The organism is Paenibacillus plantarum, assembly GCF_013141695.1.
Taxonomy (GTDB): Bacteria; Bacillota; Bacilli; order Paenibacillales; family NBRC-103111; genus Paenibacillus_E; species Paenibacillus_E plantarum.
The window spans coordinates 57,672-115,342 of record NZ_WHNY01000062.1; the positions used below are offsets into that span (position 1 = coordinate 57,672).

47 protein-coding genes (1 of these 47 only partly in view) are annotated in these 57,671 nt (G+C 47.6%); 22 read left to right on the plus strand and 25 right to left on the minus strand.

Annotated elements, in window-relative coordinates; genetic code table 11:
• Positions 1 to 7 precede the first annotated feature (7 nt).
• The 3 genes from GC096_RS20715 to GC096_RS20725 are packed head-to-tail and all read right to left on the minus strand — an operon-like array spanning position 8 to position 1,952.
• Entirely contained in the window at positions 8 to 691 is a 684-nt protein-coding gene (locus tag GC096_RS20715) for a hypothetical protein (protein WP_171632818.1), read from the minus strand.
• Positions 688 to 1,584 carry an ABC transporter ATP-binding protein gene (locus tag GC096_RS20720; protein ID WP_171632819.1) on the minus strand — a complete coding sequence of 299 codons (897 nt, stop codon included), beginning with the start codon at positions 1,582 to 1,584 and terminating at the stop codon, positions 688 to 690. Before GC096_RS20720 ends, GC096_RS20715 begins: the two co-directional genes overlap by 4 nt.
• The gene (locus GC096_RS20725; RefSeq protein WP_171632822.1) at positions 1,584 to 1,952 is read right to left on the minus strand and encodes a GntR family transcriptional regulator; all 369 of its coding nucleotides are present in this window, start codon (positions 1,950 to 1,952) and stop codon (positions 1,584 to 1,586) included. The genes GC096_RS20720 and GC096_RS20725 overlap by 1 nt, the downstream gene beginning before the upstream one ends.
• 296 nt (positions 1,953 to 2,248) lie before the next feature.
• Here GC096_RS20725 and GC096_RS20730 point away from each other — a divergent pair, with 296 nt between their 5' ends.
• Together GC096_RS20730 and GC096_RS20735 are read left to right on the plus strand one after the other, a co-directional pair.
• A complete protein-coding gene (locus tag GC096_RS20730; RefSeq protein ID WP_171632823.1) occupies positions 2,249 to 3,313 on the plus strand; it encodes a metallophosphoesterase family protein in 1,065 nt (354 codons plus the stop codon).
• Between the two features lie 545 nt (positions 3,314 to 3,858).
• Positions 3,859 to 4,221 (plus strand): hypothetical protein, encoded by a 363-nt coding sequence (locus tag GC096_RS20735; protein ID WP_246302862.1) that lies wholly within the window; start codon positions 3,859 to 3,861, stop codon positions 4,219 to 4,221.
• 54 nt (positions 4,222 to 4,275) lie between these two features.
• Here GC096_RS20735 and GC096_RS20740 read toward each other — a convergent pair whose 3' ends face one another.
• The 5 genes from GC096_RS20740 to GC096_RS20760 all read right to left on the minus strand — a co-directional run bounded on the left by GC096_RS20740 (position 4,276) and on the right by GC096_RS20760 (position 11,914).
• Positions 4,276 to 6,531 carry a hypothetical protein gene (locus GC096_RS20740; RefSeq protein ID WP_171632825.1) on the minus strand — a complete coding sequence of 752 codons (2,256 nt, stop codon included), beginning with the start codon at positions 6,529 to 6,531 and terminating at the stop codon, positions 4,276 to 4,278.
• A gap of 19 nt (positions 6,532 to 6,550) precedes the next feature.
• Positions 6,551 to 7,726 carry an ABC transporter permease gene (locus GC096_RS20745; protein WP_171632826.1) on the minus strand — a complete coding sequence of 392 codons (1,176 nt, stop codon included), beginning with the start codon at positions 7,724 to 7,726 and terminating at the stop codon, positions 6,551 to 6,553.
• Positions 7,723 to 8,448 (minus strand): ABC transporter ATP-binding protein, encoded by a 726-nt coding sequence (locus tag GC096_RS20750; protein WP_216626202.1) that lies wholly within the window; start codon positions 8,446 to 8,448, stop codon positions 7,723 to 7,725. The genes GC096_RS20745 and GC096_RS20750 overlap by 4 nt, the downstream gene beginning before the upstream one ends.
• 33 nt (positions 8,449 to 8,481) lie before the next feature.
• The gene (locus tag GC096_RS20755) at positions 8,482 to 10,173 is read right to left on the minus strand and encodes a permuted SH3 domain-containing protein (RefSeq protein ID WP_171632828.1); all 1,692 of its coding nucleotides are present in this window, start codon (positions 10,171 to 10,173) and stop codon (positions 8,482 to 8,484) included.
• A 589-nt stretch (positions 10,174 to 10,762) separates the two neighbouring features.
• The gene (locus GC096_RS20760) at positions 10,763 to 11,914 is read right to left on the minus strand and encodes a hypothetical protein (protein WP_171632830.1); all 1,152 of its coding nucleotides are present in this window, start codon (positions 11,912 to 11,914) and stop codon (positions 10,763 to 10,765) included.
• A gap of 246 nt (positions 11,915 to 12,160) precedes the next feature.
• Here GC096_RS20760 and GC096_RS20765 point away from each other — a divergent pair, with 246 nt between their 5' ends.
• Positions 12,161 to 12,547: a DoxX family protein gene (locus GC096_RS20765; protein WP_171632831.1), complete on the plus strand. Its 387-nt coding sequence runs from the start codon at positions 12,161 to 12,163 to the stop codon at positions 12,545 to 12,547.
• An 854-nt stretch (positions 12,548 to 13,401) separates the two neighbouring features.
• Here GC096_RS20765 and GC096_RS20770 read toward each other — a convergent pair.
• Entirely contained in the window at positions 13,402 to 14,916 is a 1,515-nt protein-coding gene (locus tag GC096_RS20770) for a sensor histidine kinase (protein WP_171632833.1), read from the minus strand.
• Positions 14,913 to 15,596, minus strand: coding sequence for a response regulator transcription factor (locus tag GC096_RS20775; protein WP_056610663.1), 684 nt, complete (start codon positions 15,594 to 15,596; stop codon positions 14,913 to 14,915). Before GC096_RS20775 ends, GC096_RS20770 begins: the two co-directional genes overlap by 4 nt.
• A gap of 214 nt (positions 15,597 to 15,810) precedes the next feature.
• On the opposite strand from GC096_RS20775, the gene GC096_RS20780 reads away from it, so the two are divergent.
• From GC096_RS20780 to GC096_RS20790, 3 genes are all read left to right on the plus strand, one after another.
• On the plus strand, positions 15,811 to 16,737 hold the full coding sequence (locus GC096_RS20780) for an FAD:protein FMN transferase (protein ID WP_171632835.1): 927 nt from the start codon (positions 15,811 to 15,813) through the stop codon (positions 16,735 to 16,737).
• 212 nt (positions 16,738 to 16,949) lie between these two features.
• Positions 16,950 to 18,209 (plus strand): BaiN/RdsA family NAD(P)/FAD-dependent oxidoreductase, encoded by a 1,260-nt coding sequence (locus GC096_RS20785; RefSeq protein ID WP_171632836.1) that lies wholly within the window; start codon positions 16,950 to 16,952, stop codon positions 18,207 to 18,209.
• 549 nt (positions 18,210 to 18,758) lie between these two features.
• Positions 18,759 to 18,917, plus strand: coding sequence for a hypothetical protein (locus tag GC096_RS20790; RefSeq protein WP_171632838.1), 159 nt, complete (start codon positions 18,759 to 18,761; stop codon positions 18,915 to 18,917).
• Positions 18,918 to 18,984: 67 nt separating this feature from the next.
• Here GC096_RS20790 and GC096_RS20795 read toward each other — a convergent pair whose 3' ends face one another.
• From GC096_RS20795 to GC096_RS20840, 10 genes are all read right to left on the minus strand, one after another.
• Positions 18,985 to 20,340, minus strand: coding sequence for a dicarboxylate/amino acid:cation symporter (locus GC096_RS20795; protein ID WP_171632839.1), 1,356 nt, complete (start codon positions 20,338 to 20,340; stop codon positions 18,985 to 18,987).
• 184 nt (positions 20,341 to 20,524) lie between these two features.
• Positions 20,525 to 21,373 carry a carbohydrate ABC transporter permease gene (locus tag GC096_RS20800; protein ID WP_171632841.1) on the minus strand — a complete coding sequence of 283 codons (849 nt, stop codon included), beginning with the start codon at positions 21,371 to 21,373 and terminating at the stop codon, positions 20,525 to 20,527.
• Between the two features lie 5 nt (positions 21,374 to 21,378).
• Positions 21,379 to 22,293 carry a carbohydrate ABC transporter permease gene (locus GC096_RS20805; RefSeq protein ID WP_171632842.1) on the minus strand — a complete coding sequence of 305 codons (915 nt, stop codon included), beginning with the start codon at positions 22,291 to 22,293 and terminating at the stop codon, positions 21,379 to 21,381.
• An 86-nt stretch (positions 22,294 to 22,379) separates the two neighbouring features.
• Positions 22,380 to 23,723 carry an ABC transporter substrate-binding protein gene (locus GC096_RS20810; RefSeq protein WP_171632844.1) on the minus strand — a complete coding sequence of 448 codons (1,344 nt, stop codon included), beginning with the start codon at positions 23,721 to 23,723 and terminating at the stop codon, positions 22,380 to 22,382.
• A gap of 55 nt (positions 23,724 to 23,778) precedes the next feature.
• Positions 23,779 to 24,948: an acyl-CoA dehydrogenase family protein gene (locus tag GC096_RS20815; protein WP_171632845.1), complete on the minus strand. Its 1,170-nt coding sequence runs from the start codon at positions 24,946 to 24,948 to the stop codon at positions 23,779 to 23,781.
• Positions 24,949 to 25,083: 135 nt separating this feature from the next.
• Positions 25,084 to 26,649 carry a response regulator gene (locus GC096_RS20820; RefSeq protein ID WP_171632847.1) on the minus strand — a complete coding sequence of 522 codons (1,566 nt, stop codon included), beginning with the start codon at positions 26,647 to 26,649 and terminating at the stop codon, positions 25,084 to 25,086.
• 4 nt (positions 26,650 to 26,653) lie between these two features.
• Positions 26,654 to 28,381 (minus strand): sensor histidine kinase, encoded by a 1,728-nt coding sequence (locus tag GC096_RS20825; RefSeq protein ID WP_171632849.1) that lies wholly within the window; start codon positions 28,379 to 28,381, stop codon positions 26,654 to 26,656.
• A 143-nt stretch (positions 28,382 to 28,524) separates the two neighbouring features.
• Entirely contained in the window at positions 28,525 to 29,265 is a 741-nt protein-coding gene (locus GC096_RS20830) for a hypothetical protein (RefSeq protein ID WP_171632851.1), read from the minus strand.
• Between the two features lie 919 nt (positions 29,266 to 30,184).
• A complete protein-coding gene (locus GC096_RS20835) occupies positions 30,185 to 30,601 on the minus strand; it encodes a hypothetical protein (protein WP_171632852.1) in 417 nt (138 codons plus the stop codon).
• Between the two features lie 117 nt (positions 30,602 to 30,718).
• Positions 30,719 to 31,567 carry an inositol monophosphatase family protein gene (locus GC096_RS20840; protein ID WP_171632854.1) on the minus strand — a complete coding sequence of 283 codons (849 nt, stop codon included), beginning with the start codon at positions 31,565 to 31,567 and terminating at the stop codon, positions 30,719 to 30,721.
• Between the two features lie 168 nt (positions 31,568 to 31,735).
• Between GC096_RS20840 and GC096_RS20845 the strand changes: the two genes are divergently transcribed.
• The gene (locus GC096_RS20845; RefSeq protein WP_171632855.1) at positions 31,736 to 32,701 is read left to right on the plus strand and encodes an aldolase catalytic domain-containing protein; all 966 of its coding nucleotides are present in this window, start codon (positions 31,736 to 31,738) and stop codon (positions 32,699 to 32,701) included.
• A gap of 92 nt (positions 32,702 to 32,793) precedes the next feature.
• Here GC096_RS20845 and GC096_RS20850 read toward each other — a convergent pair whose 3' ends face one another.
• Complete coding sequence (locus tag GC096_RS20850; RefSeq protein ID WP_171632857.1) at positions 32,794 to 33,117, minus strand: hypothetical protein; 324 nt, start codon at positions 33,115 to 33,117, stop codon at positions 32,794 to 32,796.
• 181 nt (positions 33,118 to 33,298) lie between these two features.
• Between GC096_RS20850 and GC096_RS20855 the strand changes: the two genes are divergently transcribed.
• The 8 genes from GC096_RS20855 to GC096_RS20890 all read left to right on the plus strand — a co-directional run bounded on the left by GC096_RS20855 (position 33,299) and on the right by GC096_RS20890 (position 41,097).
• Positions 33,299 to 34,393 (plus strand): GerAB/ArcD/ProY family transporter, encoded by a 1,095-nt coding sequence (locus GC096_RS20855; RefSeq protein WP_171632859.1) that lies wholly within the window; start codon positions 33,299 to 33,301, stop codon positions 34,391 to 34,393.
• Positions 34,394 to 34,407: 14 nt separating this feature from the next.
• Entirely contained in the window at positions 34,408 to 35,844 is a 1,437-nt protein-coding gene (locus tag GC096_RS20860) for a spore germination protein (protein ID WP_171632861.1), read from the plus strand.
• Entirely contained in the window at positions 35,841 to 37,007 is a 1,167-nt protein-coding gene (locus GC096_RS20865) for a Ger(x)C family spore germination protein (protein WP_171632862.1), read from the plus strand. The genes GC096_RS20860 and GC096_RS20865 overlap by 4 nt, the downstream gene beginning before the upstream one ends.
• Complete coding sequence (locus tag GC096_RS20870) at positions 37,007 to 37,216, plus strand: hypothetical protein (protein WP_171632864.1); 210 nt, start codon at positions 37,007 to 37,009, stop codon at positions 37,214 to 37,216. Before GC096_RS20865 ends, GC096_RS20870 begins: the two co-directional genes overlap by 1 nt.
• A gap of 76 nt (positions 37,217 to 37,292) precedes the next feature.
• Entirely contained in the window at positions 37,293 to 38,162 is an 870-nt protein-coding gene (locus GC096_RS20875; protein ID WP_171632865.1) for a PIG-L deacetylase family protein, read from the plus strand.
• A 47-nt stretch (positions 38,163 to 38,209) separates the two neighbouring features.
• On the plus strand, positions 38,210 to 38,950 hold the full coding sequence (locus GC096_RS20880) for a response regulator transcription factor (RefSeq protein ID WP_171632867.1): 741 nt from the start codon (positions 38,210 to 38,212) through the stop codon (positions 38,948 to 38,950).
• Complete coding sequence (locus GC096_RS20885) at positions 38,947 to 40,311, plus strand: sensor histidine kinase (protein WP_171632868.1); 1,365 nt, start codon at positions 38,947 to 38,949, stop codon at positions 40,309 to 40,311. The genes GC096_RS20880 and GC096_RS20885 overlap by 4 nt, the downstream gene beginning before the upstream one ends.
• A gap of 237 nt (positions 40,312 to 40,548) precedes the next feature.
• On the plus strand, positions 40,549 to 41,097 hold the full coding sequence (locus GC096_RS20890; RefSeq protein WP_171632870.1) for a C40 family peptidase: 549 nt from the start codon (positions 40,549 to 40,551) through the stop codon (positions 41,095 to 41,097).
• A gap of 1,329 nt (positions 41,098 to 42,426) precedes the next feature.
• Here the strand turns inward: GC096_RS20890 and GC096_RS20895 are convergent.
• A complete protein-coding gene (locus GC096_RS20895; RefSeq protein ID WP_171632872.1) occupies positions 42,427 to 42,885 on the minus strand; it encodes an Hsp20/alpha crystallin family protein in 459 nt (152 codons plus the stop codon).
• A 129-nt stretch (positions 42,886 to 43,014) separates the two neighbouring features.
• On the opposite strand from GC096_RS20895, the gene GC096_RS20900 reads away from it, so the two are divergent.
• The 5 genes from GC096_RS20900 to GC096_RS20920 all read left to right on the plus strand — a co-directional run bounded on the left by GC096_RS20900 (position 43,015) and on the right by GC096_RS20920 (position 45,028).
• Positions 43,015 to 43,239 (plus strand): spore germination protein, encoded by a 225-nt coding sequence (locus GC096_RS20900; RefSeq protein ID WP_056610720.1) that lies wholly within the window; start codon positions 43,015 to 43,017, stop codon positions 43,237 to 43,239.
• Between the two features lie 35 nt (positions 43,240 to 43,274).
• On the plus strand, positions 43,275 to 43,484 hold the full coding sequence (locus GC096_RS20905) for a spore germination protein GerPB (RefSeq protein WP_171632874.1): 210 nt from the start codon (positions 43,275 to 43,277) through the stop codon (positions 43,482 to 43,484).
• An 88-nt stretch (positions 43,485 to 43,572) separates the two neighbouring features.
• Entirely contained in the window at positions 43,573 to 44,283 is a 711-nt protein-coding gene (gene gerPC / locus GC096_RS20910) for a spore germination protein GerPC (RefSeq protein WP_171632875.1), read from the plus strand.
• A gap of 46 nt (positions 44,284 to 44,329) precedes the next feature.
• Positions 44,330 to 44,512, plus strand: coding sequence for a spore germination protein GerPD (locus GC096_RS20915; protein WP_056610730.1), 183 nt, complete (start codon positions 44,330 to 44,332; stop codon positions 44,510 to 44,512).
• Positions 44,513 to 44,515: 3 nt separating this feature from the next.
• Positions 44,516 to 45,028 carry a spore germination protein GerPE gene (locus GC096_RS20920; protein WP_171632877.1) on the plus strand — a complete coding sequence of 171 codons (513 nt, stop codon included), beginning with the start codon at positions 44,516 to 44,518 and terminating at the stop codon, positions 45,026 to 45,028.
• 85 nt (positions 45,029 to 45,113) lie between these two features.
• Here GC096_RS20920 and GC096_RS20925 read toward each other — a convergent pair whose 3' ends face one another.
• Both GC096_RS20925 and GC096_RS20930 read right to left on the minus strand, forming a co-directional pair.
• Positions 45,114 to 46,742, minus strand: coding sequence for an S-layer homology domain-containing protein (locus tag GC096_RS20925; protein WP_171632878.1), 1,629 nt, complete (start codon positions 46,740 to 46,742; stop codon positions 45,114 to 45,116).
• A 178-nt stretch (positions 46,743 to 46,920) separates the two neighbouring features.
• Entirely contained in the window at positions 46,921 to 54,192 is a 7,272-nt protein-coding gene (locus tag GC096_RS20930; RefSeq protein ID WP_171632880.1) for an S-layer homology domain-containing protein, read from the minus strand.
• A gap of 123 nt (positions 54,193 to 54,315) precedes the next feature.
• Between GC096_RS20930 and GC096_RS20935 the strand changes: the two genes are divergently transcribed.
• On the plus strand, positions 54,316 to 55,764 hold the full coding sequence (locus tag GC096_RS20935; RefSeq protein WP_171632881.1) for an alpha/beta fold hydrolase: 1,449 nt from the start codon (positions 54,316 to 54,318) through the stop codon (positions 55,762 to 55,764).
• Between the two features lie 193 nt (positions 55,765 to 55,957).
• On the opposite strand, the gene GC096_RS20940 is transcribed toward GC096_RS20935, so the two are convergent.
• Complete coding sequence (locus tag GC096_RS20940) at positions 55,958 to 56,878, minus strand: sensor domain-containing diguanylate cyclase (protein ID WP_171632883.1); 921 nt, start codon at positions 56,876 to 56,878, stop codon at positions 55,958 to 55,960.
• Between the two features lie 331 nt (positions 56,879 to 57,209).
• On the opposite strand from GC096_RS20940, the gene GC096_RS20945 reads away from it, so the two are divergent.
• On the plus strand, positions 57,210 to 57,671 hold the 5' portion of the coding sequence (locus GC096_RS20945; protein ID WP_171632884.1) for a response regulator. It continues 240 nt past the right edge of the window; only the first 462 of its 702 coding nucleotides appear in the window; it begins with the start codon at positions 57,210 to 57,212; its stop codon lies off the right edge, out of view.

The following is a 57,671-nucleotide window of genomic DNA, read 5'->3' on the forward strand; positions in this document are numbered from 1 at the left end:
GTTGTATTTATACAGCTGCTTTGCGCAGCAACCCATAGGAAATGAGCGAATAGATAACGACCAACGGGATCATATACCAGAACAAATCCATGTAATTATCGGCTACCCAATGGCCAAAATCGCTCCATAGATCGAAATGCGTCATCGTATAAGAACCAATTGTCCCAATCAGCAGCATCGCTGTAAAAAAGATGTACATGGATATGCTGCCAAAACGGCGATGCAAGCTAGAAATAGCAAACCCGAGGAAAAAACAGTGTACCAATACGAGGATATTAAACCCCAGTATACCGATGTACGGTAGATCGCTTAGAAAACCTATTTTAAACAGATGCAAATTCACGTTCCACCCGTCGGTTGCTTGTTCAATGGCCGAAAGTATGGTTAGGGCAATCCCCGAAATGCTATTTACCAAAAGGACAGTCAAGGCTGTACCGAAGAAATAATCTTTTCTCCGGATACTAAGACCGATGGCGAATGGGAACGTTTCTTTAATCGTCAGCGTACCTGCTATAAATGCGTATACGAAGACAGAAGCAACCGCACCCGTATTGACGGTTTCACCGTCATTAAATGAAAGAGCAATTACTGCATTGATTAGAAAATTAGCGCCCAGGATGGCCCATGGAACCAAAAACCACGTGAACTTGTTCCTCAGATGCATCTTTACAACTTGGTTGACTCGATTCATAAGGACTCAGTCCCCTTTCCCGTCACTTGCGTGCGTGTCAGATGAACGATAAGCTGCTGGATGGAAACTGGAGCGAATTCCAGTCCTAATTCTTCGGCATATGCCCGATCCTGCGCCGAGAGGGCACCGATGATCGTTGCCGTTGCAGCAGAACCAATTGCATTGCGCTCTAGCACCTCTTTCCCCCGTGTGAACGCTTCTACGGCTGATTTCAATCCAGAAACCGTACAAGCACGGCCGCGTAACGCATCTGCGTCTTCATTAAGAATCAACTTACCGTTATCAATCACAAGCACATGCTCCAATAAACGACTTACCTCGTCAATCAAATGCGTAGAAAGGATGACGGTTCGCGGGTACTCTGCGTAATCTTGCAGCAAGCGATCATAGAAAAGTACGCGTGCTACGGCATCCAAACCCAGGTATGGCTCATCGAAGATTGTCAATGGTGCACGGCTCGCGAGCCCAACGACAATTCCTACCGAGGAGAGCATACCTCTGGAAAGCTTTTTAATTTTTCTTTTGATCGGAAGACGGAAATCTTCAATTAACGCGTTGGCATACGCATCATCCCAGTTCGGGTATAAGGTTTTGGCAACCGCCAGCACGTCAATAATACGGAAAGTATCCGGATATTTCTGGCTCTCCTTAATAAAACAAATCTGATTCAGCACACGACTATTCTCAAAAGGCTCTTCACCAAACACCTTGAGCTCACCGCTTGTCGCAAACTGCTGGGCGGAGATCATATGCATGATGGTTGTTTTGCCTGCGCCATTTCTGCCGAGTAAGCCATAGATTTTGTTCGCTTCTACCGTAAAGCTGACCCCGTCAACAGCCTTAACTTGGCCATAGGCTTTCGTCAGTCCTTTTACCTCAACAACGTTCATCATTAGGATTTCTCCCCTCTCCGCACCATTTCCGTCAATTGCTCTACCGTTATGCCCAGTTTCTCCGCTTCTTTCACCATCGTCACAACATATTGCTCATAAAAGAGTTCTTTCCGCTTCTCCATCAGCTTAGCCCTCGCTCCCTCCGCTACAAACATGCCAATTCCACGCTTCTTGTATAAAATCCCTTGGTCCACTAGCAGGTTAACACCCTTCGCTGCCGTTGCCGGATTGATCTGATAAAAGGCTGCAAATTGATTCGTAGAAGGAACCTGTGATTCTTCCAGCATGCGTGATTCGATAATGTCATCCTCAATCTGCTCTGCGATTTGCACAAAAATCGGGCGGCTATCATCCATCATAAATCCCACAATTCTCACCACCGCTTTCGTTACTACATTGGTTAGTTACTCATGTAATTAACCATACAACCAAACAAGTTCCATGTCAAGCGAGTTACAAAAAATGGGTAGTTAAATAATTGCCTTTTTAGAGGGGAATACCAATAGGGCGTAGGGTGGGAGCCTAACGAGGTAAACATAAAAGGGCAAAAGTTGGTTAAAGAGAGATAGAGATGGTTAAAGAGAGACATAGAGCAAGCGTATCACTACATACTTAATAGGAAGGTAGGTATTCTATGTTTCTATCTATCATACGGAGTAGTTTCGTGGTTTTGTTGGGGTTAGCGTTGATTAACCCTGTTGGAGAAGGCATAACGTCTACTCGCGCGTCACAGCATGCTGCTGTACAAGTGGCGTCGCAAAGCGCAGCTGCGAAAGATGAGCCACAAACTGCTACTGCACAAGTTGAGCCACAAACTGCTGCTGCAAAAGATGAGCCACAAACCGCTGCACCGTTGTTTTCCTTCTCGGTGATGAGCGACGTTCATATCATATCGTCGGACTCGGCTTCCCAGCTGCTTCTGCGGCAAGCGCTCGCAGATCACCATGAGCTGCGTCCTGACAGCAAGCTGCTTGTCCTGAACGGTGATCTCACGAATGGCAGTGAGAGCGATTATCGCAGTTTGCTGACGCTGCTTAGCCGCCAGCCCCATGCCCCTGTGCAGGCGACCATGGGCAACCACGATTACTACGGCGTGTGGCGCAAGCCGGATGGCACGATGGATTACACGAAGATGAATGCTTCGTGGTCGAGTGCGAATGCGGTCGCGTTATTCGACCGCATGATGGGGTATGAGAAGCCGTATCACGAGCTTGTCGTGGAGGGCTACCGCTTCCTGTTCCTTAGCGGGGAAGCGTACAGAGACGTGGACGCTTCCATCAACGAGGATGCGTACCTCTCTCCCGCGCAGCTCAGCTGGCTGCGCGAGCGGCTCACGGCCGCGGGCTCGGCGGATGCCGGCAAGCCCGTGTTCGTGTTCCTCCACCAGCCGCTGCCGCGCACGCTGGATGGCACGGACCAGGAGCTGGGCGTCGTCCAGCACCAGGAACTGCGCGCGATACTTGACGCGCACCCGAACGTCATTTTGTTCAGTGGGCACACCCACTGGAACGTTGAAACGACCAACCAAGTGAAGCAGCTGAAGTTTCTTGCCGCTTCGAGCGCCTCCATCCGTGAGGTATGGAGCGCTAAGAACGAGCCCGAGACGAAGTCGCTTAGCCAGAGCCTCGTCGTCGACGTCTACCCCGATCGCGTCGCCATTCTGCGCCGCGAGCATACCGAAAAGCGATGGATCGAGCCATCCATCGCGAAGGGGTATGATGTGAAGTAGGCCTGCCAGCTTCTCCGAGTAGGAGGCAGAATCATTAACAATACGGGTCGACTGCCAAGCGGCTAGAGACGTATTTGACCATTTGAAAGCCAGTCCTTTGGAGCATTCGAAGGACTGGCTTTTTTCCTATCACGCTGCATTCTATTTACTTACTGATTCCTTGTAATCAAAGTGTCTACACGAAGCTGTAATCGGCTCCACTCTCCTCAATAACTGGAAAATCTCCATTTATTTTTCCTATTTCAGCGTGAATTTTAATTTTAGCTGGAAAAAATGTAGCTAATTTTCGAGTTTCTGCTGTTTCCGACGTCATACCTTGAAATTACATGTAGTTTTTACAGTTATTTGTATAAAAAGGACGATTCTCACTAAATTAACTGTAGGTTTTCCCGCTAAAGTACCACCTTGGGCTCATTCACACAATCCCACTCTATTAAACAATCAATCTATTAACACATTTTCTCTTATATAGGTAAATCTAGTTAACGGGCATGCCTCCTTCAACATCTACTATAAGCAGATAGAGAGAAGGAGGTGAAACTTACATGCAAAACACAAAACGCAGCATCCCTACTCTCAAAGACTCTGGCAAGCTAGGCAAATCGTACACGAAGGTCCCGCTCGGCAAAAATTTTGGTCCTACACAGACGCTTAGACGACTTACTATTCTTTGGGTAGATAACGCCGGTGTTCCTTTCGTCACTTCAGGCTTTTTCTGTGAGGCTCGTACTTTGAACGGGACCCGCCTTGCAACTGCTCGCTTTGACGCTTTTGGAACTGCCGTATTCCGTACAATTGGCACGCCTACTTCACGTACTTTAGTTCTTAGAACTTTTGATGAAGACGGCGTCATCTTCCGTACACGTACTGTTCGTTCTGGTATTTCGGCTTTCGTATTTATCGGCTAATCAACCAAAAACAGCCCGCCCCCGGCAGATCCAAGGGCAGGGCTGTTTTCTCTTTTACTTAAATTGCTTCAGAAGGCGCTTCGCCGTTCCGTTCGGTGTGTTAATGACTTCGTACATATTGACGACGATGCCGTTATTCACTTGTTCGTTTTTCAGTCCAGAAATCGTTACTCGCTGGCTGCCGCTCGTTAGTTTTCCCGTGCCCATTAATGAAGCATCTTGGGTACCGACGATACGACCGAGAGAGTCGACCATTTCGAATTGGATTTTGGAGAAATTAGAATCAATAATGACTTGATCTTCATGGGTAATATCCATGTCGAGTTGAAGCACATACGAATAGGTTCCGCCGCTATACGTCCAGCCAATCGAGCTGTCATTCACTTTAAGTGAGAATGGATAGATCGCGATGGTATCCCCAGTTTCTACTCCCTGTAGAGCCACTTTGAACGTCCCTGCGGACACATTGCCTTCAGAAACAGACTTATCATCGTACACATTCAGCGCAAATGAATCATCCGCTGTCGTTTCCTTATTAGGCAGCAAGTAGGAGTAGCTGACTACATAGGAGCTTCCTGGAGTAATTTGCGTAGCCGCCGCGCTTTGGCGAGAGCCCGTATAAGCATTGCCTTTATTATCGATAAGCTCGTTCTGCAGTTTAGGCAGCGCGAGCGTGCTCGTGCCGTTGTTCGTGATTTTGTATTTGGCGATCGCGGTTTTGTAGCCAAGATCATCATTCTCATGCGCATGAAGCTCGATGAGCGATACATCCAGATTCGGATTCACAACGCTGCTTCCCAGCGCAAGCTTGGTTCCAAGCACATAATCTACGGCTGTGGTGAAGCCGTTTTGAGCTTCGCTCGCACCTTTGAGCAGGAACACAGCCACTGGCTGTTGCCCTGATGTGGTCGTGGTACCGTTACCTGTTGTCGTTGTACTGTTACCTGTCGTTGACCCGGTTCCAGTCGTCGCTCCACTGTTACCTGTCGTTGATCCACTTCCAGTCGCTCCACTGTTACCTGTCGTTGATCCGCTTCCCGTACTACCTGTCGTGGTCCCGCTCCCCGCCGTGCTAGCCGCCGCTTTCTGCCACAGCACGAGTTGTGCCGCATTCGGATCGATGCCCGTTGGTAGCGTCGCATTGAAGTAATAAGACGCCGTCTCCTTCGGCGCTAAAAAGCCGCTGCGCGTACTGTTATCTGTTGATGACACAGATGAGCCTGAATCACCGAACTGGTAGGAGGCTGCTAGTGAAGGAACTGGAGCGACAACGTCCCCATCATTGCTCAATGTAACCACAGTCTGCACGTGGACACCATCCGCTTGAATCGAATACGTAGACGAGCTTGCCTTCGCTGTCACGTTCTCGCCGGCCTGCTGCCCCGCATAACTCTGCTTAACGCCCAAAGCTATCGTATTCAGCGACGAATTCATACCCAAAGTTCCCAGTGAAACATCTTCGCTTTGATTGAGGTAATAGTATTCCAACGTTAGCCCGCTTGTCGGCATACCTTTGGAAATTAGCGTTTTAAGTGTCAATGTATCGGACTGATTCGGCAGAATAGCTGTATCCGCCCCACTCGCAACAGTCGCCGTGTATTTCAAGCCATTGGCATCTACAAGTCTAGCCAGTAACCCTGCGGGTACTTTCACGCTGCTTGAGCCTAGGTTCTTCGCTGCAACTTGCGTGTACATGTACCATTTGCCATTCTCGGTCACACGTACGCTCTGGCCTAGTTGAAAACCAAGGGACGCATCATTCGCTAGTGTACTGTCTAGCGTACGTAAACTAATAATCTCTTCTGGCGCTTCCAACTGTCCGTCTTGAATGACGGAGGCAATCGGCAGCTCACCAAGATGATTCATGAAATCGGATTGATTGTAATCCCAGCGGAATACATCCACTTTCAGGTCAGCAGCAGACTCACTAGCTGGCAAATTTGCGTAGAATCGGAAGCTCTCTTCTTGCCCGCCATTCACGATGCCGCTTTTTTTCTCACTCAAATTGGCCGTGTAGCTATGTCCAGAGCTGTCCGTCACGCGCACACCATATTTGTTAAAATCCAGCGTCTGATTTTCACCATTATGAAACAGGACGGAGAATTGCAAGGATGAAGAGGAAAGTGACGCTCTATTTAGCATAAAATAGGAATCCTTCGAGATAAAAACGCCTTCAGATGCAGCGTGTGCGGATGGCGCTGGAACTGCCCATGAGGCAGCCAGCAAACTTCCCGTTAGCAGTACAGCTAGACTTGTCTGTTTAAGTGAGTTTTTGGATCGGAGTCCAATCGATGTTAGTTGACGAATCATGGTACAAACCTCCTGTTGCCTAATCGTAACGCAGCGCGTCGATAGGTTTTAATTTTGATGCTTTATTCGCTGGATATAAACCGAAAATGACACCAACAAGTGCTGAGAATAAGAACGCGTAAAGCCCAACGTTGATCGAAAGACTCGTCTCTTGGCTTGGATTGATATACGGCCAGGCCAGTGATAAGGCGACCCCAACCAGTAGACCGATCAATCCGCCCATCCCGCTAATCAAGGTCGCTTCGACTAGGAATTGCAGCAAAATATTTCTTCGCTTCGCCCCAATCGACTTCCGAATCCCGATCTCCCTTGTTCGCTCACTCACGGTGACGAGCATAATATTCATAATCCCGATCCCGCCTACAAGCAGGGAAATCGCAGCAACAGCAACCAATTGGTTGGTCAGCGTGCTAGACGCCGTTTGTCTTGCGCTAATGAGCTCCGATGAGTTCAAAATATTGTATCCAGTTGTACTTTTAAACTTCTGATATAAGTAAGCTTCTACGGCTAATTGTGCACGGCTGACGAGATCACCAGAGGATGCTTCCACATAGGCGGTCCGAATGTTGCCTAGCTTGAAATCCCGGCTCATCGTCGGCAGCGGCACTAACACGGAGCTATCCAATGAGGTTCCGCTCGTATTGGAGCCCTTCGTTTGAAGAACACCGATAATCGTGTACATGTAGCCCTTCACATTAATTTCTTCGTCGATCGGGTCTTCCTTGCCAAAAAACTTCGTCGCCACTTCACTCCCGATAACCGCAACGTGATTGCGGAAATCCAGATCTGCCTGAGCGAGGAAACGTCCGCTGGCCATCTTCCCCTTTTGCAACTCCAAATAACGGTCATTCGTTCCGATCACATTGTAGCTCTCCGTTGTCCGGTCGAACTTAATGGAGCTGTTCTGCGTCATTGTGGGTGCAATCGACGAGATGCCCGCTGTACCCTCCAGGGTCATGAACTCATCATAATTCAACTGTGTGGCGCGCCCGTTCCCCATCAGGTTAACGGTCAGCAGATTCGTCCCCAGACCTTCGTACTGCTTTTCGATGGCTTTCGACGTCCCTTGACCGATGGACACGAGTGTAATCACCGAAGCAACTCCGATAATAACGCCTAGCATGGTCAGAATCGTTCGTAACGGATTAGAACGAATCGTGCTCATCGCCATTTGGAAAAGCTCCCAAATTCTCATGAATGCGCCTCCTCTAACTTAGGCACTTCAACCGACCACGCATCATTGCGCGTATCACTGACGATTTCGCCGTCTCGCAGCGCCACTACGCGCTTCGCATTGTCTGCAATGTGATGATCATGGGTAATCAACACAATCGTATTGCCCTGCTGATTTAACTCTTTGATCAACGCCAGTACCTCGATGCCTGTCTTCGAATCAAGGGCACCTGTCGGTTCATCCGCTAGAATGAGCGAAGGTGAAATCGCCAACGCTCGTGCAATCGCAACCCGCTGCTGCTGTCCACCCGAAAGCTCACTTGGTTTGTGATGTCCACGCTCACCCATTCCCAACTTCTCCAGCATGCGTTTGGCTTGTTCTCTCCGCTGTTTGGCAGGTATGCCTGCATAAATCATGGGGAGCTCGACGTTCTCCGTCGCTGACAGCCTTGGCAACAGGTTAAACTGTTGAAAAATGAAACCAATCTTCCGATTGCGCAGTTGAGCAAGTCCGTTGTCTGACATTTTCTCAGTAGCTACGCCATCCAATGTATATGAACCTGACGTCGGGCTGTCTAGCAGCCCAATTGTATTCATCAACGTCGATTTCCCCGATCCGCTGGGACCGATAATGGCGACAAAATCCCCTTCTGCAATATGCAAGGTAATGCCGCGCAAAATCTGCAATTCCTCCGCACCACGGGTGTAACTCTTCGTGATCTCATTAAGCTCAATGATATTCATCCCATTCGCTCCTTTCCGAGCAAGGCTAGCTCCTTATTGACGCGCTCCGCCACCGCCAGCATTACCGCCACCCTGGAAACCTCCGCCGCCAGCTCCACCAGCACCGCCTTGGAAGCCGCCTGCACCACCTGGGAAGGCACCTCCGCCTGGGAATCCTTGCTGTTGCTGGTTCGTCGTGGTTGTTGCTCTACGTACTGGCATGACAACCTCTTCGCCTTCTTTTACCCCATCAAGCACTTCAACTTGCGTTTTGCTGCGAATACCTACTTTTAACTCCCGCTCTTCCGTTGTACCATCGGCCTTCTTCACCGTAACCGTCGACTTGCCTCTTGTTGTTGTCACCACTTGAATCGGAAGAACGAGAATATCCTTCTTATCTTGGATGAGGATTTCAGCCGTCGCCGTCATCGCATATTTCAAATCGTTCTGTGCTGTATTCGGGATTGCCACAACCGCATCATACGTGGTCACGCCATTCGTCGTTGTCCCCACATTGGATACAGAAGTCACTTCACCAGTAAACGTTTTCCCTGCGATCGCATCGACCTTTACGTTAACCTTCTGTCCGACCTTCACACTCGTGAGATCGAGCTCATCCACCGCAATTGCGAGCTGCATCGTGCTTAGGCTTGCCACTGCACCAAGCGTTGTGTTCGCATTAATTTGCGCGCCAACCGGGTAGTTCCGAAGGACGTTATTTTTACTGTTGGCAAAATCCGCCGAGAACACGCCATCAAACGGCGCTTTGATCGTCAATTGATCGACTTTTTGCTGCGCATCGCTGACACGGATTTTCTGGCTTTCAATCGCAGATTGTTTGGCGACGATATTCTTTTGGAGGTCGTCGTTAAAAAGGGTCACAATGAGATCGCCTTGTTTAATCGTATCGCCATCTTTGAATTTCAGTGTTTTCACCGTACCGCTGGCTTCGGAGAAAATAGACGCCGTGCGGACATACGCGAGTGCAGCCTGATCGGATGACGCTACCTTGGTCGTGCCGCTGCCGATGCTGCCTTTGACCTTCAAGCCTGCCGAAAGTGTACCGTCGTTATCCACGAGTACATCGACCAAAACCACTTTATTTCCATTCGCGTCGGCGCTAATTTCGTGACCGATGGTATCGACAGCACCAACCTTCGATAACAGGTAACCATCCACGCTTAACTCCACGGGGTCACCTTTTTTCAATTGCACCGCTTCTTGCAGTGAAAATGGCAGTTTCACCTTAAACTGCGTTGTATCTGAAATCGTACCGATCTTCGTCGTTTTATTCACTTGACTGCCGACATCGAAATTCGCATTCAAGGTAATCTTGCCCGACATCGGAGAGGATACGCTCATATTTCCTTGTTCAGACTTTAGCTCCGCTAGATCACTTTCCAGCTGCCCCAAAGTTACTTGGGCTTCCTTCAGATTCGTTTCCGTTGACGGGACAGAAAGTTCGACGAGCACATCGCCTTTTTTGACCGCTTGATTCTGGGTTAGATTCATCGTTTTGATGATCCCTTCGATCGGGATCACAATGTTTTGCTTATCCTTAGCGTCCAATTGGGAGGTACCCGATACGGCCATCGAAATGGCGCCCTTGGTCACTTTCATTGTCGTTTGTTGTGTCGCCGCTGTTGCTGGCTTCGCATTATTATGTACATAGTAGTATGTACCTGCCCCACACAGGATGGCCGCCAGGGCTACAATGAGCCACCTTTTCTTACTGCCTACTTTCATCCGTCATAACCCCTCTCACGGTTTACCTAAACACTCGTTGCCTAGGTCGTACAATCTTCACAAGATGTAGTCTACTAGGGGCGACTGAAACCTGTCTGAGTGTAAGCTGAAAGTAGGTTGAACGAAAGCTGAGTGTTTGCTGAAAATGGGGAGGGGTTGCATGCCGCAGCTTGGGCTGTTACTGGGCAACTGCCAGGGATAGGGCCGGTGCTGGTGCCTGGGCCTGGACAGGGATAGGACAGTGCCGGTGCTCCTACCGCTAAGGCTACGAATGCGAATGCTGCTACTGGTTGCCGCCATCCAACTGCTGCCAAGACTGCCCCTGCCCCCTTTCTCGCCCCGTCTCCTAAATAACTGGAAATACTCCATCTTTCACTTTCTGACATCTTTCGCCTAATAGTCCGAAATTAGCTGTACTTTCTACAGTTAGTAGAGTGAAAGGGAGAATTCATGCGAAATTAACTGTATGTTTTCCAGTTGTTATGACTTAGCTACTTTAACTACCCTTTATCTAGCCAAATTGCATCTAACCTTCCACCTCAAGCACAAAAAGCCGCTCACATGGTGAGCAGCTTCGTATGACATCCCCTTAGTTGGCAGCTGTCGGGGCTGGTGTTGCTGATTGTTTGGATGCATCCCGATTAGGACGACCTTGACCACCTTCAGGACGCTGGTGAGCCGTACCTTTTTCCTCTACAGCCTTCTTAATCGAATCCGTCATGCCGTCTTTAATTTTGCTGATTAAATCATCTTCGCTAATGCCTTTCGCTGTTGCGATATCCACGAGGGATTTACCGGATTCTAGCTCTGTTCTCAACTCATCTTGGGTAAGCCCTAGAATTGTCGTGATGACCTCCGGATTACCGAAATGTCCTGGACCGAATCCGCCAGGGCCTCCTGGGCCTCCTTTACCGCCGCCTGGAAAACCGCCCTTAAAGCCTGTGCCATCAATTTGCTTCGTTAACTGGTCGCTAAGACCTTTAATTCTCTCATCCGCCTTCTCTTGTGTCAGCTTCCCAGCGGTTACTTCAGCTGTAATGTTAGCTGTTTCTGCTGCAACGAGCTTGGACAAGTAGTCTTCCTTCGATAATCCTTTTTCAAGGGCAAAAGCTGCTAATGTTTTATCTGCTTTAAGTGCTTCCTGCACAACACTTTCTTCAACACCTAGAATCGTTGCCGTTTCTTTGATCACGTTGCCGCCACGGAAGCCACCGCGATCTCCCATTTGACCTGGACCTTTACCGCCGCCTGGAAAACCGCCTTTAAAGCCTGTGCCATCAATTTGCTTCGTTAACTGGTCGCTAAGACCTTTAATTCTCTCATCTGCCTTCTCTTGGGTCAGCTTGCCAGCGGTTACTTCAGCTGTAATGTTAGCTGTTTCTGCTGCAACGAGCTTGGACAAGTAATCTTCCTTCGATAATCCTTTTTCAAGGGCAAACGCTGCTAATGTTTTATCTGCTTTAAGTGCTTCCTGCACAACACTTTCTTCAACGCCTAGAATCGTTGCTGTTTCTTTGATCACGTTGCCGCCACGGAAGCCACCGCGATCTCCCATTTGTCCACGACCTTTATCGTTAAAGCCTTTACCGCCCTGTCCTGCTTTCGGTGCCGCTGTGCTCGTGGAATTGCCGACTACTGTATCTGCGAACGCTTCATTATGTAGGGCTCCTACTAAGCCAACTCCGATGACAAAAGATGCTACTAGTGAACCTGCGAGAATTTTTTTGCTGATTTTTTTCATAATGTATTCCACCTCATCTTTAGATTTGTGTGTGTTTCCCTTACAAAACCAAGTATAGCCCCCTTACCTGAAACCCATCTGAGCGTAAACTGAAGGTTGGTTGAGAGCTATCTGAGAATTGGCTGAAAATGGCATGGAATATATTGCAATAAAATATTACGTACAAGCGTTCGCTTTTGGCATTCTTTATGGTAGAATAAGGATCATATGAGCACAATTCCGAAATAGATAGGGGGACGCTGTCTAATGTCTTATCGTAAAGAACGCAACATGCTAATTGCTTACTGGGTAACCACCATCCTAGGACCTGCCAGTTTCGTTATCGGCGGATTCTTCTTCATTACCCATGGGGAGCAGCAAATCGCTACGTTGAGCGGGCTCGGATATCCGGAGTATATCTTAACCATCCTGGGCTTCTGGAAGCTGATGGCCGTCATCGCCATCCTGATCCCGCGTTTTCCGCGTCTGAAAGAATGGGCATACGCTGGCTTTTTCTTCGAGCTCTCGGGAGCCGCAGCTTCGCATTTGTTGAATGGCGACAGCCTAGCTCTCGCTGCCCAACCGCTAGTGTTTCTAGCGCTCGTCATGGCTTCATGGGCACTTCGCCCGCGCAGCCGCAAGCTTGTCTCTTAGTTGTTGAAGCAGAAAGGCCAACCGTTTGGCGGTTGGCCTTTTTTGGTGTTTGTGTGTGTGTGTGTGTGTGGAATAGACGATGCTGGTGGGGGCGTGGGGGGGGTGAGTAGCTAGTCAGTCTTTAGGTGGGAGGCGATAATCGTGTGCGTTTAGAGTACTATGTCGATGAATGCGAGGAGTTTCAGTAGCTAGTTTGTGGTAGAAGGCGATCACTGTGTGCAGCTGGATGCTATGCTGGTGGGGGGCGCGGAGAGTAGCTGAATTTTTTTCGTATAACAGATAACTGTTGGTTCCCGCATACTTAATACTTCTCGCCTACTCTACTCTTCTCTTCTCTTCTCTTCTCTTCTCTTCTCTTCTCTTCTCTTCTCTTCTCTTCTCTTCTCTACTTCACTTCACTTAACTTCACTTAACTTCACTACTTTCCTCAAATCCCTCTTCCTCTTTCTCTTTCTCTTTCTCTTTCTCTTTCTCTTTCTCTTTCTCTTTCTCTTTCTCTTCCACTTCCCATTCCCCCCATAACCATTAACTGTAAAAAGTACAGTTAATTCCCTCCCAATTCCCTACTATCAACTTTTAACTGGATTTCCTCCATCTATTTCTGACGATTTCAGTGAAATCAGCCACTTCAGCTGAATTTAGCTACATGAAATCCATCTATTTGCTCAAAGGCAGGATTTTCATCCAAATTAACTGTATGAAATCCATCTATTGCCCCGCTGAGGCTGCATGCTCGGCATGAACCTGCAATGCCCCCCCACTCTGGGCTTCTTTAGCCACCCTACCTTCCCACTCACCAAGCCAAACAGACCAAAAGAGGCCAACGCCTCAGCGTCAGCCCCTTCTATCCCTACCTATCCCGGCAATCGCACGATAAACGCGCTTCCCTCACCGACGGTGCTCTCCACATGGATGGATCCGCCATGCAGCTCCACGATGGAGCGTGTAATCGAGAGGCCTAAGCCCGCTCCGCCGCTGCGTCTTGCCCGCGAGGAGTCGATGCGGTAAAACCGGTCAAACAAATGCGCGATATGCTCTGGCGCAATCCCTGGGCCATTATCGCGTACTGCGATCTCAACGCCTGCATCCGTTTTCGTCAGCGAGACTCTCACCTCACCTGTCTCGGGATGCGTATGCTGGACCGCGTTGTGAAACAGGTTGAGAATGACCTGCTTGATTTTATCCGGGTCGCAATGACACACCGTCTCTGGTTCCAAGAGGAAGGTGACGGCCCTCTCACCCGCCAACAGACGCAGTTGGTGCTCCATTTCATGAAGCACATCGTCCATGTCTACCTCCGTCTTATGAAAAGACGGCGTTCGGTCTAAACGGGCCAACAACAGCAGGTCCTCAACTAATTTATTAATGCGGACGGATTCACCGTGCATGCTTTTCAAAGCTTTCAACAGCGGTTCGGGTTGTTGATACGCCCCGCGCAGCAGTACCTCCAGGAAGCCATGAATGGAGGTCAGCGGTGTCCGAAGCTCATGCGAGGCATCCGCGGCAAAACGCCGCATCTGCTCCTTCGCTTCCTTTTCCGCCTCAAAAGAAAATTCCAACCGCTCTAGCATACTATTGAAGGAAGTCGCCAAGCGATCCATCTCCGCCTGCCCTTGATGGTCAGGGAAACGTTCATTCAAGTTACCGGAATCAATGCTTTTCACCGTATCTACCAAATTAGACAGTGGCACAAGTGTCCGCCGCAGCACAGGTAGGAAGCCTAGCAACCCAATGACCATCGCCAGCATCGATAGAAATAGGAACGTGAGCAGCTGCCTTAGCAGGACATCCTTAATCGGCGCTGTGCTTGTGCTTGCTTGAATAAGCCCCTGATAGCCGCGGGAACGATCTGGTTCTCCTCCCCCGATTTGATGAAACACAATTAATTGCTCATTCCCTTTGCTGTCATTCATGATCAGGTGATCCTGTTTCTTTGTACGCTTTTGCAGGATTCTCACATATTCTTCTTTGTCCAACTCCAACGTCGACTGTTCATCTTGCGAGGATACGAGTTTATACGTCCCTTTGTCATCAATCAGTGCAATCGTTAAATCCGGTACGAAAATCCGCGGACCTTCGCCGAAATTATCCTGCCGATTGTTGCGCATGAAATCCTGCCTAGGCAGAAATGGGCTCGTATTCTTATCGCCCCCCAGCTCAGCCCGAAGCCACACGTTAGGTGGTAGCGCTGCAAGTTGGTTGCGAATTGTCTCTGCTTTATTTTGAAACATAAACTGCTGCATGAATACATATTGAAACACGCCGATTAACAGCAAGAGTGCCGACATGACCAATAAAGTGCGAGATAAAATTTGAAACTTTAAAGATTTCGTCTCCAAGACAGCAGCGAACCAACCGCGCGTTTTCATGTCAAATCCATCCGATACCCCGCCCCGCGAATGGTGCGAATCAGCTTGTGCTCCTTATCTCCTAACTTGTCACGCAGGGAGCGTATGTACACTTCCACAATATTTTCCTCGCCGCCAAAATCATAGCCCCACACTTTATCCAGAATCATCGTCTTGCTCAGCACGAGACCGTGATTGATGGCCATGAATTTAAGCAACTCGTATTCCGTTGGCGACAGTTCTAAGATCCGATCATGCATGCTGATCTCTTTGCGGCGATCGTCCATGCGGAGCGGTCCAATAACAACTTCCCCGAACAAGTTTGGAAAATGGTTCCGAATCCGCGCATAGATCCGCGCCAGCAGCTCCTCAAAGCTAAACGGTTTGATCATGTAATCATCGGCTCCGAGCGTGAGCCCCTTCACCCGATCATCGATTTCATCTTTGGCTGTTAGCATAATGACCGCGACATTGTCCGTCTTCTTGATCATGCGACATACCTCGAAACCGTCCATCCCCGGCATCATGACATCCAGAATCGCGATATGCGGCTGAAATTTATTACAGGCCGTGATCGCACTAATGCCATCTTGTGCCGTCATCACTTCGAAACCTTCATTCGTTAGCCCTAGCTCTAGAAACTCTAAGATATGCGGCTCGTCATCGACGAGTAGTATTTTGATCCCTTTTAATTGACGCATCTGCTATCGTCTCCCCCGAGAAATTCATTCGTACACGACTTCTACAATCAGTATCCCATATCCTGCCTAAAAGCAATCTGAGCAGCGGCTGAAAGCTAGCTGAAAGTTCGAGAATCTTCAGCTACTTTTCAGCTAACGGTCAATTCAATCTCAGCTATCTCTCATATACTGATCTCAGAATAAGTAAGGACTTGACAGAAAAGAGGAATTCCCGATGACAATGACGACAGGCACCTTCCTCCCCTTTCATTTTCAAACGCTGGATTCGGCTATTGAACTTCTTCTTCCCTATGGTGAGCAGAGACAACAGTTGCGAATTCATGAGATCGGCAACGAATGGTTCGGGCGTGAAGAGAAGCGATTCAGCCACAGTCTCCCTGAAAGTGAAATCAACCTTTTAAATACATTAGCCGGTGAAAGCTGCCTTGTGTCCAACGCGATGCTAGAGGTGCTCTTCCTTGCTGAAATGTATCAAGCCATTACAGATGGTAAATATACGCCTCTTCTATATAAAGAACAACCATCGCTAACGCACATGCCGGCTCCTGCATCGCAAAGCTGGAGGGTAAATCCTATGACCAAATCAGTCATGCTGCCGGAGCATACGTATATTCATTTGCAAGGACTCGACAAAAGCTGGTCCCTGAAACGATTATGCGACTACTTGAAGAAAACGTTATCCCTTTCACGAGGACGCTTGCTATCTCAGGGCGATGTCACGGTATGGGGTTCATCTAGTGCTGAGCAGGAGCCATGGATGATCGGGATCCAAAATCCGTGGAAAGAAAACATCAAGTTAGGCGCGATTGTGATGCCAGAAGGAGCGCTATCTACGTACAGCCCGCTTGAGGATCACAGAGATGGTGACGCTAGCAGCGATGTGCTGCAATGCACAGTTGCTGGCCATGATCTCGTGGCATGCCACGTATGGGCACGCTTGTTAGGCTCACTTGGGCTAGAAGCCGGCCTGTCCCTTCTCGCGAAACGCAGTGACGCTTGTGAAGCGATTGTGCTTACCAAGCAAGATGAGCTTCATTACTACGGGCGAGAAACCTCCCTTGGGCATCGATGGCTGGATCTTCAGGTTGATCAATATCATTTTAGCGATGGACATAAGAAGGATGTTGATAGTTTCACCTAAAGGATTTGCAAGGAAGATCGTTTGTGGATGAAATTAGGAAAAAATGCATGTTATCCACATTTCACCTATGTTTATACACAGACGATAGGTCAGTTATCCACGAAATCGGCTATTTTATCAACAAGTTATCCACGTACTGTGTGTATCTTTTGAATATCTAGCACTTTACATGCTATGATATGAGAAAATACGCGAGGCAGGGGCTTTATGGAATGACATATGATGTAATTGTAATTGGCGGCGGTTCTGCTGGCCTCATGGCTAGTATTGCTGCAAGCAGAGACGGCGCGAAGGTGCTGCTCGTCGATAAAGGAGATAAGCTGGGGCGCAAGCTCGGGATTTCCGGTGGCGGCAGATGCAACGTGACGAACAACAAAGACATGGATGAATTGATCAAGCACATCCCCGGCAACGGGCGATTCCTTTATAGTGCATTCACCCATTTTGGGAATAAGGATATTATTGCTTTCTTTGAAAATCTCGGCATCCATCTCAAGGAAGAAGACAATGGTCGAATGTTTCCCATCAGCGACAAAGCCAAAACCGTCGTCGACGCGTTGATCGGCCAAGTGCGGCGCCAGGGTGTGGAGATCCGGACCAACAGTCCGGTCAAAAAGGTTTTGTACGCAGACGGCCGTGTGAGCGGCGTTCAGCTGCAAGGCGGAGAGACGCTGAATAGCCGCGCTGTGATCGTCGCCTCCGGCGGATGCTCGGTGCCGCATACCGGCTCCACGGGAGACGGTTATGCATGGGCTGAGGCTGGCGGGCATACGATCACGCCGCTGTTTCCGACCGAGGTTCCGTTAACCTCGAAGGAGCCTTTCATCCGCAGCCGCGAGCTGCAAGGACTGTCCTTGCGCGACGTGACGCTCAGCGTGCTGAACGCGAAGGGGAAGCCGATCATCGCGCATCGCGGCGATATGCTGTTCACCCACTTCGGGCTTTCAGGGCCAATTGCGCTGCGCTGCAGCCAGTTCGTCGTGAAGGAACTGAACAAATCCGAGCGTAAGGAAGTGCTCGTCACGGTAGATTTGTTCCCTGAGCAAAGCGCCGACGAAGTGTACAACGAGACCATGGCGCTTGCGAGGAGCGACGCGAAAAAAGCGATCAAAAACGTGCTCAAGTCCCTGCTATCTGAGCGGCTCATTCCGCTTCTGCTCGCGAAGTCGGAACTGGACGAGCTGCTGACGTATGACAACATTCCGAAGCAGAAATGGTTGGAGCTGTGCAAGCTCATGAAAGCTTTCCCTGTTATCGTCAAGGGGACGCTATCTTTGGAAGAAGCTTTCGTGACTGGCGGCGGCATTCAGCTCAAAGAAGTGGATCCGAGCACGATGCAGTCCAAGCTCATGAATGGGCTCTACTTCTGCGGGGAAATCCTCGACATTCACGGCTACACGGGCGGTTATAACATTACGGCGGCTTTCTCAACGGGATATATGGCGGGTACGCATGCCGCGATGCAGCACTAAGTGATACCTCCTTTTGCACAGAAACTCCACCACCGATGCTCTTGAGCTTCATTAACTGGAAAAACTACAGCTATTTTGCTCAAAAAACGCCATTTATTTTGAATAACTGGATTTTCTCCAGCTAATTTTGTACATCTTCGTTGAGAAGGACGAATGACGTGAAATTAGCTGGAGTTTTTCCATCTAAATGGTAATTTTGATTAAAATCGGCTAGCTTAACGTAGATTTTCCATCTATTTCTAATCTACCCCCTCTCAAGCAGCTAGAATGGAGAGCTACTCGCCCCTCTCGGGTAGCTGGGATGGGGAGCTCCTCGGTTCACCCCTCGGGTACTAGGATCGAGAAGTCGCTTAGAGGAAAAGCGTTACTTGGAAGTGGAGTGTTGCTTGGCGGGTACGCATGCCGCGATGCAGGTCTAATATCTGAGACTCGCGGATACGAAATCGATGTCAGTTGTTCTTTGGTTAGCAGTCGGTGATTCAATTTCCACCCGAACGGGTAGTAGTTGGTAGAGGTCAACCCCCATACCAATCAAGGGAGCTGAAAACGATGGAACCGACAAAAAGCGTGGACATTGAGCAGAAGCGCATTGAGCAAAAATATGACAAGGGACTTGTCGCATCAACCTTTATCAAATATGCAGCGTATATCATTATCATTTTCGGACTGCTGTATTTCTTGGTCCGGTTCGTATTCCCGCTGTTTTAGAGCAAAAACCAAAAAGACGAGCAAACACCTCTTCGGTGTCGCTCGTCTTTCTTTTATTCACCTGCGATTAAGCAGTTGCCAATTCCAATTCTTCTTCCTCGTCACGATCGAACGCAGCGCGGTCGAATTCACCTTCGGATTCAGCTACAAGTAACGCTGTAACTGTTGTTCCCGTTGCGTTAACAGCTGTACGACCCATGTCGATCAGTGCTTCAACGCCTAGAACTAGACCCATACCTTCAAGCGGCAAACCAAGTGCAGTCAATACAACCGTTGTGGAGATGGATGCAGGACCTGGAACACCAGCTACCCCGATGGAGGAGATGACAGCTACTAAGATCAACAATAGATACTCAGAAATACCTAGTGGAAGGTTATAAACTTTGGCTACGAAAATCGCTACAACCGCCGGCCAAACGCCGCCGCATCCGTTGAAGTTCATCGTTGCCCCAAGCGGTGCCACGAAGCTTGCGATACGCGGTGAAACGCGAAGGCGTTTCGTAATAACTTCCAAGTTCACAGGCAATGTTGCATAGCTGCTACGTGTTGTGAAGGCAACAGCGATCGTCGGATATGCCTTTTTGAAGAACTTGATCGGGTTAACTTTTGCTACAAGCAGTACAAGACCACCAAATACCAATACGAAGTGAATAATAAGTGCGACGTACGAAGTTAGGATGATTTTAGCAAGAGGCTCTAACGTTTCCCAACCGTATTTCCCTGCCATAGCCGCGATCAACGCGTACACCCCATAAGGTGTCAAACGAATAACATACTTAACAACTTGGTGCATAACCGCAGCAGCTGAAGTAACGAAAGACTTCACGGATGCAACTGCTTCAGGTTTTTTGGAGCCTATGGATACGATCGCCACAGCTACGAAAATCGCGAAGATCAGAACCGGTACAACCTTACCACTCGCCATGTCGCTAATTGGATTGGATGGTACCAGATCCAAAATAACTTGGGAGAAAGTCGGAATTTCTTTGGCTTTAAAATCCTTCGGAACAGCTTGGGCGATCCCATTACCTGGATCAATCGCCAATGCCACTAGAAGACCGATCAAAGCTGCGATCCCCGTTGTAAGTAGGAACCAACCAATCGTTTTGAAACCCAATTTACGAAGTTGAGCCATGCTGGACAACGACGAAATACTGTTAATAACTAAGATAAATACCAGCGGCATAACAAGCATTTTGATCAGATTGACGTAAATCGTTCCGATCGTGCTAACACTTTTAAATTGCAGACCTGCCTGATTAAAAATGACCCCCGCGATGATCCCTAATCCTAGACCGATAAATACGCGGTTACCGAAACTGACTCTCTTTCTACCCAAAAAATAAATAAATCCAATCACTACTAATGAAACGACTAAACTGACCCAGTTCGTTTGAAATGCGCTTACTAAGTTGTTTTGCACGGTCAACATCTCCAATCCCTATTGGTTCACTTGGTTTAATTGTGATAAATATATGACAACTCACATAGGCTGTCAATGGTTACATTTTCCAATTAATATTAAAAACCGAACAATCCCTCTATTTATACGAGGGTCGATTCGGTTTTAGATCTTTTTTATGAAATTTCGTGTGAAACAGCCTAGCTTATCCTTTCAGTCCCGTCGTGCTGATCCCTTCGACCATATACTTCTGAAAGAAGGCGAATACGAGCAATATGGGGATGAGCGACAGAACTGACATAGCGAATAGCGCTCCCCAATCGGTCTGCATCGTGGGATCTGAGAAGCTTTTGAGGGCTAGTGCCACCGTGGCAAGCTTGGGTGAATTAAGGTATAGCAAGGGGCTGAAGAAATCGTCCCATGTCCAGTAAAACTTAAAAATCGACACGGTAATAATTGGAGATATCAGCAGCGGAAGGAGGATACGTATCAAAATCCCGAATACGCCGCATCCATCGATTTTGCCTGACTCATCTAATTCCTTCGGAATTCCCCGCATAAATTGAATGAGCAGGAAAATGAAAAAGGCACCGCCGAAAAATGAAGGAATGATTAATGGTTTGAACGTATTGATCCATCCGAGCTTCTGAAACAGAATGTATTGCGGAATCGTCAGCACCTCATGCGGCAGCATCATTGTCGTCATCATGCATGCGAACCAAATGGCAGCTCCGCGAAACCGAATTCGGGCAAAACCATAGGCAGTCAAGAGGGATGAAATGACAGCTCCGATGACTGAGAAGAACGTGATGATAATTGAGTTTTTGAAAAAAACGACAAACGAAATCCCTGCGAATCCTTTAAACCCGTTCGTGTAATTGGCAAATTTGAATGGGGATGGGATCAATTGATGAGCATGAATGAATATCTCACTGGTATCTTTCAGAGAGCTTGCCACCATCCAGAGCAGTGGGTACATCATGAATAGAGCAAAGATGGAAGTGAAAGCATGCCTAAGAATTGCGTACAAGCGTTGTCGTTGTTTGATCAGCATCCTACTTATTCCCCTCTCGTTTCATAGTGCACCCAATTTCGGGATGTGGCGAACAGCGCAGCTGTGAAACAGGCGATTACGGTAAGCAGCACCCAGGACATGGCTGACCCATAGCCCATCTCGTAATAACGGAATGATTTCTCATACACATACAAGGCGTAAAACAACGTTTTGTCAAAAGGTCCTCCACCAGTTACGAGCATCCCCTCTGTAAATACTTTGAAGCCGTTAATAATCCCCATCACTAAATTAAAAAAAATAACTGGCGTTAATAGTGGAAGGGTAATCCAGCGAAATCGTTGCCATGTTCCTGCTCCATCCACAGTTACCGCCTCATACAATTCCTTCGGTACCTGTTTCAGTCCCGCTAGAAAGATGAGCATAGCCGAACCGAACTGCCATACAGCAAGCAAAACTAGCGAGAATATCGCTGTTGATGGTTGCGTGATCCATGAGGTTTGAAACGCATGACCTGTCGCCGCTGTCAGCAGCGAATTCACTGCGCCGTGTGCGCCGAATAGTTGACGCCACATAACCGCGACCGCAACACTTCCGCCAATCAAAGTTGGCAAATAAAATGCGGAGCGAAACAAGGCAGGAAACTTCAAGTTCGTATTTAACAGCAGAGCCACAGCAAGAGCGAACAGCAGCCGTAATGGAACAGCAATAAACACGAACAGGAGTGTCGCTGTCACCGACTTCCAATACCGCGGATCTTCCGTGAACATCTCCTTGAAATTACGAAGCCCGACCCATTCCGGCGGAGATAATATATCGTATTGGGTAAATGCGAGCACAAGCGATACGATCATCGGTGCGACGGAAAACAGGATGAATCCAATCAGCCAAGGCGAAATGAACGCGTAACCCGCAGCATTGTTATAATCCCGCAGCTTCCTTCCTCGCGCAGGTTGCACCATACTAACTTTCCCCCCTCTTCTTACAGAGCGTAACAGCAGGGAGTAAGTTTAACTTCCTCCCTGCGCATCCCTTCATCGCTCTGCTGTTACTTCCCTTTTGCAAGAATCGCATTCGCTTCTTTACGGAATCGCTTAGCGCCTTCTTCCGGCGTGGTTTTCTCAAACAAAATTTCGTCGCTAATGTTTTTGTATACTTTGTTCACTTCCGCACCAGCCGCAGGCTCCGGAGCATCAATGGCTGAGGCATATTTCTCCACATTGGTTAAGTAGGTGACGACGCGTTTTTGTGTTTCCGTGAACGTATCCTGGATACCTTGAATGACTTTAGGGTTATACGGCATGCCAAAGTAAGCATTAAGTGATTTGGCTGCTTCAATGTTATTCGTGTAGAAATCAATGAAGAGCGCAGCCTCTTTCGGATGCTTTGACGATTTGGAAATGGAATGGAAGAAGGACGGTTTAATATACATGCCTTTGCCGTCGCCCGGATACGGTGCTAACCCGACATTCTTCTTCAATTGTTTTTCCATGATATCGACGTGATTGCTCCAATACGCAAAACCGCCGAATGCTGTCTGCCCCTTCGTAAAAGGACCGTCCTCCAAGCTCTTTACCTCAAGCTCTGTGCCGAGCGGTGTAACGAGCCCATCCTTTTGCCAACGAAGCTGTTGTTTAAAGAAATCAACAAAGAGTTGATCATCCTCATAACCAAGCGCATCTTGTCCCTTGCTAAAAAGCGACTTATTATGCTGGCGAAGCCAGACGCTGAAGTGGGATTGGGTCAGGTGCGTATCGCCGAAAATACCTAGCTTATCTTTGAAAGTACGTAAATCCTTCTCGTATTGCTCCCACGTATAATTGTCCCCAGGCGGCTTGACGCCAGCTTTCTCAAGCAACTCCGGGTTATAGAACATAACCAGTGCATTATTGCCGATGTTGATACCATACTGCTTGTCGTTGAAACGGCCGCCAGCATTATGAATCGGATTGACGCCTTCCAGATTGATCGTTTTGTCCTTCATGTAGTCGTCTAGCGGCAATAATAAATTTTTGTTGACGAAATTCGTAATTTTCGAATAGTCCATCCGGATCACGTCTGGTAAATTATTCGATGCGGCGAGCACGCTCATTTTGTCCCAATAGGCATCGCCTGCATAATATTCGGCCTCAACTTTAATATTTGGATAAGCCTTCTGGAACAACTGCACGACGGCATTATTTCGGTCTACCGTCAGCTGCGAACCTGCCCAATAGGTCATACGTAAGGTAACCGGGTCTTTAGAAACCGGTGCCTGAGTAGCCCCAGCCGTTGCGGAAGTTGTGGCTGCCGTTGTCGCAGCAGGAGCACTAGAGCTACCGTTGGCGCAGCCTGCCAAAGCCAATACAGCAGTCAGAGCGAATGTTAAACCTGGTAATCTTCGTTTCATCATCGGAAATCCCCATCCTTTTAGGAAAATGATAGATCTTACTTTGTTACGCCTGTCTCTACACGAAATCATTTAACGCCCGTTGCGCTAGCCCATTTACTACCGAATCATCCATCGGCGGATTGTGCAGACCTGCCCGTACGTCGCGGTACATGCGCTCCAGTGGCAGTGTACGAGATAAACTCGCTGCACCAACAATACGCATCGCTGCATCAACAATGGAGATCGCATGGTTGGTGGCCACATACTTGGCCAATCCAAGCTCCGGTTTAAGGGATGCACGTTGATCCGGCTCTCGATCCCAACGGTCTGCAACAGCATACAGAAGGGTACGCGCTGTCATCAGCGAGACTTCCATTTCACCGATTTGGCGCCTGATATTCGGCAGATCGGCAATCGGTCCGGTCAAGCTGTTCGGCCGATGATTCAGCGCGAAACGGATCGCAAAATCCCTGGCAGCATGGGCTATCCCGATATAACAAGCAGGTATGTGCAGCAGCCACCCACCATCATCGGGTAACCTTTCCTTGCGCGGTGATCCCGAGCGGTTCACTAATTTCTCATCTGGCACGAAGACATTCTCCAGCACCACATCATGACTCCCTGTCGCCCGCATGCCAAGGGTATTCCATGTTTCTTCCACACGAACCCCCGGCCCGGTTTGAACGAAAAACTCACCGATTTCCTCTGTCCCCTCAATCGCCGCCGAAACTGTAAAGCACGTGAGAATAGGGCTTAGTGTGCTATACGTCTTACGCCCACTCAGCAGCCACCCCTTCTCCGTGGCAACTGCCTTTGTTTCCGGTCTTCCACCACGACTTGGGCTCCCTGTTGCCCGCTCCGACGCCAAATGATTAATCAGTGTCCCATTGTTGGCTGTTTCTCTACAAAACCATTCAAACAATGCCTCTGGCCAAGCATTCGTGTTGCGCAGCTGCAGTAATTGCCCCACATGCCAGCCTACAGCGAGTGCCGTTGATCCATCACCGCGCGCAAGTCGCTCCTGTGCAAGCACAAGCTCGTAAAGCGTTGCCTCTTCCCCGCCATAAATCCGGGGCAGTGTCAGCCGCAAATAACCTGCATCGCGTAAGTCCGCGAAATTGGCAAAGGGGAAGCTGCCCTCTGCGTCATGCTGAGCGGAACGCTCAGCGAAACGCGCGGCCAATCGATCCGATCGGTCCGCAATCTCTTCTTCCCGACGATTCCGAATAAATCCGTCCTTCGTCATCTCCTCCCCCCTCTCTTTTACGTAAAAACATATGTGAATACTAGGAATTAAATCGAGTATATACCTGTTCTCATCAAACCTACATAGAAAAAACCGATACTTTTTTTGTGAAAATCCGAGAGAAATCAACGCGTACTACTGATTCCTCTCTGTTAAGCTCTTTCTATATTCAAGCGGCGAATAGCCCGTATACTTTTTGAAAACATTGCCGAAATACTGTTGATCACCACCAAAGCCAGAACGCGCGGCGATTTCATACATTTTGCTTTCAGTCTCCGTCGCAATTAATTGCTTCGATTTCTCAATCCGCTGGCGTGTCAAATACTGTGAAAATTTCTCGCCTGTCTCCTTGCGGAACAAACGCCCCAAATACTCCGCGTTCATGAAAATATGTTGTTGCGACAGCCATTGCAGTGACAAATCCTCATTGGCTAAGTGATAGGCAATCAACCTCTTCATGCGCAGCACAATGGCTGACCCCCGATTGCTCTGAGTCTCGCCGAAGCGTTCTATCCATTGTTCCATCTCGGAAGCAACGTAGGTTTCAATATCACCCAGTGTTGGCAGACTCAGCAGTCTGGCCATCTTGGCTTGCAACTCCTCCACAGGTACTTCCTTGAACACTGTGGTCAACAGTTGCAGACACAAGCTCAGCGACGCGTGACGTTCGCAACGGGCCGCAGCAAGCGCCTGAAAGAAAGCTGCCAATTCGTAGCGCGCCCCCTCTGCGTCACCAATACGCAGTGCGGCTGCGATTAATTCCCCGCTCGCTGCCTCAGGTACAGCGCTGCTTGCACGCTGTGGCTCCACAAGCTCTCGCGTGGCAATGCCCCCCGCGCCAAGATAAAAGGCGAAAGCCGCATAGGTCTGCACGTCTTGGTACAACTGCGATAGCCCGTCCAGCGGCCCCGCTTCGCTGACCGCCATCGTGAGCTGCAAGCCTGGACAGCGGCTCTGAAGCTCATCGCGCAGCCGTGCCCCCGCTGCTACGGCCTCAGCAAGTCCCGCATCTTCCACAGCCGCAAGCAGTCGATTCCCTGCTACGGCGCTTAGCAAAAGCGACCGCCCAGCCCCGCTTTGCGCTGCGGCTATTTCACGAACGCGCAGCTCCTGACAAGCGGTGATCTTCTCCCACTGCACGAAGATGAGGCGAAGCTTCATCTGATGGTGCAGCTGCATCGTTAGGCGCAGACGCTCAGCAGCATCCTCCGCTAAGGGCTCCTCAAGCAGTAAAGCGAGAAGTGGCTCGCGCTCTGACAATCTTGTATTATCCGTCTTGCGAGCGGCAACGAGCAGTTGTTCACGGCGACGCGTTTCGTCCAATTCACGGACGAGTTCACCTAGCGCCCGTCCGATCTCCTGCTCGTCACATGGCTTGAGCAAATAATGTTTCACGCCCATGCTCATGGCCCCTACAGCAAGATCGAATTCATCATAACCCGACAGCACGGCGAATCGCGCCTCCGGTTGTTGCTCCTTCGTCCGACGGATGAGCTCCAGACCGTCAAGACGCGGCATTTTAATATCCGTCAGGATAATATCCGGTCTCAACGCCTCGATTTGTTCCCACGCTTGAAGCCCATCTGCCGCTGTTCCAATCAACTCAAGTCCAAGCCCTTCCCAATCAACCGTTCTAGCTATGGCCTCACGAATAATTCTTTCGTCATCCACTAATAAAATTTTGTAAGTACTCCTGCTCATCGTTTCACCCCCGGCTTCTCTTTTCCCTTGGCATATTCACCAATATCGGCAACACCACACGAATGACTGCTCCCTGTATATGTCCCCGCTCCATTTCAATCCCATAAGCCTCACCAAACCATAATTGAATACGCTCGTTAATGTTAGATAGACCTATCCCTGTACGATCAGATGCAGGATCTGTCACACAATCACCTCTATCCAGTTGCATATGAATGCCTGGTCCCTTATCCTGTACAGTCAACACGAGACGATCCTCTTGCGTCTGCACGGTTAAACTTATCTCACATCGTCCCGTTTCCGCGTCAACACCGTACTTTAAGCAATTTTCCACGATTGGCTGCACAATCATCCAAGGCAGATGAAGGTCGAGGGTGTTATCCTCTATGTCCGTACAATAAACCAACCTCTCTTCAAAACGGATTTGTTGAATCATAATGTAGTTGTGTAAATGAGCCAATTCCTCACGCAACGTAACAAATTCCTTTTGCCTAATCGCGTTGCGCAGCATATCGCCGAGTGCTTTAACCATTCGAGCAATATCCGCATGGCCGTAGCCTTTAGCCATCCAATGAATAGAATCTAGTGTGTTATATAGAAAATGTGGATTTACCTTGGATTTCAATGCCTCGTATTCCGCTTCCTTGAGTTGAATTTGTTTCACGTAGTTTTCTTTAATGAGTGCATCAAGACGCTCTGTCATTTTATCGAAATTACGATTTAAAATACTAAATTCATCCCTCTTTACTGGGTTAAAGGGTTCACTTAAGGCAAAATTCCCTTTCTCAACCGAACTAATCCGATGCGTTAGCGCTTCGAGCGGCCGCGTCATACTGAGCGAGAAGCGCATACCAAGCCACAACAACACAATCGCTAGGAATACATATAAACCCAGCAGCCAGTTTTTCATCATTTTAACATGGCTGAATACCGCATCATACGGAATAAAATGAATAAATGTCCAACCAGTATACGTTAATGTAAACTGCGCTGATAGATAGTTTTTGCCTTCTATTTCAACTACACTGGAGCCGTTCAATCGGACAGCAGGTAAAGGCAAATCCCGATTACTTGTAAACAGCACGCGATCGCCAGAGGCTACCATCAGCATGGAATCATAGTTGCCATGTCGCTCACTTGAAGCATACATCACCTTCGACGCCTGGATACCGATCATCAATGTGCCGAGACGCTCAAGATTTAAATCTGCAATCTCCCGGATATCCCTAACCGTATAAAACGTTTCTTCATCCTCTTCTCCACCAACCCAAATACTCGCCCCGTTTTGTTCGTTCGCAAGTTGTCGATATCGTTCTTTATTCCTATCATTGATGCTCGAGGCATTGAACCCAGCACTAAGCAAATTACCGCTTACATCTAGAATTGTAATGGAAGAAACGGAGAAATCCGTCTGATGGTAGGTAAGTAGCTTACGCTTAAGTTTGTTCGCGGCATCAAAGGCTTCATAGGTCGATGGAGACATTTTCATCTTTTTCAAATCGGCTTGCACGTCGGGATCGGATAAAATTGAAACCGAGAGCTTATCGATCTCCCTTAGTTTTTCTTCCATCCTCTCAGAAAATAAATAAAACTTGTCTGTAGCTTCTCGATAAATAATTTGCTCGTACAACTGATGTGACTGTTGAACAAAGAGCCATGCCAACCCACTCGATGCCAGCACTCCACCTAAAATAAATGTAAAAAGTTTATGTTTAATTTTCCAATTTTTCATTAAAATTCACTACTCCTCACCCACCGAAATTATACCACCTATTCTTATCGGTGTCTGTGTGATTACCGAGGTAGTGCCAACAAAAAAAGACAAACGCACACCTCCAGGTGCCGTTCATCTTTACCTTTCGTTCGAGCAATCATCTACATCGTATGCTGATCATGGACGATAGCAACCACATACCACTGTGATCCTGTATATTCAAAAACGAGTCGTAAGCTGGTCCAATCCATACCTTGATACTGAGGATCGAAGCCAGGGAAATGGTATTCAACTGTTATATAGGAAGACGTGGGATACACGCTGAATACATTGTTGATCATATTCCCTTTGCCAATAAGCGTGTTATAGCTAATCTGTGGTGCGGCCGCAAAGTTAGCGTTATACACAAATTTAGCCCAATAGTTTGGCATCGTAAGATCAATGGGGTCGCCTGACCCATCGAAAGTTCCCCAATTCGTGAGACTTGAGCTAGCCCATAGCGTAGCAAGATTGCTGCCTTGCACTTGAATGTCTGTCGCTGTATGAATATAGGAATACGGTGAGAATTGTACACCTTTCTGCGGATGCACGAGATCTGCAAGCTTCGATATATTCTTCTCCTTTAGTAGGGCCATCACTTCTTGGGCACGGGCTTCGATGACTTTCTTCGCATCTGCCGCTGTCGAGAAGCTGGGAGGCGTTGCAACTGGAGACGGCTTCACGCTAGCAGTTGCCTGCGGCGTAGACGTCGCAATTGGTGTCGTTGGCACAGGAGAGGGCGACGAAGTGACACTTGTGGTTGGTTGCGGCGTTGGCTCCGAGCTGCTCGTGCCCCCATTTACGGCCATCTTCTCGCTGCAGCCTGCTAGTACGCTGACCAAACTGACCATAACCACCGTCATGACGATCTTCCTCCTACATCCCATGAGAACCACTCCTTTTTCAAATATCTTCCTTATTACACCAAACGTATGCAGGGTGTGAAAGGTTACATTCTTTTCAACACCTTATGAAATAATGTTGGAAAAAGAGGAGCAACTATTGGAGTAAGTATACAGATGGAGCGTGGTGATGAGCTAAGGCTGGTGAGTGGTGTTGTGATGAGATAGTTTGCAGGTGCGCTGGATGGACGTTGTGATGAGATAGTTTTGCGGGTGCGCTGAGAGACGTTGTTATGTGATAGCTTGTGGGTGCGTTGGGGAGACGTTGTTATGTGATAGCTTGTGGTGCGTTGGGGAGATGAGTTAGTTTGTGCATCAGTGAGGTTTGTTGTATTGAGTTAGTCTGTTGCGCTGGGTCAGTTTGAGTGCGGTGTTCTACGTCATGCTGGGTCAGTTTGAGGGTAAGGTGAAGGTGTATTTTAGTTTAGGTGAGTTAGTTTGAGGTATGGTTCCGTTCTGTCGAGTTGGTAAAAGTCGATTGGCTTACTCGGTCTAAGGTAGAGCTGCCTTGAGTTAAACAGCACAAAATAACTAACTGGAAAAAGTACAGCTATTTAAGGAACTACCCCCTTCCATATGAGATTTAGATGGAAAAAGTACATTTAATTCCCCTGAATTTGGTCATACTGACGAAAACCTCTGAATTTAACTTCAGGAAATCCATCTATTCTGGTTTTTGGAGGAAAAACTCCCCAATTAGCTGTAGGAAATCCATCTATTCTTAGAAGAACAACAGTGGCCAGACCAAAAAAGCCCGAGGATCGTACCCTCGAGCTCTCTATCTCAGTCCCCAGTCCCTGCTCAGCTAACGCTCATTTTCTGCTCGGTCCGCGCTCAGTCACGCTCAGTCACGCTTCGCATCCCCAACCACCAACGCCAGTTAAATACGAATACCGGCGCTAAAGTGATTGTAATCATCCGCCGAAGGATCGAAAGCCGCCTCGTCATCGCTCGGTACCGCATCGCGATCCGCAACCAACGCGGATGCGGCATAGCTGTCGGGCCAATCCTCATTCACGGTATGTGCCGGAATGCGGATAGAGCCCTCCAGGTCATACGCCATTGCGAAGGTGGCCTGCTCGGACTGCATCTGCGACCGATCCACGAGCCGTCCGCCGTGGGACTGAGCAATCTCGATGGCCGAGGTGATCTCCTGCGCATCTAGATGTATGTGCAGTGATGCGCGCTCCCCTTCCAGCAGCTCCGGCTTGTAGCCGAGCTCTTCTAATGTGTCTAAAGCCAGCAATGCATCTCGCGTTTGATCGAATTCAAAAAAGATAGGAACAAAGTCCTTCATCTAACAGCACCCTTTCTTCTAAAAGTTTTTCGTCAGAAAAACTAGCATCGTAAGCATAAGCTCAAATGGAAAGTCTGCCCTTAGGTTTGACCAATTGTTCCTATCCTATTCGAAAACCTATCTCACCGTCTTCATCAGTGCCTCTTGAACGAGCTGGAGCAGCTCGGCGTGGTAAGCCGGTACAGCGGCGACCAGATAGATAGCTCCGTCCGTCACCTCTTCCTCTACGACTGCCGTGCCACCGAGTAAAGCTACCGGATTCCCCGCGAAATCCGTCACTTTCACACCTGCCTCCTGCGCAAGCAGCAAGCCAGCATAGAGATCCTCCCCTTCGGAGTTGTACAGAACAACCCCGTGCAGATCCCCTCTGGCCAGCATCGCCCACACAATGGAAGGCGCCCATACGCGCATCACTCTTTTGACCGAATACTCCAGATGATGTCGGAGCGCTAAGGCCCGTTGATCGTCCTTCGTTACGGCATGCCCTTGAATCCATGAAAGGCTAGACTTCCTCAGCGCACCGTTAGGCCTTGCCAACAGCCGCCTGTCACCTTGCCAAGCGCCTTCGTCTTGAACAGCCACATAAGTGAGCTCCATAGCTGAATCATGCACGACACCCAGTACAATCCGACCTTGATAACTCAAAGAGATGGAAACACCGTACAAGGGGATGCCCAGTGCGAAATTGTTCGTCCCATCCAAGGGATCCACGTGCCACACCCAATCACTTGCTGCGCCACCCTCACCCGCTTCTTCACTATAGATCCGATGAGTCGGAAACACACTTAGGATGTCATCCACGATCAGACGATCCGCCTGCACATCCACCTCTGTCACAAGATCGCCACGCTCATCTTTGTGCGCAAGGATGAATTGACCACCGAAACGTTTCTTGGCCAATTCACCCGCTTTCACCGCTGCTCCTACAGCAACCTCTCTTGCTAATGTCCATTCGTTCCGATTCATTCCGTGCATCCCCCTTGCGTGATCACTTTTGTCTTTTCCATATTACCATATCCTGCCTAGAAAAGTTGTACGGAAGCCCACGCTTGCATTGACAAGCCACCTGTTCATAAGTGATAATATAGCAAAATCAGAAGGCGACAAGAGCTGTCGAAAGGGGTATTTGCGAGTATGGTAAAGCATCATCAACACAAGATTTTGGATTGTACGATTCGAGACGGCGGTTTAGTTAACGATTGGGATTTTAGCGTGGAGTTTGTCCAAGATATGTATCGCGGCTTGAGCGCTGCCGGTGTAGAATATATGGAAATTGGTTACAAAAACTCAGAAAAGTTACTAAAAGGCGGCTCATCCGGCCCTTGGAGATTCCTAAACGAATCCTTCTTGCGTGATGTTATCACCAAAAAAACAGATACAAAACTATCCGCTCTTGTTGATATCGGACGTGTGGATGAGAAAGATATTTTGCCTCGTGAAGACAGCTTACTTGACCTGATCCGCGTTGCTTGTTACATCAAGGATGTTGATAAAGGTCTTGAGCTTGTTCAGAAATTCCATGACATGGGTTACGAAACATCCCTAAACATCATGGCGCTTTCCCACGTAATGGAGAACGAGTTAACGGAAGCCTTTGAAGAAATCAACAAAAGCGCAGTTGACGTTGTTTATGTCGTAGATTCTTACGGCAGCATGGGCAGCAAAGATATTGACTACCTCGTATCCAAATTCCAACGCTTACTTCCTGAGAAGGAGCTAGGCTTGCATATGCACAACAACATGCAGCTTGCTTTCGCTAACACGATCACAGGAGCTTCCAAAGGCGTAACTTTCTTGGATTCATCCGTGTACGGTATGGGTCGCGCTGCTGGTAACTGTACGACTGAATTGTTGCTCAGCCACCTCAAGGGTGCACGCTACGATGTACGTCCTGTTCTTGAAATCATTGAGAAACACATGATCAGAATGCGCGAGAAATGGGATTGGGGCTACCTCATTCCATACATGATCGTTGGTGCACTAGACGAACATCCTCGCACAGCAATGGCATTGCTTGATTCACCTGAAAGAAATAATTTCACTGATTTCTACGATCGTTTAACTTCCGTAGAAACATTCCCATCTGCAAGCAAGAAATAATCAACGTAACCTCAACAACCCCTATTCGCCAGTTCAGGAAAGATTAACTCCTGACTGAACGACTAGGGGTTTTTTGCACCACATGGAAACCATTACTTGATAATTTTTGCCGAAACGACATAGTTTTCTGCGTAAGCCCGATCGATTAAGAAAATGAAGTCCTCTCCTTCTCTACGACTAAGACTCCTCCTCGGAAGCACCTCGATATAATCACTATCAATGAGCATTGTACATTTCTCATCCGTATAGATTAACCCATTTTCTAATCGTTTTATGGCTTCCATCATAACTTCCCGCGATTTTAGATCCCCAAGAATTTCCACATAAACTTTGGCAGTAGCATCACGATCTTGGAGTAAAATCACTACCTTGTGTTTGACTTTGATGCGCACCTTCTTTTTGGGAGATATGCTCATAGGTTCTACTCCTTCATTACGTCTATGGAGTTATTTTATGTCGGCATCGGGTCATGTGGACTAGGCTAATGGACAATTTCACTATCTATTCCTTATGACTTCAGGTGTTTAAAGGCAAGGAAGGATATTTTTTCCCTAATTTGAAAATAGTAAGATCATCAGCACGTCAGGGGGGTTCTGTGTGATTCAAGTGCTCTCGACATGGCAAACATTTTGTCTGTTGTTTTTATTCCAGCTGGGTACAACCATTGTATTTGGCTTCGCCGGCGGTGCTAAGCAGGACGCTTGGTTAGCTGCTCTACTCAGCGCCACCATTGGAATAGGCATCGTATGGATGTTTTCTCGTATTTATGAACGTAATCCAGGTGAAACCTTAGTTTCCCTGCTTCAAATAACCTTCGGCAAGTACGTAGGCCACCTGTTAACCTCATTCTATATTTTTGCTTTTATTTACGAATCGGGGCGCATTCTAAGGGATTTAGGCGAGTTGATGAGCACGTTTCTACTCCCAAGTACACCAGCTCCATTCTTAATGCTGCTTCTTGTCGTATTGGTTGCTTATGCTTGTTATGCTGGAATTGAACGCATTGCTCGGTTAGCCGAACTCAGCATTATCATCGTATTTTTGTTTACCTGCGTCCAACTCATTCTGCTTTTCTTCTCGGATGTCATTGACTTCTCGTGGCTGCTGCCAGTGGCATCGGACTGGCGAAGTATTGGTGTAACGGTATTCCCGCTAGGCTTAACAACGACCTTCGGTGAAGTTATCGTCTTCGCCGTATTCTGGAAATTGACTGTCAGTCCTCGCAAGTTTCGCAAGGCCGCGCTGTACTCCTCTCTTCTAGTCGGCGCTGTTTTCGTCTTACTTGATCTCATTGCCGTTAGTACGCTAGGACCGGATCTGTTCTATCGTTCTTTTTATCCGCTGCTCACCAGCTTTCAGTTGATCCGAATCGCCGATTTCATCGACAATTTGGATCCCTTTGTCGTAACAACTTTCGTTACTGGCGGATTGTTCAAAATCATTCTGTACGCCTACGCGGCATGCACGACAATCACCCTGCAGTGGAAAACGGAAAATCATCGCGCGGTTATTATACCAGTCGCTTTGCTGATTTGGTTTATTTCCATCTACACCGCCAAAAACATTGCCAGCCATATTTTTGTAGGCCTGAAGGTTGTTCCTTGGATTATCGAACTCCCTTTATTCGTCGTAATCCCATTGGTTATTTTCATCCTGAACGGGGTATTCAGAAAACGCAGCGTAGGGAGCTAAGGAGGGAGAATCGGATGCAACAAACACCCGTTGATGAGGCCATCGATGTGGCTCAACTGCAAACTGATATCAATCAGCAGCTTGATCATGATCCAGATTTAGTCTTTGTGCACATCCGTTCTACCCTTATTGCTTACATCTCAGGCTTGGTTGACGCAGATCGGATTGAACGCGAGATAACCAAACCCTTATCTGAGGCGCAGCCAACAACTGAAACGCTATCCTCCCACCTTCTGACGCCTGAAGTTAAACAAACCAATTTATTTGAAACGTTGATCGATAGTCTGCTCATTGGCTTTGTTATGATTGCCGAGCAAGGGGAAATGCAAGTACTATTAGCCAATCTGGCCTGCCTACCACATCGTAATATTGAGCAACCTGAAACAGAATCAGGTGTCCGCGGCCCTAGGGAAGGCTTCACAGAGCATTTGGAAACGAATGTTGCCTTACTTCGACGTCGTTTGAAAACAGACAAAATGCGGATCAAAACCTGGCAAATCGGCGTGCTCAGCCAAACGGAAGTACGGCTCATTTATTTGGACGGCATCGCGGATCAAGAAATTGTCGATGAAATCATGAAGCGGCTATCCGCTATTCATATTGATGCTGTATTGGAAAGCAGCTATATCGAAGAAATGATTCGGGATCATCCCTATAGTATTTTCCCCACCATGGAATACACAGAAAGACCCGATGTGGTAGCAGGTGCTCTCCTAGAAGGGAAAGTCTCCATTTTCACCAACAATACGCCATTCGTGCTCATTGCTCCCTTTCAATTCTGGTCGGCCTTTCAGTCCAGCGAAGACTACTACTTGATGTTCACCAGTGCAACCTTCATACGGTTTATTCGCTCTTTGTCCATCATTCTGGCTCTTCTATTGCCTTCTCTCTATGTGGCCATCACAACTTTTCACCCTGAAATGCTGCCGACGAATTTATTGCTTGCTGTTGCAGGAGCCCGTGAAGCCTCTCCTTTCCCTGCTATGGTTGAGGCACTCATCATGGAAATTACATTTGAAGCACTCCGGGAAGCGATACTTCGTTTACCCCGCGTCATGGGACAAACCGTCAGTATCGTCGGCGCTCTCGTTATCGGACAAGCGGTTGTGCAAGCAGGTATCGTATCGACCCCCATGGTGATCGTCGTTTCCGTGACGGGAATCGCTTCCTTCATGATTCCGCGCTATAACATGACCTTCTCCATTCGGATCATGCGCTTGCTGCTGCTCTTGCTCGCTGGCACGCTGGGCTTCGTCGGAATCCTGCTGGGGTTGTTTACGCTTGCCATCTATTTAACGGGAATCCGCTCTGTTGGCGTTCCTTACCTATCTCCGATTGGACCTTTACGATTAAAAGGACTGCGGGATTTTCTAATCCGTTCTCCGCATTGGATCCTTGACCGTGATCTGGTTACAACTCCGCCAGAGGCAGATACCAAGAGGCACGAATGATGAGACGAATGAGTCAACTTATGACGTATACGATGATGCTGATCCTTCTGACAGGGTGCTGGGATCGCAAAGAAATTAATGACATTGCCATCATTCAGCTTTCCGCATTTGATCTGATGGCGGATACTGGCAAGTACCGTGGCTATGTTCAAGTTGCAATTCCCAAATCGATTGGTGCTGGCCAATTGACCACAAGTGGTGGCACGCAACAGAAGACGTACATGCCGCTCGTCGATTATGGCGACAATATGGAGGCTATGACCGTGAAGCTAGAGCGCAAGCTTTCAAGAGATGTATTGCCATCACACCGCAGGATCTTCATGGTCGGAGAATCCTTAGCCCGGCAGAACATGGCGCCCTTGCTAGATTTGATTGCAAGAAATCCCAAAAATCGTTTGCGCACCTATCTTGTTATTGCTCGGGATACCGATGCCAAAAGTCTCGTCGAGACGCAGTACCCCTTAGAAGCCACGAAGGAAGAAGCCTTGCGTGAAATCATAGTTCGAAAAATGGTAGTCCCTTCGATGCTTCGCAATTTCTATGCCTCCTCCGCTGCTACCGGTATTGAGCCCATTGCGGCTGCGTTCTCCAAGGATAAAGATGATAAAATTTTATTGAACAGCGTTGCCTTGTTTAATAAAACCGCTTTGGTAGGCTATGTGGACCACATGCAAGCTGTTGCGCTTACGAGCCTATTAGGCAAAAAGCCTTTCGGCGACGTGGAGGTTGCTCTCCCCGAACAGAAAAATAAGTTGTCTATCCGGCTCACTAAGTTAACTGCGAAGAAACGAGTAGAAGTCTCCGGCGAGCAACCGCATTTTATTGTGAATATTCACGCTACTGGCCGTATCATGGATAATCACTCAAAGCTGGATCCAAGTGACCCGGCGATTATGGAGCAGCTTAATAGATCTTTCCAAGAGCAAGTTACGAAGATATATCAGGAGCTTTTTCACACCCTGCAAACGACCTACAAGACGGACAATGTCGGATTTGGCCAATCTGTCTATAGGAAGTATCCCAAGCTGTGGAAAAAAATCGAGAAGGATTGGGATACGATCTTCCCTGAAGTCGACGTTCAATTCAAAGTTGACGCTAATATTTATCAAATTGGTGTTCAGGGCGCTCCTTATTACTTAAGAGAGGATGAGATTAGTCAATAATGTGGATTAAATTGACCGCTCTTACGATTCCATCCATCCTCATTGCTATTCAGCAAATGTCCTATTGGACGAAACAGGGAAAAGGGAACCGTAAACAAGCGTTTGTCTTTCTCATCTGGATGATCTTAGCTTGGGGCATCGGATGCGCCTTTATCGGCGGATTCCGTCTTCCAGAACCTACAAAACCCTTATTCCCAGGTTGGAAGTAGGTCGGGTTAACACGCTTCCACTTCTGCCCACATACATTAATCTCATTGATTAATGTAATCGTGGGAGGAATTCTGCTTGAAGATATACCCGGTTGATCTGCTTATATTTGCTCCACATCCCGATGATGAAATACTCGGGACAGCAGGCACGATCATGGACGCCATTGCCTGCGGCAAGAGAGTTCATGTCGTTTTCTTCACGAATGGCGACGGCTACCCAGAAGCGGCTACCCTCTTATTCGGCAAGCCGCCAGAGGAGCTAAGGCCAGCGCATTACTTAGAGCTGGCGCGTATACGTCAGCAAGAGGCTCTGACAGCCGCGGCGATGATCGGGCTTCGCCCACAGGATCTGACGTTCCTCGGCTATCCAGATGCTGGGCTGGGCCGTGTATATGCCACTACGGGCGCAATGCCGCCCTTTCAGCAGCGTTTTACGCAGCGGCAGGCAACCTACGGCGGGCTCTTGCCTGATTTTCACTCGATGTATTACGGCTGCCCCGCACCGTATCGGAAGGCTTGTGCCCTCGGTGATACGAAGGCATTGATCACGATGCTACAGCCTCAGGAGATTTATGTCACGGATGCTGCCGATACCCATCTCGACCACGCGGCGGCTCATGCTTTCGTCATGGAAGCCGTCCTGCAAACTGGGTATACAGGTGCGGTCTATACCTATTTGATTCATAGCGGTGCGGAATCTCAGTGGCCATGGCCACGCGGCATCACTCCGGAGCTTCCTTTCGAAGCGCACCTTGTAGAGGGACATCGCGTTCCGTTGAGCGTACCTTGGCCGCCGCCGATCCGCCGACCACTGACGTTGGCCCAAGCCTATTGCAAGTGGCAGGCGCTGCTTGCTTATCGTACGCAGATTCAAGTAGAGCCCGAATTTCTACAATCTTTTATCAAATGTGAAGAGATTTTCTGGACGCCGAATCCATACAAATGAATGCCGCTGCCTATATCCAGTGGCTTTGGGAGTGAATATGAGCCGCTATGAGCCGCATTTTGCTAATTGAAGATGAAGAACGTATTGCCCGTGTGCTGCAGTTGGAGCTTGAGCATGAAGGCTATGAGGTACTTATTTGTGGGGATGGGCGAACTGGACTTCAAGCCGCTTTGAGCGAAGAAGGATGGGATCTCATCCTTCTTGACGTTATGCTCCCAGAGCTCAACGGACTTGAGGTTCTAAGGCGCCTTAGACAGGTCAATGCCTCTCTTCCTGTCATTCTGCTGACTGCGCGCGATGCCATCCCTGATCGCGTCAGCGGGCTGGATCAGGGCGCCAACGACTATGTCACGAAGCCTTTTGCCACGGTGGAACTGTTAGCCCGCATTCGCAGTCTGCTGCGCCAGAAGAGCCTGCAAGAGCAAGCGCCCGAACAGGATCATTTGCTGAAAATCGATGAGCTTACGATGGATTTGAAGAGCCGCGCCGTGTCGCGTGAGGGCACGGCGATTGAGCTGACGCCAACAGAGTTTGATTTGCTGCGCTTTCTGATTCAGCATCAGAACGAGGTGATGTCGCGTGAGCAAATTATTACCGAGGTGTGGGGCTATGATTTTATCGGGGATACGAATGTAGTTGATGTGTATATTCGTTATCTACGTCAGAAAGTGGACAAGCCTTTCACCACCAAGCTGATTCAGACGATTCGCGGGATTGGCTATTTGATTAAGACGGATAAGACCGATTCAGAAGGCACCCCCTCCTCCGATGGGCAGGAGTCGGTATGAGCTTAAGACTTAAAATTACGTTGTGGGTATCGATCGGTTTGATGGTGATCCTGTTCTTCAGCTTTACTTTTGTGTATTACATGTTTATCCGCGTGACAACGAAGGGTGAGATTGACCTTTTGAAGGATAAAGCCAGCGCTTTGTTGCTGAAAGATCTACCTAACCATCCCGAGTACTGGAAAGACAATATGCAAATGGATGAGCTGCTCATCCCACAAGAAATGCTGCGCTATATTACACCAGACTCGAAGGTTGCACATGAGATCTATTCCGATACGAATCTGGCCAGTTACCCAGCAAGCTATTCGACTAAGGCGTCAGAGACCCTTTTAACCGATGCAGATGGCATCGTATTATTCGTGCGGACACCCGTGTTCAAGGACGGGAAACAAGTTGCCCTCTTAGAAATAGGACGCAGCCTGCGAAGGCTAGGCACATACTCCGAAATGTTGATCTCGATTCTTGTCCTGACTTCCATTGGTGCGCTCATATTGGCTCTGATTGGGGGTTATTTTTATACGAATGTACTGTTTCGACCGCTTAAACAATTCATCGCTACCATGCAAAACATTGAGGAAAGCGGTTCATTCCGTCATATTACACTGCCTGCCAACCAAGCCAATGATGAACTGATGATGCTCGGCAACACCTTTAATCGCATGATTGACAGGCTGCAAGATATGTTTCGTAAACAGGAGCAATTCCTCGCCGATGCGTCTCATGAGCTTCGAACTCCGCTCACGATTATTGAAAGCTACGCAAGTCTCTTACGGAGATGGGCTTCCAGCAATGATCAATTGCGGGAAGAGGCACTAGAGGCCATCGTTTCTGAGTCCGCCCAGCTGAAGCTGCTCACGCAAAATCTGCTTTCACTCACGAATACCAACCGTGCAAACTGTGAGCAGAATACTGAATTCGACCTTATCCCACTGATTGAGCAAACTGCCGCGTCTCTCCGCGTCACTTCTTCCCGTGAGATTCGCGTACAGCTCGAGCTCAATATGAAAGAACTTCCGATGACAGGGGATCCCTATCAGATCAAGCAATTGCTTATTATTTTAATAGACAACGCTTTAAAATATAGCCAGAAGATCGTGGATATCCGCATCTGTTTGCAAGAGAAACAGGTGATTATCAAGGTCATGGATCAAGGCATTGGCATCGCTGAGGAGGATCTCCCCCATGTCTTTGACCGCTTCTATCGGTCTGATAAAGCTAGGAACCGTAAGCAAGGAGGAGCAGGTCTTGGACTCGCTATTGCCCAGCATATTGTGCAAAAACATCAAGGAACCATAGAGCTCCTAAGCAGTCTAGGCGTAGGCTCTACGGCCATTGTAACGCTTCCACAATCCTGTCAATAAGAACATTATAAGGGGATTCTCATCATTCTCTCAGAATTGGGCTTTCCCCCTGTTATAGCACGAATTACAAGGTTGCATGGTAAATAATAGGGCAATTTTCATCTGGTATACTGAGTCTCAGGTGGACAACCACATCGCAAACTCATTGAAACCATATGAATTAAGTTTACTTGAGATAACGCAGCGAGAGCTTATCTAATAGGCTTGGTCGCGAAAAACTCTAAGGAGGCATTCCCTATGAAAAACCCACAAAAAACTTGGTACAAAAAATTAGTCGTGACGGCATTGTCCGTATCTATAGGATTATCCGTAGCTGCAGCAGCTACACCAGGTAAAGCAGAAGCAGCTATGAGTGCGTCAACAGAAGTAGCCAATGCTACAGCGCTTACAGCTTCAGCAACATCAACTTCCAGAGGCAGCCAAGTCATTTCCATTGGTAAAAGATATTTAGGAACACCTTACAAATTCGGAGCCACTGCAGGTCAAACACGTAACTTTGACTGCTCTTCCTTCACACAATATGTATTTAAAAAAGTAGGCGTTAACCTGCCGCGTACATCTCAACAGCAATCTCATGTAGGTAAGTATGTATCTCGCAGCAACCTGCGTGTCGGAGATTTGGTGTTCTACTCTATCCCAGGCAAACCAGGTGTGATTCACCACGTTGCAATCTACATGGGTAATAACAAGATCCTTCAAACTTACGGCGCTGGCGGTGTTCGTATCACCGACATGAACAGCGGTACGTGGTCTTCCCGTTATATGACAGCACGTCGCGTGCTGTAGTCGGTTAGGGTGATTTAGGCAGACATGTGTTTCGCGCGCTGAAGCAAGTGGATTTGAGTCGATTTAGATGGAAAACCTCCATCTATTTCGGCTCTTTTTGCGTGATAAAACAAAATAGCTGGATTTCCTCCCGTTAATATTGGCTATTTGGGCGAATAGGTGAGAAAACGCTGAAATTAGCTACATATAATCCATTTGTTTTCATTTCCGGCTTGTTTTTTGCGGAAATAACTACAGGAAATACATCTAATTTGTGGAGGGGGAGTGGCGCGCGAGGTAAATGTGGGACATGTGGCGGAGAGCTGATGGGAAGTTTGGTGTAGCGCGTGTGGTGGGGAGTTGATTAGACATTGTGCGGACGCGTGTAGTGGGGAGTTATTTGAGAGTTGGGTGCGCTGTAGATGGTGGGGAGATAAATTGGGAGTCGGGTACGCTGCTTGTGGTGGGGAGCGAGATGGTGGCAGGAGTAGCTAGGTTAGGGGCAGATTAGATGGAAAACCTCCATCTATTTCGGCTCTTTTTGCTTGATAAAACAAAATAGCTGGATTTCCTCCCGTTAATATTGGCTATTTGGGCGAACAGGTGAGGAAACGCTGAAATTAGCTGCAGAAAATCCATTTGTTTTCATTTTCGGCTTGTTTTTTGCGGAAATAACTACAGGAAATACATCTAATTTGTGGAGGGGGAGTGGCGCGCGAGGTAAATGTACTACTGGTGAGGGGAGCTGATGGGAAGTTTGGTGTGATGTGGTGCGTGTGGTAGGGAATTGATTAGACGTTGTGCGTACGCGTGCGGTGGGGAGTTAATTGAGAGTTGGGTGCGCTGCAGATGGTGGGGAGTCGAGATGGCGGGAAGAGTAGCTAGATTAGGGGCGGATTAGATGGAAAACCTCCATCTAATTCGGCTCTTTTTGTGTGATAAAACAAAATAGCTGGATTTCCTCCCGTTAATATTGGCTACTTGGGCGAATAGGTGAGGAAACGCTGAAATTAGCTACATATAATCCATTTAGTTTCATTTTCGGCCTGTTTTCTGCGGAAATAACTACAGGAAATACATCTAATTTGTGGAGGGGGTAGTGGCGCGCGAGGTGAGCGTGCTACTTGTGGCGGAGAGCTGATGGGAAGTTTGGTGTGGTGCGTGTGGTGGAAAGTTAATTGAGTGTTGGGTTGCTCTGCGCGTGGCGGAGGAGCTCCGTGAGTTGGGATTGTTCGGCTTGTTGAGCAGCCTGGGCGAATGGCTCCACCAACTAAGTCGCTCCTCCCCATCAAACCGAAAGACCCCCTCAGCCATATGGCCTAAGGGGTTCTTTCAGTTACTACGCGGTGACTAGTACCGGATATACGCCTCATGATAGCTCTCCTTCAACCCGCGCTTGCGAATCTTGATCTCCAATACTCGCTGCTTATAGGTGGCATTGGCAGTTCTCGGCAGCACCAGCGTTGGCACTTTTACGATACGATTCTTACCATTCGAAAAACCTGTCAGCTTAATTTGATTTGATTTGACGAACACTTGGAGCGCTCTCGGGTCTTCTTCCTTTGCAATTTTCACCTTAACAATGACGTGCTCATGCGTTTCAAAAATTTCTGTACCGATGGTTCCAGAGGATGAAATGTTGGCATCCATGCCTGGCATCGCTTTTTTCAGCATGTCCTGTACATATCCTTCAGCCCACGTCATATTATCTAGAAAGGTCTGCCCTTTTTCGGCGAACGGCAGCTTTTGTCCAAGAAACTTCTCGACCTGTTCCCACTTCAGCCAAGGATGGCGATTAAATCCGCTCAAGCCTATCACCTCATTTTGCTAACAGTATATGTGCCTACGTTCCGATGTGACACCCTCCCGAAAATTCAGAGCACCTCTAGGCGGATACCTCATATACTGTAGGTGTGATAACGCAAGGGGGATCGGATTATGCCAGCTATCGTCGGGAATGTGAAAATTATTAGTGTCGGCTCCAGTTCTGTCGTTCATTTCGGCGATTCCTTTATTATTTCACCTACTAGCTCCTCCAAGACTTTCGCCGGAGCCGGTTCATTTAATACCGGGGATTTCCCGCGTGTCTATAATACTTACAGTACGACGGTCACCAACGATTCTGACTTTATTGATGCGAATGCGAGCGGCAATATCCTCTGACAATTGTCAGCCTAGAGCGAGGTGTTCCACGAAATATGAACTGGACCATCCATCAAACCATTATGATTCAGCAGCTAAAAGTAAACTCTGTCGCCAACTCATCCGTCCTCCAAATTGGCACAGCGGGATCGATTCGTTCCTTGTCTAATCTGTACAATACAGGCGGTTTCGTAGAGCCTGCTCCAGAGCTTGGAACAAGTGAGGTTAATCCTGTAGCCCTTGTTCCTTTGCCGGCACCGAGATAACGCTATCCAAACCTTATACATGGCGCTTCAAGATTAGCCAGGCAGTCCTTTGACTATCGGAGTCATCCGGAAGGAGGTGCACGTTCGAATGAATAATGCGATCACGTGGCAGCAATGGGCCCAGCAGATCACCGCCTGTCTCGACATGCAGAAACAGCGCATCGATAAGTTAGAACAAACCGTAAACACGCTGCAGGCGGATCTGAAAGCCATGAAGGACGAGAAGCGCATTCACATTGATAAAATAGAATATAATTTTGATCAGCTTAAGGTTGAAAAGCTAGACGGGACACTCACGATCGGAATCAGTCCCAGCGCCATAGATCAAATTGAGGATCTCAGTGTGAACGGTAATTCCTTGAACAAAGAAAATAACGGTGGCGGCATGGCTCCCATGGATATGAATCCTTTTTATCAGGGTGGACAATATCAGGGGACAGGACCAAGTGGCGGGATCGGCGCGGGTCAAGATGCAGTCCGTGGAGAAGCTGCAAAGCAAGGAAAAAACATTCAAGCGGATGTTGCTAGCGGCATTGAACAGTATTTGCAGTTTGGCGTGCAGGGCGATATTAACAACCTTGAACATAAATATCAGCATCCACTCGATGAGGATTACAAAGATTTGATCATCGAAGATATTCGCAAGCAACTGGATACGCGTATCCAGCATTATGTGAATCAATACCGCGGCGTTGGGTTCAAAGAACCTTTGGAGGCTGTAACCAATAACATTATGGACAAAACGAAGCAAGACATCCTTACCGCGATTGAGACTTACATATCCAGTCTGCCGAAATAATTACTTGCACTTAGATCACTTATCTTAAGGGAGAGAAGGGCTGAAGATGTTTAATTTACATGTAGAAAATAAACAAATCTGTGTTGGCGATGTCCGTATCGTCGGGGTATCCAGTTCGTCCGTTTTCCTGATTGGGGATACTGAGGTCATCTCCTTGTCCTCGATGTTTGACACGCCACCGGAATCGGTCATTATAGCCCCTTTCGTTCCACTTGCTTCGGAGGGTTAATCGATGGCTCGACTATCAATTGTTGGCAACATTTATGTCAATAGCATAGGTTCATCAAGCACGATGCATGCGGGGGATAATGTTTATACCGCTCTGCAGAACCGCGTTTTTGCTGTACAGCGTGAAGTACCTATTTATTATGGGAATGAGGGCAGCTTCGCAGCTTACCCTTTCTTCCAACGGCCTTTCCCTATCCCTCAGCCTCCCGAACCTTTCACAATGTGTGTGGATAACTTAGGGAGCTATATAACGGTTCGTAACATACGTATTCTCGGAGTCGCGGCTTCATCGCTTTTTCAAATTGGCAGCAATCGTGTCACGGCCGCCGAAACCCGCATCAAGAATATTCGTCAATTCGTGACGAATAAGCCAGGTCCCAAGGGACAAAAGACGTTCGTGTATACAGGGACAGATGATGCGATTGGCGATATCCCTCCGAAGCCGACAGAAACGGCTGAGAACAAACCGCCACGTTTGGTGTTCGTAACTCAGCAGCAGCAGTCTAAACCAACCTAAGGGTCAGGAATAGCGCTAAGTGGTAGGCTAAATATCGCACAAAAAGGGTCCCACGCCACTCACATGGCTTGGGACCCTCTTCTGCCTACTGCGTGAGCAGCGGCTGCGCGCGGCTCAGCAGCGCAGCCATCTGCGCTCGCGTCAAGGACGCGAGCGGGCGGAACGTGCCGCCCTCGAAGCCGTCGACAAGGCCCCTGCTGCTCATCGCAGCAATGGCCTCTGCCGACCAGCTACTCGCTGGCACGTCCGTGAACGTCTTCGCCACGCCACTAGCAGGCGTGGCCAGCTTTAAGGCGCGGGAGAGCAGCACACTCATCTGCTCCCGCGTCATGCTCTGATCGGGCGCGAAGCGATCGTTGCTGATGCCTTGCATCAGCCCGTTCTGCTGCGCGATCCCGATCGACTGCGACGCCCAGTGGGTCGCAGGCACATCCTTGAACGCGGCGCTGGCGGCCGCCGCGCTCTCTAACCCAAGCACGCGCACGATAATCGTCGCGGCTTCTGCCCTTGTAAGCGCCGCGTCGGGCGCGAATGTGTCTGCGGCTGTGCCGAGCATCCAGCCGCGATTCGCGGCGTTCAGGACGTCAGCCTGTGCCCAGTGCTTTTGCACATCTGTGAAGTAAAAACCATCCGCCCACAACTGATAGTAGCTCCAAGTATCGTCAGCCTCTTGATTTAAGCTCCAGCTGCCTGTTCCTTTTAGCTGATATTTCCCTACTAGCTTCAGCTTAGCTTTCATAGATTGCTCGTTATCGAACCAAACCGTGTAAGTACCGGCTGCTAATTCTGTGCCGTTCACGGTTGCTTTCGCATCCGTTGCTTGAATCGTGAAGGTAGCAACAGGTGACTGGCTCGCTGCATCATAACGGACTGTCCCATGATATTGATCTACCAATTTTTGAACACTCCTAGCAGCTATCCCTGCCCCATTCGATGCGGGATCTTGGTTCCAATACCGGCCATATAACGGCATGCCCAATACGATTTTATTCGCTGGAGCTTGGGACAACGCATACTGAATGGATTTCTCGACAAAGGGTAAGCTAGCAACAGGTCCCGGTGTCGGATCACCAGGATAGCTCTCATCATAGGTCATAACCATCAGATAATCGCTGACCGCTGCCAATGCTTTATAGTCATACAGACCAATCCAGTTTGTCATAGAACCTGTTGGATTTGCGGCGACAGCAACCGAAACCTCCATCGTACTCGGCAGCTCCGCTCGCAACATTTTAACGAAATCAGTGTACTTATCACGGTATTCCGCGCCTACATTTTCAATATCTAACTGGATGCCGTCTAGCTGATTAGCTTTGATACTTGCGACAAGTTCTTTCACTAGAGTTTCGCGTTCATCAATCGCTTTTTCACCAATCGTTTTGTCAAAATCATTACTTAGAAAAGGAACAACTCTCTTCCCTTGCCTGTGCATCTCCGTTATGAAGGACGCCTGCAGATCGGTGACTTCTATAGTACCATCTTCATTTATATGATAATAACTCGGCGATACCACGTCTAAGGTATCCCCGCTCTTATTGACTTGTGACGTATAGGTACTAGGAGCTCCGCTGAATAAGTACGACATATTGAACTTCCCCTGAGCTACCGTAGCCCCTGCTAAAACCTCATTCTTGTTCACGAAAGTAACCTGGCACATCGCACCGACGACGACTAGGGCCACAACAAGCCTTCGCCATCCACGTTTGGATTTCATCTTGTCTCATCCCCTATTCGATTCGTTTTGATTCCTTCTATCATCCTAGAAACCTACCAAAATCGCTACGAGTAAATATTGGGGATACGCCAAAAAACCGTTACGGCAGCGTGATTACACCCTGCCGTAACGGTCAACATACTTGGCTCTCTAACGAATATTCATCGCTAGTTCATATCTACTCTTTGTCTAAAGCTTGGATTAAACGATGAATCATAGCCGCTGCCTCTGCGCGGGTTGCGTTAGCTTGCGGCAGGAATTTGCCAGCATCATCCCCTTGGATAATACCTAGCTTCACAGCTGCGTTCACACCTGCTTTTGCCCAATCCGCAATCTGCGATTGATCCGCAAATGTTTTGTTAACCACCTGATCGGCCTGCTTCACTAAACGCGAAATCACAACAGCGAGCTCTTGTCGGCTGATTGCCGCATCAGGACGGAATTGTCCATCTGCTCCTTGGAAGATACCTGCTTTCTCTACAGCAGCTACGGCATCCGCATACCATGCATTTGCTGGAACATCTGTGAAGGAAGACGCTGTATCTGAATTCTTTAATTGCAGCATTTGTGCAAACAATTTGGCAATTTGCCCACGTGTTGTTGTACCTGCAGGATCAAACTCCGTATCTGTAATGCCATCTACGATGTGATGAGACACTAAATATCGAATATCTTGAATTGCCCAGTGACTAGCTACATCTGTAAATTTGCGTTCGAATGTAGCCAATCCGAATGTTCCTGATGCAGAGAAGGATACATTGATTTCTCTACCCAGGTAATGTGGCGTACCGTTAACGAATTCGTATGCGCCTAGTAACGCAGGTTCATTCGAAGGCGTTGCTGAAAGCCTCAAGATTAATGGCTCAACAGTTGTAAGCTCTTCTTTCTTGCCGTTAGTCTTCTTGCCCAAGCTCACTTGAAGCGTTTGGCTTGAAGCTGTATAACCGGCAGGATAAATCGCATTGCTCGGTTGCAATACTACTTCTAATGTCTCGTCATCTTTTAAGGCAAAAGCTTTGGCTGGGATCGTAACCTCAGCATCTTTATGCTGCAGTTTCACGATGTAACCTTTCGATTGAATGGCGTTCCATACATTCCCTTTGACGAGAAGGGTATCTTGTTTGTCAGCCAGCGTTACAACCACTTCATTGTTAGCCACGGATTTGGTTAACATAACGAAATCTAGTTCCACTTCATTCGAAGCAACAGAATTACCGCCACCACCACCGCCAGATATAATCGGCGTTTTCGAAGTTGCTGTCTTAAACGTCAAGCTTGTGTCAGCCACGAGTACGTTACTGCCGCTATAGTCAATCAAGTTGCCTTTAATGATAACTTTGTATGTCGAACCTGACGCAAGAGCCGTTTTCGGTTTCAGTGTCAGCTTCTTGCTTAATTTCTTAGAATCATCTTCAATAAACCAACCACTCATGTTGTTGCCATCAAGCAGCTGAGCATCTCGCAATGATAAATCTTCTTTGTAGCCCTTCATGTGCTGGTACTCAAATGTAACATCAATCGCTGTCTCTTGCACTCCCTCAACCTTCACAAGCTGAATAACATCCGCATTCAAACTCGTTTCATCCATTGGGCGATCAAAGACAATATCCACATTCGAGCTTACATTGACATCCTGCGCATTGTTCGCCGGTGTGATAGACGTGATCTCTGGCGTTGTTGTACGAACTAGCGGTACATTCAACTGTGTTTCCGCAGGAGGCACAACTACAGTACGGGAAGTGTAGTCTTCAAAGCCTTCTTTGCTAAATAATACACGCCAGTTGCCTTGCATGACATCCCAACCGTAGCGACCTTCCACATCCGTGGTTTGCGGGTTGATTTGACCATAATTGTCTGCATCCCAGCTGCTCCATTGCGTGTTATTTTGCTGTTGTACGACAGCTGTCACACCAGACACGCGGTTATCCATACTACCTTCAAACACATAACCCGATGGATCGATGAGAACGATAACTTCCATTAGAGGCACAGTAACACTCTGCCCATCATTAACATAAGTGAGCGTAAGCATTTGCTCTCCGTATGAGCTCCATCCATAAGGTACTTCACCTGTAAAGGTTTTCCCGTCACTAGCTTTGGTCAATGGATATGTGCTTCCGATAAAGGAAATGGAAGCCTGTTCGACAGCCTTTTTAAATACAACTTTGGTTGAAATCGGTGTTTTCTCCGTAACTGCAAAAGTAGCTACCGAAACTTTTGGATTCAACTTCACATCTACGTTCCAACCCGCTGTAATTCTAGCTTCATCAATCCCCGGTACACCGGACTTATACTTCACATTCACAGCTTCTGAAGATTGGCTTTGATTATTTTCTACAACTTGCGCAGTCAGTCGAAGCTCAGCTTCATCCGCACCATCGGCTACTGGCAATACAACATCCGCATACCACCAGCGGCCTTCTGCTGTCACACGTCCCAGACTCATGGAACCAGCAAAAATTTCCACCGTAGAACCTGGTTTTGTCGACCCGTATACTTTGATCTTTTTATCCCCGGTTACTGCAGGTGCATTCAAAGTCACGTACAATACGTTCGAAGTAGCGATCTGTGTTGGTTCTTCTTTATTTCCGTTAATGACTGGGTAAACAGAGGTACGAATCGAAGCTTCATCGGCTTGGTCTACGAGAGCCTTAAAGCTGATTTCACCGCTTCCCCCCGCAATTACATCTCCGGCTGGAACTTGAAGTACACCGTTCGTAGCCGTTACATTTACTATTTTACCATTCAATTCAACAGAACCATTAACCAACTTCACATTGGACGGCAGTTCAATATGCCATATCGTGCTGCCCGCTGGAGTTGTACTATTATTTTTATATTTCAAACTGTAGCTAAATTCTTTCCCTAAAATAACTGTAGCCACAGACGGAGCAAAACTATTCCCTTCTCCGAAGAAGTGTCCACCTTGTGACTGTAGAACGATGGTTCGTTGATCTGTGCTAGTTGCGAGATTATTCTCATAGCTCGGGTAACCGTACAATGACGCAGTGAAATTGTAAGTTCCTGCAGACAATCCACGGATTTTAAAATATCCATCAGCGTCAGTTCTTGCCCATCCGCTGTTCTTACTGTTGCTTGCAAATACACTTACATATTTCAGTGGTTGATTATTTTTATCAACAACTTTGCCGTGTATAAATTGATCATTTTCAAGTGTAATCACTGGAATTTGATGATCAGTTACCTGTTGAACCCCCATATTATCCGTAAATCCAACAGCATGCACCGAGATCTGAATTTGACTAGCTTCACCTAGTCGATCAAGTCTGTAGTTTCCGTCCGCATCCGTACGCGCATACGCATAAGAGGATCCTGCATACGCGGATACGTCAGCACCCACTATCGGATGGCCAGCTTCATCTACGATCCGACCGGTATACACAACCGAAGGCTGAAGCGCAACCTCAATCGTCGAAGTTCCTGTAACAACGGTTACTTGGGACTTGTTCACTGGTTGAAAACCAGGTACGGAAACGTTAAGTGTATAGTCATTTGCGGCCGTAATCCCCGGAAGTGATAACGTACCATAATATCCGTATACTTTTTGAGTAACCGTTGGATCTGCGCCTCCCTGCACAAGCAATGGATTCGGCACGTAGACACGTTCCGATACGGTCATAGCTTGATTGTAGCCATAGAGATAACCTGACTCCCAACCGAATGACTGAGCAGCAGTGGAACTGTACAGATAATAAGATTCCAACTGACTCGTTTCAGCCCCTTCTGGCATGAAGAGCTTTAACGTCACATTGGCCATTTCTTTGATTTTTTTGGCAACTGAGATCGTTACCGGATTCATTACGTAATTGGTAGATTCGTCTATGTTAAAGGTAGTTTTCACTTCTTCATATAAACTATCGCCAATAACGGATATCGTGTAGCTTCCTGGCTTTAATCGCTTAAGCTCCGTTTCACCAGAGTAGCTCACGAAGTAACCGTCCTGTCCGATATACCCTTCTTTGTTGACAGAACCTGTAATTGAAACGCGCAGCTGTTTTGCTACAGGCACCTGCGTTCCTTGTTCGAGTAAACGAATCTTTACGTTCTGCACCACTGGCAATCGAACAATCACACCCGTCTGTTTGACACCAAGCTCTGTTGTAATTCCCTGAATCACATCCGTGTAGCGCTCTGTACCACTTATTACATTTATTTTAACTGCACCACCCGGCAAACCTGCTGCCGTAAAGTTACCGTTGGCATCCGTATTTACTTTTACGTATTGGCCATCAATGATAAATTCTATATCCGGTTTATCTGTGACGGCTGCGTCGCGCTGCTTAATAGTACCTGCCAGCGTTGCGCCGACTTTCTTGTTCAACTCTACTTTTTTCTCGTCCGAGTTCGTTCCCTCTCTCGTCAAATAAGCTTTAACCGAAACAATCTCGGTCACACCTTCTTTGATCTCGAATGTACCTAGGTACTTGCCTTGGCTAGGTGTGAGAACGACCTCCTCCGTGAACACCTCTGTACCCGTACCTTTCTTGAAAGAAACCACCGCTTTCGCGCTAATTCCCTCTCCGATAGATCCTGTCAGTTCAATGGGCAATAGGCTGCCGATCTTGAGAAGTCCTGCAGAACTTTGAACTGTGGATGACTTCACATCTAGCTGTGACACAGCAAATGCTGGAACAACGAAGTGAATAACGTTGGACTCCGTGCTGATGCCCTTGCTATTTACCGCAACAACCTTGAGATCGTAGATCTTGCCAGGTTGGGCCTCTGCGTAAGTGAACGATGCTCCCGTAACATTTCCTTTGATTTTGACCAAAGTTTGACCTTGCTCTGCCGCATAGATGTCGTAATACGACGCTCCGGAAACAGCATCCCAAGTCAGCTTAAGCCCTTGGCCAGCGAAGGTTGCTTTCGGATCCGGCTTGCCAGGAGGAGCGTTCGGATCGCCTGGAGGATAAGACTGAGAAATTGCAATTTCTTGTCCAGGTCCAATTGGTAATTGGTAGGTTAGCAGATAATTGCCGTTTTTGTCAGGAACCTCTGCATAAACCGAATCCGAATAAGAAGAATCTGATTTTATTACAACATTGCCGCTCTGATCTTTGACTGTAAGCGTCCCAGGGACTGAATTATAGAAGCCATACCCTCCGTCTTCATAAGGGCCTTTCCCTATAATTGCGGTGCTAAACGTTTGATAATCCTTGCCTTGCTTGACGAACACTTGATTCAGATTCAAGTCACCAGATTTGATGATGGCCGAAGTGTAAAGTAACGTCCGATCAGGATTCGTATAATCATATGCCTGGATTGGGCCGAACACTCCTTGAATGTCATCAGTAAAGCTCAAGCTAGTAGCTTGTGAGTAGCCTCTTCGTTCCGAACTCCATATGTAGCGCCACGGTGTTTCATAGTCCGCTTTCTTAATCTGAGAAAACTGGAAGCGATACTCGCCTGGCGTCGTATACAATTTCGTTAACGCATTCTCTTCAGTTATACTGCTGGATGGTACGCTAGACGAGGAGGAATAGTTGGATTTAAGCACACTGACCATTTCAAAAGGAACGTTGGTTTGACCATTCTTCAATTCCACTGGAATCAGGCTGCTTGCCAACTCTGCGAAACTTACGACATTCTCCACTTGTGCCGGAATGGTAACTGACTTATTGTAATGATACGCATTCGTTGAGCCATCTGTACCAACAAGTGATGCCTCCAACGTAATTGGCGTACTTAATAATACACCTGGAGCTGAGAACGCTAACTGGTCATTCAAAGCTGGTAGTGGTAAAGATAAAACCACATTTGCCATTCGTGTAATCGATGTTCCGTCCAGAGAGAATACCGTCCGAACAAGTCCACTTTGAAGCGGCAGCGATTGTAAATTCTTCATTTGCCCACCTGTGAAAGTTTGGTCTACCAGATAACTGGCAGTTGGACTCCCCGTCGTACTCGAAAGTAGATATGCGGCCACTATTCGATATTGCCGCTCAGGATTAATCTCTTGATAAAATTCAAGACTGCCGCCAGACATCGTGTTACTAGCTGTCACACGACTGCCGTCGAGTTCAAAAATTGCTGCTCTAGTTAGATTACTGGTTGAATAACCGGAAGGTAGTTGAACACCAATCGACTTCGCGCTGTTGTTTTGTCCCATCTGAATGGACTGATCCAAGGATAAAGACACGACACTGGTAGGAAACAACTGCCTATTCAATTTAAGACGATAAGTGCCTTGAGAAATATTATTGATTTGAATAGGTTGCGAGATTTGTCTCATCCCTGAAATGGTTCTCAGGATTGTGCCATTCTGGCTAAGCTGATACTCCAATACGGGGTCATCCCAATTAAGCGCTTGTACGCTACCAGTTGGATCGATACCAGTCCCGGTGCTGTTGAGCGAAGACCGGACCGGTGTTCCATTCGTACCTAACGTTTCATTCCAGAGTCCCTTCTCTTGCATAGACGTGCTGAAAGCGCCCGCTGATAAGGTATCTACGTATTGCAATTGATTATTATATCTGTCTAAGTAATAAGTTGATGCAGCGTATCCGCCATTTCCGTTGCTGTATGAATAGGGTACTGTCCCTCGAAATGCGTTATCCAGTTGAAGAGCCATGTCTTCTGTAAAAGACATATTACCTCTTGAAAAACTATATCGCGTATTATCTTTTACTACACTGAAATTTACGCTGCCTAACATGCCTTTACTAACATAACCTATTGGAGCCTGAAATTCTGATCCCACGTTTTGCAAGCCAAGCGATACCCCTGAGTAATCATAACCTGTCGGTGGTGTAACCTTGACCGTCTCACCGCCGAAAGAGAAGGATTGCCCGCTTTGCCTATCGGCAGGAATGCTTGTCTCTAACATATACGTTTCTGCATAACCTTGTGTCACAAGAGATGCATATGCTTTAAATGCTGCGTTGGAAGCTACCCATGCTGTCGCTTTACCTTCCTCATTGAATGGACTGGTATACATAGGATAGGATCCCCTATCTGTCTTGCCATAAATATCTGTAGGCATCAGTATCAAATTACCTGTTGCCATCTTACTATGTGTAAATGTTAGTTTCTTTAATTGGTCTTTGGCGAAAGTGAGGCTGCTTATATCTCCACCTATAAAGCTATAGTGGTAAACAATGCTTTCACCAGCGGAAGATGTTCCTCTTACTTGAAGTTCATACTGCTTACCATGTAAAATAAACGTATTGGGAATGAAGAACTCCCCGTTACGAACCTTGGTCTTGAATGACTGGTTCGTATAATACTGCTGTTCCCCATTTGAAGAATAGTGCATGTATCCATAGAGATACACCTCTCCATCTTGCATAGGTGCCCCCGTTTCATTTTCGACCTGAGCAATCACACCATTGACTTCCTGAACCTCCGCGAACGCTGGTAAACTGCTGCCAAATAATAATATAACGGCAAGCGCAAGCTGTAACCAACGTAATGACGTCTTTTTACTCATTCCCCACTCTTCCTCCTTGTACATAATTTCACAAATTTTCTAGTATTTCGACTTCCATCTTACTAAATAAGGAATTACAATAGCATTACACGCTAGCACTTTAGACACATTAAGGAGTAGGTCATGCGCCTTATTAATGATATTTTCGATTCCGAGCCTCCTTCTAGTAAGCTCGAGAGACCCAAACAAACTGTCGTACTTATTCATGGATTAGGGCTGAATAGCGCATTATGGGAGAGTTTGACGCCCTATTTGTATGATAAATATTACGTAATTACCTATGACTTGCCGGGCCACGGAGATGGGCAAGTACATCCACTCCCTATCACTTGGCTTGATATATGCGACCAATTTGTCGCTTTTTTGGATAAAAACCGATTAGACACCGTTCATCTCATCGGCCATGGCCTTGGTGCCAATCTCGCTGTTAAAGCAGCTTTGCGAGTCCCCTTACGTATTCAAACGCTAAGCTTACTCTCCTTGCCGGGATTTATTCCATCTGAATATTTAAAACAAGGGATTGAAGATCGAATAAAGCTTATGCTAAGCAGCGATCGCACCAGTTTTATTACACATATCCTGCCTTCATTGACGGTTCAGCATGAATCTGATCCAATACGCTCACGCGTCTCTCAAGCCTATCAAAGTGTCCATACAGGGAACTACCTCAAACTCTTACAGCTATTCCGTGACAACGATACGATTGCTGATTTAAAGAGTTTGAATACGCCAACCATTCTTTTGGGAGGAGAGCAGGACCCCGTTTATACGCCTGTGCTTTCTGCTATAAGTGCCAGTTATATTCCGCAAGGACGCTTCCAAGTTATCCCTGGCTCCGCGAACCTGGTTTTCTTAGATCAGCCCAAGTGGACAGCTTATTGGGTTTGTAAACATATCGACACCTTGTCTTCAATCGCGATCGATACAGAAAACTCATTGCCAGATACCACGATTTCCTTGCATAAAGTCATTCAATCGGGACAACATCTCTTACATAACGGGCAAGAATTGGACATTCAATTCCTGCATTCATTCCGGATTTGTGTGAATGGTGTTGAGCTTCCTACCGGCTGGAACAAACGGTTCGCCAAGCAACTGTTGCTGTATTTGTTGCTCTTCCCCAATGCAACGCGGCAACAAATGTACGATGATTTATGGCCTAATTACGAACTGAAGAAAGCACAAAATTATTTACGGGTCTGCTTGAATCATTTGAAATCATTACTTGAACAGCATTCAGAAGGGAATGAGTTTCTGCGGATCGACCGCGAGCATGTAACCCTACAAGGGAATATACGTTGCGATTTGCTCGATTTGATGCATAACCTTAAAGAAGCGATGGCCGAACAGAATGAGGAAGTGAAGACCGCTAGTATTCTTCAGATATGGGAAAACCTTCCGCAGCATCTTCTATCAGGCTACGTCGACGATTGGATCCTGGGGACAAGAGATAAAATCGAATGGCAGCTTACCGCTTTGGCACACTGGATGAGTACAAAGGGCAATCCCTCAGACATGGCTGTCAATTTCAATTACGTAGCAATGCGTAATTTCTTGCTTGAGAAAGAATAGAGAGAACTTCTCATCCAACTCCATCATCACCGAATCAAACTCTTAGTTCCCGGAATAACTTATTTCAAAACACCGGGAACATAAGGGAGATACGCCAAAAAACCGTTACAGCAGCGTGATTACACCCCTCCATAACGGTTTCCAAATACGTGTGAGCGCTCTTTTCCCAGCGTGTATCCATCGTCATAGCAGATTACCCATGACTATAAAATCGATAGTGATTTCGACCCTTGCCCTTCACTTGATATAAGGCGATATCGACTTCCTTCATCATTTGGGTGACATCCGTATGATCGGAACGATACATTGTAATGCCCATACTAACCGTTGATCGGAAAGCGTGCCCCTGTACTTCCCATGTTTGCTCGACACTCGCTAGAATACGTCTAGCAATTCCTTCTACATGCTCCTGGCAGTCCACAGCCGGTAAGAGAATCGTGAACTCATCTCCCCCCATTCGGGCAAACATATCACATTCTCGTAGGCATCTCTGTACCCGTTCGACGAATTCCTGCAGAAATGCATCTCCAACATCATGTCCCATCGTATCATTAATGATTTTAAAATCATCGATATCTACATAAAGGAGTGCAAACATACGATCCGTTCGTTTAGCCAGTTTCAGAAGTTGATGCACATGTTCCTTAAACAATCGACGATTCGGCAAACCTGTCAGCGGGTCATGGAAAGCCATCGCAATAAGGTGACTCTCTTGATTTTTGTGCTGTGTACGATCTTGAAGTGCAAATGCAATCTCAATCAACTCACCCTTTTCATCACACAAAGGGATCGCTGTACACTCCAACCATAGGTAAGCCTCACTCGCCCCTCTCACACGAAACTCAAGTTTGCTGCTAGTCTTCGTTTGCAAGGTATGCACAAACAATTTATAAACATCTAGACGAAACTCCACATCAACCGCCTCGATAAATTGCTCAATATGAACAGGCACAGATCCCATTATTTCGTGAAATCGGCTAGAAGCATAAATCAAATTGCCATGCGCATCCAACTGACAATACAAATCCCATGCCTGCTCGATGATTTGACGTGCGAGTATCGCTTTGGGTACTTTTGAATGATCGATAAAATCCGAACCTATTTCATTGCTCATAACCTCTGCCGCCCTCTCTTATGCCATCCATAGAGACTTTGGTAGCTTAACACGAATACATAAAAATCAAATTAAGACTTTCTAAAATTTCATCAATAAGAAAGTCGAAAATTAGCGATTGCTGTCAATTCACTTCCCATTTTGAATAACCTAACCCTACTTTATACCTAAATGTATCTGTTTGGCATATGAGAACCTGCTTATTGTCAATAAATGGATAGAAATTTCCGGGAGAATCGTTCTATAATGTAGGTAATATATGTAATATTTGAGAGAGGGAAACACCCTTCTTACTTTAGGAGTTGTTTCATCACCGAGGGGGATTTCGAACATGGCAGGAGAAACCATTTTAGTCGTTGATGACGAGCAAGAAATTGTCCAGTTAATTCAACTCTACTTGGCGCGTGAAGGCTACAAAGTAATCAGTGCTAATAACGGACATGATGTGTTTGGCATTGTTAAAGAACATAGGCCAGATCTCATTATTCTGGATATTTTGCTGCCAGGACTTGATGGTATAGAGGTGTGTCGTCAGCTCCGCAAAACGAGTAATACGCCAATCCTATTTATTTCATGTAAAAGTGAGGATATTGACATCATTCTTGGTCTTAGCATGGGTGGCGATGATTATATGACGAAGCCATTCAGCCCAAGTCAGCTTGTAGCCCGGGTCAAAGCACTTCTTCGCCGCAACTCCATTCGTGAGCAGCATCAGGATGATCCCCAATTGGTTAAATTCCCAGGTTTAGAAATTGATCTCGTGAGCCATATCGTACGTGCCAATGGACAAACG

Coding starts and splice junctions, on each gene's coding strand:
- GC096_RS20715 (WP_171632818.1), bottom strand. CDS start 691: ATGAATCGAGTCAACCAAGTTGTAAAGATGCATCTGAGGAACAAGTTC.
- GC096_RS20720 (WP_171632819.1), bottom strand. CDS start 1,584: ATGATGAACGTTGTTGAGGTAAAAGGACTGACGAAAGCCTATGGCCAA.
- GC096_RS20735 (WP_246302862.1), top strand. CDS start 3,859: ATGCAAAACACAAAACGCAGCATCCCTACTCTCAAAGACTCTGGCAAG.
- GC096_RS20740 (WP_171632825.1), bottom strand. CDS start 6,531: ATGATTCGTCAACTAACATCGATTGGACTCCGATCCAAAAACTCACTT.
- GC096_RS20745 (WP_171632826.1), bottom strand. CDS start 7,726: ATGAGAATTTGGGAGCTTTTCCAAATGGCGATGAGCACGATTCGTTCT.
- GC096_RS20750 (WP_216626202.1), bottom strand. CDS start 8,448: ATGAATATCATTGAGCTTAATGAGATCACGAAGAGTTACACCCGTGGT.
- GC096_RS20755 (WP_171632828.1), bottom strand. CDS start 10,173: ATGAAAGTAGGCAGTAAGAAAAGGTGGCTCATTGTAGCCCTGGCGGCC.
- GC096_RS20760 (WP_171632830.1), bottom strand. CDS start 11,914: ATGAAAAAAATCAGCAAAAAAATTCTCGCAGGTTCACTAGTAGCATCT.
- GC096_RS20765 (WP_171632831.1), top strand. CDS start 12,161: ATGTCTTATCGTAAAGAACGCAACATGCTAATTGCTTACTGGGTAACC.
- GC096_RS20770 (WP_171632833.1), bottom strand. CDS start 14,916: ATGAAAACGCGCGGTTGGTTCGCTGCTGTCTTGGAGACGAAATCTTTA.
- GC096_RS20775 (WP_056610663.1), bottom strand. CDS start 15,596: ATGCGTCAATTAAAAGGGATCAAAATACTACTCGTCGATGACGAGCCG.
- GC096_RS20780 (WP_171632835.1), top strand. CDS start 15,811: ATGACAATGACGACAGGCACCTTCCTCCCCTTTCATTTTCAAACGCTG.
- GC096_RS20785 (WP_171632836.1), top strand. CDS start 16,950: ATGACATATGATGTAATTGTAATTGGCGGCGGTTCTGCTGGCCTCATG.
- GC096_RS20790 (WP_171632838.1), top strand. CDS start 18,759: ATGGAACCGACAAAAAGCGTGGACATTGAGCAGAAGCGCATTGAGCAA.
- GC096_RS20800 (WP_171632841.1), bottom strand. CDS start 21,373: ATGCTGATCAAACAACGACAACGCTTGTACGCAATTCTTAGGCATGCT.
- GC096_RS20805 (WP_171632842.1), bottom strand. CDS start 22,293: ATGGTGCAACCTGCGCGAGGAAGGAAGCTGCGGGATTATAACAATGCT.
- GC096_RS20810 (WP_171632844.1), bottom strand. CDS start 23,723: ATGATGAAACGAAGATTACCAGGTTTAACATTCGCTCTGACTGCTGTA.
- GC096_RS20815 (WP_171632845.1), bottom strand. CDS start 24,948: ATGACGAAGGACGGATTTATTCGGAATCGTCGGGAAGAAGAGATTGCG.
- GC096_RS20820 (WP_171632847.1), bottom strand. CDS start 26,649: ATGAGCAGGAGTACTTACAAAATTTTATTAGTGGATGACGAAAGAATT.
- GC096_RS20825 (WP_171632849.1), bottom strand. CDS start 28,381: ATGAAAAATTGGAAAATTAAACATAAACTTTTTACATTTATTTTAGGT.
- GC096_RS20830 (WP_171632851.1), bottom strand. CDS start 29,265: ATGACGGTGGTTATGGTCAGTTTGGTCAGCGTACTAGCAGGCTGCAGC.
- GC096_RS20835 (WP_171632852.1), bottom strand. CDS start 30,601: ATGAAGGACTTTGTTCCTATCTTTTTTGAATTCGATCAAACGCGAGAT.
- GC096_RS20840 (WP_171632854.1), bottom strand. CDS start 31,567: ATGAATCGGAACGAATGGACATTAGCAAGAGAGGTTGCTGTAGGAGCA.
- GC096_RS20845 (WP_171632855.1), top strand. CDS start 31,736: ATGGTAAAGCATCATCAACACAAGATTTTGGATTGTACGATTCGAGAC.
- GC096_RS20850 (WP_171632857.1), bottom strand. CDS start 33,117: ATGAGCATATCTCCCAAAAAGAAGGTGCGCATCAAAGTCAAACACAAG.
- GC096_RS20860 (WP_171632861.1), top strand. CDS start 34,408: ATGCAACAAACACCCGTTGATGAGGCCATCGATGTGGCTCAACTGCAA.
- GC096_RS20865 (WP_171632862.1), top strand. CDS start 35,841: ATGATGAGACGAATGAGTCAACTTATGACGTATACGATGATGCTGATC.
- GC096_RS20870 (WP_171632864.1), top strand. CDS start 37,007: ATGTGGATTAAATTGACCGCTCTTACGATTCCATCCATCCTCATTGCT.
- GC096_RS20880 (WP_171632867.1), top strand. CDS start 38,210: ATGAGCCGCATTTTGCTAATTGAAGATGAAGAACGTATTGCCCGTGTG.
- GC096_RS20885 (WP_171632868.1), top strand. CDS start 38,947: ATGAGCTTAAGACTTAAAATTACGTTGTGGGTATCGATCGGTTTGATG.
- GC096_RS20890 (WP_171632870.1), top strand. CDS start 40,549: ATGAAAAACCCACAAAAAACTTGGTACAAAAAATTAGTCGTGACGGCA.
- GC096_RS20900 (WP_056610720.1), top strand. CDS start 43,015: ATGCCAGCTATCGTCGGGAATGTGAAAATTATTAGTGTCGGCTCCAGT.
- GC096_RS20905 (WP_171632874.1), top strand. CDS start 43,275: ATGAACTGGACCATCCATCAAACCATTATGATTCAGCAGCTAAAAGTA.
- gerPC (WP_171632875.1), top strand. CDS start 43,573: ATGAATAATGCGATCACGTGGCAGCAATGGGCCCAGCAGATCACCGCC.
- GC096_RS20915 (WP_056610730.1), top strand. CDS start 44,330: ATGTTTAATTTACATGTAGAAAATAAACAAATCTGTGTTGGCGATGTC.
- GC096_RS20920 (WP_171632877.1), top strand. CDS start 44,516: ATGGCTCGACTATCAATTGTTGGCAACATTTATGTCAATAGCATAGGT.
- GC096_RS20925 (WP_171632878.1), bottom strand. CDS start 46,742: ATGAAATCCAAACGTGGATGGCGAAGGCTTGTTGTGGCCCTAGTCGTC.
- GC096_RS20930 (WP_171632880.1), bottom strand. CDS start 54,192: ATGAGTAAAAAGACGTCATTACGTTGGTTACAGCTTGCGCTTGCCGTT.
- GC096_RS20935 (WP_171632881.1), top strand. CDS start 54,316: ATGCGCCTTATTAATGATATTTTCGATTCCGAGCCTCCTTCTAGTAAG.
- GC096_RS20940 (WP_171632883.1), bottom strand. CDS start 56,878: ATGAGCAATGAAATAGGTTCGGATTTTATCGATCATTCAAAAGTACCC.